At 67.8% G+C, this 56480-nt stretch carries 51 protein-coding genes, 2 tRNA genes and 1 pseudogene (1 of these 54 running past the window's edge); 20 read left to right on the top strand and 34 right to left on the bottom strand.

From position 1 onward, the window contains the following. Nucleotides 1-191 precede the first annotated feature (191 nt). Nucleotides 192-1460 (top strand): annotated as a pseudogene (locus BLV97_RS05415) (IS256 family transposase). 207 nt (nucleotides 1461-1667) lie between these two features. Here the strand turns inward: BLV97_RS05415 and BLV97_RS05420 are convergent. The 4 genes from BLV97_RS05420 to dksA all read right to left on the bottom strand — a co-directional run bounded on the left by BLV97_RS05420 (nucleotide 1668) and on the right by dksA (nucleotide 4736). Continuing rightward, a tRNA-Met gene (locus BLV97_RS05420) sits at nucleotides 1668-1744 on the bottom strand. 69 nt (nucleotides 1745-1813) lie between these two features. Beyond that, a complete protein-coding gene (locus BLV97_RS05425) occupies nucleotides 1814-2527 on the bottom strand; it encodes a sirohydrochlorin chelatase (RefSeq protein ID WP_035843584.1) in 714 nt (237 codons plus the stop codon). A gap of 51 nt (nucleotides 2528-2578) precedes the next feature. Further along, nucleotides 2579-3751 (bottom strand): FAD-dependent oxidoreductase, encoded by a 1173-nt coding sequence (locus BLV97_RS05430; protein ID WP_035843582.1) that lies wholly within the window; start codon nucleotides 3749-3751, stop codon nucleotides 2579-2581. Nucleotides 3752-4313: 562 nt separating this feature from the next. Then, on the bottom strand, nucleotides 4314-4736 hold the full coding sequence (gene dksA, locus BLV97_RS05440) for an RNA polymerase-binding protein DksA (RefSeq protein WP_035843579.1): 423 nt from the start codon (nucleotides 4734-4736) through the stop codon (nucleotides 4314-4316). A gap of 199 nt (nucleotides 4737-4935) precedes the next feature. Between dksA and BLV97_RS05445 the strand changes: the two genes are divergently transcribed. Then, the gene (locus BLV97_RS05445; protein WP_035843577.1) at nucleotides 4936-5778 is read left to right on the top strand and encodes an AAA family ATPase; all 843 of its coding nucleotides are present in this window, start codon (nucleotides 4936-4938) and stop codon (nucleotides 5776-5778) included. Nucleotides 5779-6062: 284 nt separating this feature from the next. Here the strand turns inward: BLV97_RS05445 and BLV97_RS05450 are convergent, their stop codons facing one another. The 3 genes from BLV97_RS05450 to BLV97_RS05460 form a co-directional block, all read right to left on the bottom strand. After that, entirely contained in the window at nucleotides 6063-7892 is a 1830-nt protein-coding gene (locus BLV97_RS05450) for an ATP-binding cassette domain-containing protein (RefSeq protein WP_035843575.1), read from the bottom strand. Nucleotides 7893-8006: 114 nt separating this feature from the next. Continuing rightward, nucleotides 8007-8747 (bottom strand): GNAT family N-acetyltransferase, encoded by a 741-nt coding sequence (locus BLV97_RS05455; protein ID WP_035843572.1) that lies wholly within the window; start codon nucleotides 8745-8747, stop codon nucleotides 8007-8009. Nucleotides 8748-8920: 173 nt separating this feature from the next. Beyond that, nucleotides 8921-9388 carry an outer membrane protein assembly factor BamE gene (locus BLV97_RS05460; protein ID WP_244520969.1) on the bottom strand — a complete coding sequence of 156 codons (468 nt, stop codon included), beginning with the start codon at nucleotides 9386-9388 and terminating at the stop codon, nucleotides 8921-8923. A gap of 191 nt (nucleotides 9389-9579) precedes the next feature. On the opposite strand from BLV97_RS05460, the gene BLV97_RS05465 reads away from it, so the two are divergent. The 9 genes from BLV97_RS05465 to BLV97_RS05505 all read left to right on the top strand — a co-directional run bounded on the left by BLV97_RS05465 (nucleotide 9580) and on the right by BLV97_RS05505 (nucleotide 16118). Continuing rightward, a complete protein-coding gene (locus tag BLV97_RS05465; RefSeq protein WP_035843589.1) occupies nucleotides 9580-10200 on the top strand; it encodes a YceD family protein in 621 nt (206 codons plus the stop codon). Nucleotides 10201-10403: 203 nt separating this feature from the next. After that, complete coding sequence (gene rpmF, locus BLV97_RS05470) at nucleotides 10404-10610, top strand: 50S ribosomal protein L32 (RefSeq protein ID WP_035843571.1); 207 nt, start codon at nucleotides 10404-10406, stop codon at nucleotides 10608-10610. Nucleotides 10611-10769: 159 nt separating this feature from the next. Next, on the top strand, nucleotides 10770-11885 hold the full coding sequence (plsX, locus tag BLV97_RS05475) for a phosphate acyltransferase PlsX (RefSeq protein WP_244520974.1): 1116 nt from the start codon (nucleotides 10770-10772) through the stop codon (nucleotides 11883-11885). Further along, entirely contained in the window at nucleotides 11882-12856 is a 975-nt protein-coding gene (locus BLV97_RS05480; protein ID WP_035843523.1) for a beta-ketoacyl-ACP synthase III, read from the top strand. The genes plsX and BLV97_RS05480 overlap by 4 nt, the downstream gene beginning before the upstream one ends. A gap of 90 nt (nucleotides 12857-12946) precedes the next feature. Beyond that, on the top strand, nucleotides 12947-13249 hold the full coding sequence (ihfA, locus tag BLV97_RS05485) for an integration host factor subunit alpha (RefSeq protein WP_035843521.1): 303 nt from the start codon (nucleotides 12947-12949) through the stop codon (nucleotides 13247-13249). Between the two features lie 12 nt (nucleotides 13250-13261). Next, nucleotides 13262-14347 (top strand): MerR family transcriptional regulator, encoded by a 1086-nt coding sequence (locus BLV97_RS21515; protein ID WP_051646116.1) that lies wholly within the window; start codon nucleotides 13262-13264, stop codon nucleotides 14345-14347. A gap of 65 nt (nucleotides 14348-14412) precedes the next feature. Then, nucleotides 14413-14490, top strand: a tRNA-Pro gene (locus tag BLV97_RS05495). A gap of 58 nt (nucleotides 14491-14548) precedes the next feature. Next, the gene (locus BLV97_RS05500; RefSeq protein ID WP_035843519.1) at nucleotides 14549-15628 is read left to right on the top strand and encodes a 2'-deoxycytidine 5'-triphosphate deaminase; all 1080 of its coding nucleotides are present in this window, start codon (nucleotides 14549-14551) and stop codon (nucleotides 15626-15628) included. Nucleotides 15629-15653: 25 nt separating this feature from the next. Beyond that, on the top strand, nucleotides 15654-16118 hold the full coding sequence (locus tag BLV97_RS05505; RefSeq protein WP_035843518.1) for a hypothetical protein: 465 nt from the start codon (nucleotides 15654-15656) through the stop codon (nucleotides 16116-16118). Nucleotides 16119-16444: 326 nt separating this feature from the next. Here the strand turns inward: BLV97_RS05505 and BLV97_RS05510 are convergent, their stop codons facing one another. The 8 genes from BLV97_RS05510 to BLV97_RS05545 form a co-directional block, all read right to left on the bottom strand. Further along, the gene (locus tag BLV97_RS05510) at nucleotides 16445-16666 is read right to left on the bottom strand and encodes a hypothetical protein (RefSeq protein WP_035843516.1); all 222 of its coding nucleotides are present in this window, start codon (nucleotides 16664-16666) and stop codon (nucleotides 16445-16447) included. A gap of 79 nt (nucleotides 16667-16745) precedes the next feature. Then, nucleotides 16746-17336 carry an SMC-Scp complex subunit ScpB gene (gene scpB, locus BLV97_RS05515; RefSeq protein ID WP_051646118.1) on the bottom strand — a complete coding sequence of 197 codons (591 nt, stop codon included), beginning with the start codon at nucleotides 17334-17336 and terminating at the stop codon, nucleotides 16746-16748. Nucleotides 17337-17419: 83 nt separating this feature from the next. Then, complete coding sequence (locus tag BLV97_RS05520) at nucleotides 17420-18214, bottom strand: segregation and condensation protein A (RefSeq protein ID WP_035843514.1); 795 nt, start codon at nucleotides 18212-18214, stop codon at nucleotides 17420-17422. Next, the gene (gene nagZ / locus BLV97_RS05525) at nucleotides 18207-19220 is read right to left on the bottom strand and encodes a beta-N-acetylhexosaminidase (RefSeq protein ID WP_035843511.1); all 1014 of its coding nucleotides are present in this window, start codon (nucleotides 19218-19220) and stop codon (nucleotides 18207-18209) included. Before nagZ ends, BLV97_RS05520 begins: the two co-directional genes overlap by 8 nt. Beyond that, nucleotides 19220-20158 (bottom strand): SPOR domain-containing protein, encoded by a 939-nt coding sequence (locus BLV97_RS05530; RefSeq protein WP_035843510.1) that lies wholly within the window; start codon nucleotides 20156-20158, stop codon nucleotides 19220-19222. The genes nagZ and BLV97_RS05530 overlap by 1 nt, the downstream gene beginning before the upstream one ends. A gap of 73 nt (nucleotides 20159-20231) precedes the next feature. Continuing rightward, a complete protein-coding gene (gene argS / locus BLV97_RS05535) occupies nucleotides 20232-21977 on the bottom strand; it encodes an arginine--tRNA ligase (protein ID WP_035843508.1) in 1746 nt (581 codons plus the stop codon). Between the two features lie 219 nt (nucleotides 21978-22196). Next, complete coding sequence (locus BLV97_RS05540; RefSeq protein ID WP_092163976.1) at nucleotides 22197-24041, bottom strand: cation:proton antiporter; 1845 nt, start codon at nucleotides 24039-24041, stop codon at nucleotides 22197-22199. Beyond that, on the bottom strand, nucleotides 24038-25222 hold the full coding sequence (locus tag BLV97_RS05545) for a deoxyguanosinetriphosphate triphosphohydrolase (RefSeq protein ID WP_035843506.1): 1185 nt from the start codon (nucleotides 25220-25222) through the stop codon (nucleotides 24038-24040). The genes BLV97_RS05540 and BLV97_RS05545 overlap by 4 nt, the downstream gene beginning before the upstream one ends. An 81-nt stretch (nucleotides 25223-25303) precedes the next feature. Between BLV97_RS05545 and BLV97_RS05550 the strand changes: the two genes are divergently transcribed. Next, complete coding sequence (locus tag BLV97_RS05550) at nucleotides 25304-25630, top strand: HesB/IscA family protein (protein WP_035843561.1); 327 nt, start codon at nucleotides 25304-25306, stop codon at nucleotides 25628-25630. Between the two features lie 86 nt (nucleotides 25631-25716). Here BLV97_RS05550 and BLV97_RS05555 read toward each other — a convergent pair whose 3' ends face one another. Genes BLV97_RS05555 through BLV97_RS05565 form a run of 3 tightly spaced genes read right to left on the bottom strand, consistent with a single transcriptional unit; the run spans nucleotide 25717 to nucleotide 28183 of the window. Next, entirely contained in the window at nucleotides 25717-26697 is a 981-nt protein-coding gene (locus BLV97_RS05555) for a DMT family transporter (protein ID WP_051646115.1), read from the bottom strand. Continuing rightward, nucleotides 26694-27803, bottom strand: coding sequence for a DUF6902 family protein (locus BLV97_RS05560; RefSeq protein ID WP_051646114.1), 1110 nt, complete (start codon nucleotides 27801-27803; stop codon nucleotides 26694-26696). Before BLV97_RS05560 ends, BLV97_RS05555 begins: the two co-directional genes overlap by 4 nt. 5 nt (nucleotides 27804-27808) lie before the next feature. After that, complete coding sequence (locus BLV97_RS05565; RefSeq protein ID WP_035843505.1) at nucleotides 27809-28183, bottom strand: hypothetical protein; 375 nt, start codon at nucleotides 28181-28183, stop codon at nucleotides 27809-27811. Between the two features lie 302 nt (nucleotides 28184-28485). Between BLV97_RS05565 and xth the strand changes: the two genes are divergently transcribed. From xth to BLV97_RS05580, 3 genes are all read left to right on the top strand, one after another. Then, nucleotides 28486-29292, top strand: coding sequence for an exodeoxyribonuclease III (gene xth, locus BLV97_RS05570; protein WP_035843504.1), 807 nt, complete (start codon nucleotides 28486-28488; stop codon nucleotides 29290-29292). 151 nt (nucleotides 29293-29443) lie between these two features. Beyond that, complete coding sequence (locus BLV97_RS05575; RefSeq protein ID WP_051646113.1) at nucleotides 29444-30472, top strand: cytochrome c oxidase assembly protein; 1029 nt, start codon at nucleotides 29444-29446, stop codon at nucleotides 30470-30472. Nucleotides 30473-30613: 141 nt separating this feature from the next. Further along, nucleotides 30614-31897 (top strand): DUF3422 family protein, encoded by a 1284-nt coding sequence (locus BLV97_RS05580; protein WP_035843502.1) that lies wholly within the window; start codon nucleotides 30614-30616, stop codon nucleotides 31895-31897. Between the two features lie 216 nt (nucleotides 31898-32113). On the opposite strand, the gene BLV97_RS05585 is transcribed toward BLV97_RS05580, so the two are convergent. The 5 genes from BLV97_RS05585 to BLV97_RS05605 all read right to left on the bottom strand — a co-directional run bounded on the left by BLV97_RS05585 (nucleotide 32114) and on the right by BLV97_RS05605 (nucleotide 38062). Continuing rightward, nucleotides 32114-33010, bottom strand: a complete 897-nt coding sequence (locus BLV97_RS05585) for an ABC transporter permease (protein ID WP_244520975.1) — start codon at nucleotides 33008-33010, stop codon at nucleotides 32114-32116. Between the two features lie 88 nt (nucleotides 33011-33098). Beyond that, complete coding sequence (locus BLV97_RS05590) at nucleotides 33099-34106, bottom strand: ABC transporter permease (protein WP_035843499.1); 1008 nt, start codon at nucleotides 34104-34106, stop codon at nucleotides 33099-33101. A 132-nt stretch (nucleotides 34107-34238) separates the two neighbouring features. Continuing rightward, entirely contained in the window at nucleotides 34239-35957 is a 1719-nt protein-coding gene (locus tag BLV97_RS05595) for a peptide ABC transporter substrate-binding protein (protein WP_035843496.1), read from the bottom strand. Nucleotides 35958-35997: 40 nt separating this feature from the next. Next, the gene (locus tag BLV97_RS05600; RefSeq protein ID WP_051646112.1) at nucleotides 35998-37062 is read right to left on the bottom strand and encodes an ABC transporter ATP-binding protein; all 1065 of its coding nucleotides are present in this window, start codon (nucleotides 37060-37062) and stop codon (nucleotides 35998-36000) included. Continuing rightward, the gene (locus tag BLV97_RS05605) at nucleotides 37055-38062 is read right to left on the bottom strand and encodes an ABC transporter ATP-binding protein (protein ID WP_035843494.1); all 1008 of its coding nucleotides are present in this window, start codon (nucleotides 38060-38062) and stop codon (nucleotides 37055-37057) included. Before BLV97_RS05605 ends, BLV97_RS05600 begins: the two co-directional genes overlap by 8 nt. Nucleotides 38063-38402: 340 nt before the next feature. Here BLV97_RS05605 and BLV97_RS05615 point away from each other — a divergent pair, with 340 nt between their 5' ends. Beyond that, nucleotides 38403-39773, top strand: coding sequence for an NAD(P)/FAD-dependent oxidoreductase (locus BLV97_RS05615; RefSeq protein WP_081825087.1), 1371 nt, complete (start codon nucleotides 38403-38405; stop codon nucleotides 39771-39773). A 182-nt stretch (nucleotides 39774-39955) separates the two neighbouring features. Here BLV97_RS05615 and BLV97_RS05620 read toward each other — a convergent pair whose 3' ends face one another. From BLV97_RS05620 to BLV97_RS05635, 4 genes are all read right to left on the bottom strand, one after another. Then, on the bottom strand, nucleotides 39956-41389 hold the full coding sequence (locus BLV97_RS05620) for an NAD(P)(+) transhydrogenase (Re/Si-specific) subunit beta (protein WP_035843490.1): 1434 nt from the start codon (nucleotides 41387-41389) through the stop codon (nucleotides 39956-39958). Between the two features lie 13 nt (nucleotides 41390-41402). Further along, nucleotides 41403-42977 (bottom strand): Re/Si-specific NAD(P)(+) transhydrogenase subunit alpha, encoded by a 1575-nt coding sequence (locus BLV97_RS05625; protein WP_035843488.1) that lies wholly within the window; start codon nucleotides 42975-42977, stop codon nucleotides 41403-41405. Nucleotides 42978-43084: 107 nt separating this feature from the next. Further along, nucleotides 43085-43528 (bottom strand): methyltransferase family protein, encoded by a 444-nt coding sequence (locus BLV97_RS05630; protein ID WP_035843485.1) that lies wholly within the window; start codon nucleotides 43526-43528, stop codon nucleotides 43085-43087. 58 nt (nucleotides 43529-43586) lie between these two features. Continuing rightward, nucleotides 43587-44045 (bottom strand): nucleoside deaminase, encoded by a 459-nt coding sequence (locus BLV97_RS05635; RefSeq protein WP_035843484.1) that lies wholly within the window; start codon nucleotides 44043-44045, stop codon nucleotides 43587-43589. Nucleotides 44046-44119: 74 nt separating this feature from the next. Here BLV97_RS05635 and BLV97_RS05640 point away from each other — a divergent pair, with 74 nt between their 5' ends. Further along, on the top strand, nucleotides 44120-45037 hold the full coding sequence (locus tag BLV97_RS05640) for a pseudouridine synthase (RefSeq protein ID WP_081825086.1): 918 nt from the start codon (nucleotides 44120-44122) through the stop codon (nucleotides 45035-45037). A gap of 145 nt (nucleotides 45038-45182) precedes the next feature. Further along, nucleotides 45183-47360 carry an FUSC family protein gene (locus BLV97_RS05645; protein WP_035843479.1) on the top strand — a complete coding sequence of 726 codons (2178 nt, stop codon included), beginning with the start codon at nucleotides 45183-45185 and terminating at the stop codon, nucleotides 47358-47360. 80 nt (nucleotides 47361-47440) lie between these two features. Here BLV97_RS05645 and BLV97_RS05650 read toward each other — a convergent pair whose 3' ends face one another. The 7 genes from BLV97_RS05650 to BLV97_RS05680 form a co-directional block, all read right to left on the bottom strand. After that, nucleotides 47441-48142 (bottom strand): ABC transporter ATP-binding protein, encoded by a 702-nt coding sequence (locus BLV97_RS05650; protein ID WP_081825085.1) that lies wholly within the window; start codon nucleotides 48140-48142, stop codon nucleotides 47441-47443. Beyond that, nucleotides 48139-48909 carry an ABC transporter ATP-binding protein gene (locus tag BLV97_RS05655; protein ID WP_035843476.1) on the bottom strand — a complete coding sequence of 257 codons (771 nt, stop codon included), beginning with the start codon at nucleotides 48907-48909 and terminating at the stop codon, nucleotides 48139-48141. Before BLV97_RS05655 ends, BLV97_RS05650 begins: the two co-directional genes overlap by 4 nt. After that, entirely contained in the window at nucleotides 48906-49859 is a 954-nt protein-coding gene (locus BLV97_RS05660; protein WP_244520970.1) for a branched-chain amino acid ABC transporter permease, read from the bottom strand. The genes BLV97_RS05655 and BLV97_RS05660 overlap by 4 nt, the downstream gene beginning before the upstream one ends. Then, entirely contained in the window at nucleotides 49856-50782 is a 927-nt protein-coding gene (locus BLV97_RS05665) for a branched-chain amino acid ABC transporter permease (RefSeq protein ID WP_035843475.1), read from the bottom strand. The genes BLV97_RS05660 and BLV97_RS05665 overlap by 4 nt, the downstream gene beginning before the upstream one ends. A 66-nt stretch (nucleotides 50783-50848) precedes the next feature. Further along, a complete protein-coding gene (locus BLV97_RS05670; RefSeq protein WP_035843472.1) occupies nucleotides 50849-52033 on the bottom strand; it encodes an ABC transporter substrate-binding protein in 1185 nt (394 codons plus the stop codon). A gap of 80 nt (nucleotides 52034-52113) precedes the next feature. After that, nucleotides 52114-53367: a flavin-dependent oxidoreductase gene (locus BLV97_RS05675; RefSeq protein ID WP_035843470.1), complete on the bottom strand. Its 1254-nt coding sequence runs from the start codon at nucleotides 53365-53367 to the stop codon at nucleotides 52114-52116. Further along, nucleotides 53364-53828: a cupin domain-containing protein gene (locus tag BLV97_RS05680; RefSeq protein WP_035843468.1), complete on the bottom strand. Its 465-nt coding sequence runs from the start codon at nucleotides 53826-53828 to the stop codon at nucleotides 53364-53366. The genes BLV97_RS05675 and BLV97_RS05680 overlap by 4 nt, the downstream gene beginning before the upstream one ends. A 523-nt stretch (nucleotides 53829-54351) precedes the next feature. Between BLV97_RS05680 and BLV97_RS05685 the strand changes: the two genes are divergently transcribed. Then, nucleotides 54352-55245, top strand: coding sequence for a 5-bromo-4-chloroindolyl phosphate hydrolysis family protein (locus tag BLV97_RS05685; RefSeq protein ID WP_035843465.1), 894 nt, complete (start codon nucleotides 54352-54354; stop codon nucleotides 55243-55245). A 42-nt stretch (nucleotides 55246-55287) separates the two neighbouring features. Then, nucleotides 55288-56480 carry the 5' portion of a toxic anion resistance protein gene (locus BLV97_RS05690; protein ID WP_035843463.1) on the top strand. Its footprint extends 4 nt past the window's final position, so only the first 1193 of its 1197 coding nucleotides appear in the window; it begins with the start codon at nucleotides 55288-55290; its stop codon lies beyond the right edge, outside the window.

A 56480-nucleotide genomic window follows, 5' to 3' on the forward strand; every position in this document is an offset into this window, starting at 1 on the left:
GCCGCCTGCTCGAGCCGATCGGGAACATCCCGCCGGCGGAAGCCGAGGCAAACTTCTACGCCGCGCTGGAAACTGAAGACATGGCCGCGTAACTAACCGAAATCAGCCTCCGGCAAACCCGGCGCGGTTCACGGGGACTATCCTGAATTTTGTGCTCTGGCGCGGTAACTGCTCTTAGAGGAGACCCACGTATGAGCATCGACAAAGACCTTCTGGACCGACTGATGGAGGGGCGTTCGCCCGGTGACTTGTTCGGCAAGGACGGCGTTCTTTCCGAACTGACGAAGGCGCTTGCGGAACGTGCGCTTAGCACCGAGATGGATGTTCACATTGATGAAGAGCGTGCCGAGGAGGCTTGCGGGGGCCGGAACCAGGCTCCCAATCGCCGCAATGGCAGCAGTCAGAAGACGGTGACCTCCGACAGCGGCAAGGTGGTTCTGGACATCCCCCGCGACCGCAACGGCACCTTCGATCCCCTGCTGATCGCCAAGTATCAGCGCCGCTTTCCCGAGTTCGATCGCAAGATCGTCAGCATGTATGCCCGGGGCATGACCACCCGCGAGATCCAGGGACATATCGAGGAAATCTATGGCGTCGAGGCGTCCCCTAGCCTGATTTCTGCGATCATCGACGCCGTGATGGAGGAGGTCACCGCCTGGCAAAACCGTCCCCTGGAGCCCAGCTATCCGATCGTCTTCATGGATGCGATCCGGGTCAACATTCGCAGTGACGGGGCCGTTTCGAACAAGGCGGTCTTCGTGGCCCTGGCCGTCCTGCCGGACGGCACGCGGGATGTGCTGGGGCTGTGGTTCCAGGCCAATGAGGGCGCCAAGTTCTGGGCCAAGGTGCTCAACGATTTGCGCAACCCAATCGTCGGGGAAACGATCCCCCGGATCGTTTCCTGACCCTCCTCATACGTCCAGGACATCCTGATCGCGGTCGTGGACGGCCTCAAGGGCTTCCCGCAGGCCATCGAGGCGGCCTTCCCCAAGACCCAGGTCCAGACCTGCATTGTTCATCTGCTGCGCCATTCCATGAGCTTTGCCAGTTACAAGGACCGCAAGGCCGTCGCCACCGCACTCAAGGCGGTCTACACGGCGGTGGACGCCGAACAGGCCGAAGCTGCGCTGACGGAGTTCGAGGACACCGATCTGGCCAGGCGCTATCCCGCCATCGCGCCGAGTTGGCGGAGGGCCTGGAACGAGGTCATCCCGTTCCTCGATTATCCACCCGAGGTGCGCAGGCTGATTTACACCACGAATTCCATAGAAGCGCTAAACTCGAAAATCCGACGCGCGGTCCGAACACGTGGCCACTTCCCAAGCGACGAGGCGGCGGCCAAGTTGATCTATCTCGCGCTCAATGCCACCTCCGTCGAGTGGAAGCGCTCAGTGCGCGAATGGCACGCGGTGAAAAGCCAGCTCGCAATCATGTTCGAAGAACGCTTCCCGATGGCGTAAAAAGGCGCCAGGGCACAAAATTCCGCACAGTCTCTATGACCGCTACGCCTCAACGCAGTCCAACGCCCCTTCCCCGTCCACGGAATTCGGGAGGGTCTTCTCGCCCCACCGCGGTCCATCGAGAACATTTTGCCACCCCAGCGGGGCAACACGACAAACTGAACCAACCGCGGAAGCGAGGAAGTCCAACAAAACAAGGGAGAAAAGTGGTAGCGGAGGAGGGACTTGAACCCCCGACACGCGGATTATGATTCCGCTGCTCTAACCAACTGAGCTACTCCGCCACTGGGTAGCGGCGGGATAATCAAGCACCGCCGGGGCGTCAAGGGCAAAACGCCCGGCGCGGGCGCAATTCATTCCGCTTGCGCAAGCGCCCCCGCGATCAGCGCCGGAACCTTGGGATGCGCCCCGATCGGCGCCAGCACCAGCCCCGTGAAACCCGCCTCGAAAAGCGCGCGCGGCACGTCGTCACGCACATGCCCCGCCGCCTGCGCGAAAAGCGGCAGGCACAGGCCCGGACCACGCGACCTTGCCGCACGCGCCACCTCGGTCAGGGACGGAGCCTCCTCGATCAAGCCCACCTCGACCCGGGCGAAGGCCCGGGTCGCAAGCCGGCGTGCCAGCGCGGCGGCCGCCCGCGCCGAGGCCCGCGCCACCGCACCGGGGCGGCTTGAGCCATGCGCCGCCAGCAGCAGGGTCGCGCGCGCCGGATCGAGCGCGACCGCCGCGGCCCCGGCTTCGGCGGCGGCGCGGGCCAGATCGGGAAGGCCGGGATCGGCGCCGAAGGGCGCCAGGCAGCGCGCGCCGCCCTTGCCTGCAAGGATCAGCCGGCGGGGAAGTTCGGTCGTGGTGAACCAGCCCGCGGACATGAAGAAGGGATAGATCAGCGGCGCGTCCAGCCCGTCCATGGCGTGCTCGAGCGCGCCCGGGGCGGCCAGCGTGGCGCCGCGCAACCGCCAGTCCGGCAGCAGCGCGCCCACCCGTGCCGCCAGATCCGCCATCGCGCGCTCCTGCGTGGCCGGGTCGGAGGGCGCCCCATGGGCGACCAGAACGGCCGAGCGGGTCATGCCGGTCCCCGCACAGGGCTTGTCGCGATCGAAGGTCGCCTGATCATCCGCCTATCCCTGCGTCACGTCGTGACCGTAGAGCCAGTCGAACCGCTTGACCGGCGCCATGGGCATCAGCGCGCCGCCCAGCCGCAGCCCGGCATGGGCCAGCGCCCGCGTCACGCCGCGCAGGTGGTAGGCCCGGGCATTGGTGTTCGCCGCCGCCACCGCGCGCTTCACCCGCCCCTCGCGCGCCGACTGATAGGCGGCAAAGCCGGCCTCGACATTGTCGGCGCGGGCCAGGCGATCGGCCAGCACCCAGGCGTCTTCCAGCGCTAGATTGGCCCCCTGGGCCAGGAACGGCAGCGTCGGATGCGCCGCGTCGCCCAGGATGGCCGCGCCGTGGCCATGCCAGCGCGGCGCCACCGGATGCCGGAACAGCCCCCACAGATGCACCACCTCGATCTGGTCGAGCCAGTTCCTCACCTCGGGGGTGAAATCCTCGAAGCTGATCCGCGGCGCGACCGGGTCGTCCTTTTGCGCCCAGCTTTCATCGGTCCAGCGGTGGCGTTCCTCCACCGCCACGATGTTGCGCAGGGTACCATTGCGCAACGGATAGCTGACCAGATGCCGCCCGGACCCCACGAAGACCTGCGCGACCGGCTGGGCGTCGGGCTCGGCCGGAATGATCGCCCGCCAGGCCACCTGATGGGTGAAGAAGGGCGTCACCTTGCCGTTGAGCGCGCGATGCACCTGCGAATGGATCCCGTCGGCCCCCAGCAGCAGCGGCACCTCGACGGTTTCGCCGCGCGCGCACATCAGCCGGGGCGGATGATCGCCCAGCTCGATCCCCGCGATCCGCGCGTCAAGCGTGACATGCACCCCCGCCGCGCGCGCCGCCGCCGCCAGCATGTCGATCAGATCGGCCCGGTGGATGAAGTAATAGGCCTGTTCGGGACGCAGCCGCCGCAGGTTCAGCCGCAGCACCGGCGCGCCCGACGCACCGTTGCGCAGCACCACCCCGTCCGAGCGGTCTCCGATCGCCGCCAGCCGCTCTCCTAGCCCCAGGCCGCGCAGCACCGCGGCGCCGTTGGGGCTGATCTGGATGCCGGCGCCGACCTCGCGGATCGCCTCGGCCTGTTCCAGCACGGTGACCTGCGCCCCGCGCCGCGACAGCGCGATTGCGGCGGCAAGCCCCGCAACTCCTGCGCCGATGATCGTGATCTTCGTTCCCGTGACTGACATCCCATTCCTCCGGCGACGTTGCCGTCCGCTTATGGCACATCGACATGCGGCCCGGTTTGACAGGGATCAATCGAAAGGCAAAGAGCGCGAAAGGTAAAGACGGCGCACAACCTGACGCGGCGTGAGGCCGCCCGCGCCTGCGCCCGCGGGACAATGCCTCCGGGCGCGGGGCCTCCGGGCGCGGGGCCTCCGGGCGCGGGGCCTGCGCCATTCAGCCGCCCTTGTCGCAGTTGCCGCTAGCCCGATCCGGGACGGCATTCCAGCGCCAGACCTGGAAGATGGGACACCCGGGCCGCCGCCGCGCGTTGGCCCAGACAACGCGTAGGGGCGTATTCCGGGCGGAGGTCCTGGCGGGCGTACCGGCTGCCTGTCGGGGGCTTGCGCGTGCGGCGGTCGGGGCGGGTCGTCTTGCCGCCCGCGGGCGCGCTTTCGAAAAGCCGGCGCACCGGGCACATCATATTGGGGCGCATCGCGTCGGGTCGGAACGGGGCGCATTGGAATGGGGCGCCGTGGACCGGGGTGACCGTAACGGGCGCCGCCCCTGCCATTCCCCCCCCGTCGTTCAATCGTCGCGGTGAACCTTTTCGCGGCGCTCGTGCTTTTCCTGCGCTTCCAGCGTCATCGTGGCGATCGGACGGGCATCCAGCCGCTTCAGGCTGATCGGCTCTCCGGTCACTTCGCAATAGCCGTATTCGCCGTTCTCGATCCGGCGCAACGCGGCGTCGATCTTGGCGACCAGCTTGCGCTGGCGATCGCGGGTGCGCAGTTCCAGCGCCCGGTCGGTTTCCTCGCTGGCGCGGTCGGCGATGTCGGGGACGTTGCGGGCGCTGTCTTGCAGCCCTTCGATGGTTTCGGCCGACAGATCGATGATCTCGGCCTTCCAGGCATTCAGCTTGCGGCGGAAATATTCCAGCTGCCGGTCGTTCATGAACGGCTCATCCTCGGCCGGCCGGTAATCTTCGGGAAGAAAGATCTCGGGCTTCATCTCTGCCTCCTCACTAGCGACAGAGCCAACCCGCGCGTGATCAATTCCTGGATCTTCGGTATTCGGCATCCGTCATCCCTTCGGGCGTCCCTATAGCCTCAGCAGCCCGGGTTGTCACTAGGGCACGACTTCGGTTGCGACAAAATCGGTGCGTGCTATGGTCCGTGCGAAACATCGCAGAGAAGTCTCGGGCAGCATTATGAAATTTACGTCAACGGAAAGCTATGTCGCGACCGAGGATCTCAGCCTTGCCGTCGACGCCGCGGTCGCGCTGGAGCGTCCGCTGCTGGTCAAGGGCGAGCCCGGCACCGGCAAGACCGAACTGGCGCGTCAGGTGGCCGACAGCCTGGGCCTGCCAATCATCGAATGGCATGTCAAATCCACCACCCGCGCCCAGCAGGGCCTTTACGAATACGACGCCGTCAGCCGGCTGCGCGACAGCCAGCTGGGCGACGAACGCGTGCACGACGTGGCGAACTACATCAAGAAGGGCAAGCTCTGGCAGGCGTTCGAGGCCGAGGGCCGCGTGGTGCTGCTGATCGACGAGGTCGACAAGGCCGATATCGAATTCCCCAACGACCTGCTGCAGGAACTCGACCGGATGGAGTTCTTCGTCTACGAGACCGGCCAGACGGTGCGCGCGCGCCACCGCCCCGTCGTGATCATCACCTCGAACAACGAAAAAGAGCTGCCCGACGCCTTCCTGCGGCGCTGTTTCTTCCACTACATTCGCTTCCCCGACCCCGACACCCTGCGCCGGATCGTCGAGGTCCACCACCCCGGCATCAAGGAGGCGCTGCTGACCGCCGCCCTGACCCGGTTCTACGAGATCCGTGAAACCCCGGGGATCAAGAAGAAGCCATCCACCAGCGAGGTACTGGACTGGCTGAAGCTGCTGCTGGCCGAGGATATGGACCCGGCCGATCTGAAGGCCGATGGCAAGAGCGCCCTGCCCCGTCTGCACGGCGCGCTGCTGAAGAACGAACAAGACGTGCATCTGTTCGAACGCCTGGCCTTCATGGCGCGGCGCGCAGAGCGGTAGGGGCGGATCGGCGCCCGAGCCGGGCAAGCGGCCTGTCCGTGGAGTGGCGCCCCGGACAGATCCGCGGCTTCATTCATGGTGCAGCCGCCGCCCCTTAGCCCCCGCGTGACAGACAGCAGCAAAGCGCCAGCCCGTCGTGCCAGAGGCACGCCACTTTTCGTCGGCACGCCAAAGGCACCCTGCTTTTCGTCCGCACGCCTTTGGCGTGACGCGACGGGCAGGCGCTTGCCCTGCGCCTTCGGCACGCACCGGGCTCTAACGGGGCCAAGCTCAAACCCGGCGCGTCACCCCGCGGCCTTCTCCTCCAGCGTCAGCCATTCTTCTTCCGCCGCGGCCAGCATTTTCTGCCGCTCGGCCATCATCTCGGTGGCCTTCTTGAACTTCACCGGCTCGCGGCCAAACAGCTCCGGATCAGCCAGAAGCGCGCCCAGCTTGGCGATCTCGGCCTCCAGCCGCTCGATCACGGCGGGCAATTCCTCTAGCCGGTGTTTCTCTGTGAAACTAAGGCCTTGCGACGCCTTCTTCAACTGAGGTGCGGAGTCGGTCACAGGCTTCGACCCGGTTTTCGCCTCAGTCTTCACGGCGGGCTTTTCCGGTGCCTCGGCCTCGCCCCGCTGGGCGCGATAATCGCTATAGCCCCCGGCATAGACCACCGCGCGGCCATCGCCCTCCATCGCGATCGTGGTAGTGGCGACACGGTCGATGAAATCGCGATCATGGCTGACCAGCAGCACCGTGCCGTCATAGTCGCCCAGGATTTCCTGCAGCAGATCCAGGGTTTCGACATCCAGATCGTTCGTGGGCTCATCGAGCACCAGCAGGTTCGATTCCTGCGCCATCAGCCGCGCCAGCAAAAGCCGCGCCTTCTCGCCGCCCGAAAGCGCGCGCACCGGCGCCCGTGCCTGGGCCTCATCGAACAGGAAATCCTTGAGGTAGCCCACGACATGGCGCGGCACGCCCCGCACCATCACCTGATCCGACCGCCCCGAAACACGCATGGTCGGATCGTTGGTCAGGTTTTCCCAAAGGCTGGCATCGGGGGCCAGCTGCGCCCGCGTCTGATCAAACACCGCGATCTGCAGATTGGTGCCCAGCCGCACCGTGCCCGCATCCGGCGCCAGCGCCCCGGTCAGCATCTTCAGCAGCGTCGTCTTGCCCACGCCATTGGGCCCGACAAAGGCCACCCGATCCCCGCGCTGCACCTTGATCGAGAACGGCCGCAGGATAAGCTTTTCCTCGAAAGCCTTTGAAATCTCTTTCGCCTCGATCACCAACTTGCCGGATTTCTGGCCCGCGTCCAGCGCCAGCGCCGCCGTCCCCTGACGCCGGATCTGCGCCGCCCGCTCGGTACGCAAGGCCTGCAAAGCGCGCACCCTTCCCTGGTTGCGCTTGCGCCGGGCGCTGATGCCTTCCACCGCCCAGCGGGCCTCGGCCTTGATCTTGCGGTCCAGCTTGTGACGCGCCAGATCCTCCTCTTCCCAGACGGTCTCTCGCCAGTCCTCGAACCCGTCGTACCCCTGGTCGCGGCGGCGCAGAACGCCCCGGTCAAGCCACAGCGTCGCCCGCGCCAGCGCCCGCAGAAAGGCCCGGTCGTGGCTGATCATGATAAAGGCCGAGCGGGTCTCGGCCAGCTGCGCCTCCAGCCAGCCGATCGCATCGATGTCCAGATGGTTGGTGGGCTCGTCCAGCAGCATCAGCTCCGGCGCCCGCGCCATCAGCCGCGCCAGCGCCGCGCGCCGACGCTCGCCCCCCGAGGCGGTGGCGACCGGGGTGGCAGGGTCGAACTTCAGCCCCTCGGCCGCCATCGCGACGCGGTAGTCCTCGCCCGGCTCCAACCCGTCGGCGGCGTAATCGCCCAGCGTCGTGAAGGCGGAAAGATCCGGATCCTGTTCCATATAGCCGACCGACACCCCCGGCCCCGCCACGCGGCTGCCCGCGTCAGGCTCGACCAGCCCGGCCATCAGCTTCATCAGCGTCGACTTGCCCGACCCGTTGCGCCCGACCAGCGCCAGCCGATCCCCCGGCTGCACGTTCAGATCGAGCCCGTCAAAGACCGGATCCCCCCCGAAAGTCAGAGAGATCCCGGAAAGCTGAAGAAGCGGTGCGCGTGCCATGGGGCGCAGCTAATCGCCCCGCACGCCAAGGTCAATCTCCCTTCTTCCCTTTCATCTTGGCCGAAATACTCTCGGGGAGCGCGAGGGGCAGACAGCCCCTCGTCCCCCGCCCCATCACCCCGCGACGCCGCGCAACAGCCGCGCGCGGGCCGGCGGGATCGCCCGGATCTCCAGCCCGGTGAACACATGCAGCGTGCCCAGGTCGCGATCCACCACCGCATGATCCGACACCCAGCCGCCCATCACCAGATAGGTGCGCAGCAAAGGCGGCATCGCCAGCATCGCGCGCTTGGCATCCGGCTTGCGCCGCCGCAGCACCCGCGCGAAGCGAAACACCTCGGGCGCGCGCACCCGCGGCAGCCAGCGCCGCGGCGCCAGGTGGCGTTCCTTCAGCATCGCGAAGGCGTCCAGATAGGCGCGCGCCTCGACCCCCGCGAAGGACGAGCAGCCAAACAGCATTTCCACCCCGTTCTCGTCGACATAGCGCGTCATCGCCCCCCAGGCGACGCGCAGGATGTCCGGATCGTGCCAGGCGGGATGCAGGCAGAAGCGGCCCATCTCGACCATCTTGCCCTCGAACGCGGCCAGAGCGGAAAGTTCGTAATATTGCGCCGCATAGCTCTGGCCGATCTCGGCGCCGCCTTGCAGCGGCAGGATCCGAAAGCAGCACACCAGCGTGCCCGAGCGCTGATCCTCGATCAGCACATGGGTGCAGCGGGGATCGAAGGCGTCCGCATCCATCCCTTCTTCGCCGCCGCCGCGAAACGCCATCCAGCGCAAGCGCTGCGCGGCGCGCAGGTCCTCGGGAGTGGCGGCGAACCAGGCCAGATAGGGGCCCCTGCGGAATGCCAGCATGACGCGATCTCCACCCCCGGCGCCCATGATCCTGCTCGGCGCCGGCGGGTGAACACAATCTATCACGAAAACTGTGACGCAACCACGAAGGCGCCTGCCGGGCCGGGACGACAGGGGCCGTGCCCCCGCCCCGGCTTACGCCGTCACCGGCGCGGGCCGGACCCCGCGCCGCGTCAGCCGCCGCTCTTGTTGAGGAACTGGCTGGCGTTGAACTTGCCGAGGCTGCCGAACAGCTGTTGCAGGAAGCCGATGCCCTGCACGCTGGGCGTCGTCACCCGACGGCTGAGCGTGACCACATGGCCCTGGGCAAGACCGAATCGTTCCACGTTGCTGACCCGCCCGGCCTTGTCGAAGCTGATCGCCACGACTTCGCGCTTGGTCTCCTTGCGCGGGCCCGCCCCGACGGTCTTGAACCAGCTCTGGACATAGAACCATTCTGCCGGCTTCATCAGCCCGCCAGTGGTCGGATCGCCGATCTTGCTGCGCACCGTGTCGCGGGTGTCCTTGCCCACCTTGATCTGGGAAAGCTCCGGTGCGTCAGGAACATAGCCATGGTTCGAATAGATCGGGCTGCAGGCGCCGAGCACCGCGATCGCCAGACCCAGCAATCCAACGCGCATCCGGGAAAGCGCCTGTCTCATCCCACCCTCTTGCCTTGCAGCCTCAAGCCTTTTATCCGGCTTATAGAAGGACGGGCGCGGGTTCAAGGAAGGAACGCGTGCCCGATCGCGCACCATCCGGCGCCGAAGTTGGGCCCGGGGCGACGGCACCCGATGCCCGGGCACCGCTTTGCCGCAGCACGCGCGCGCCCCGCAACCTGGAGACCGCAGCCATGACCGATCCCCTGCCCGTCTCGATGCCCCTGCGCGTCGCCGACCTGCCGGCGCGCAAACCCAAGCGCTTTGACCTGCGCCCCGCGCCCGAGATGCTGCCACTGATCGCCGGGCTTGTCGGGGCCGAGTCGGTCCGCAAGCTCAGCTTCAAGGGAGAGATCCGCCCCACCGGCAAACACGATTTCGTGCTCGAAGGCGATCTGGGTGCCACCGTGGTGCAGCCCTGCGTCGTCACCCTGGCCCCGGTCAGCACTCGGATAGAGGAACATGTGACCCGCCGTTACCTGACCGAGATGCCGGACCCGGTGGCGGGGGACGAGACCGGCCCCGACGGCGTCCCCATGCCCGACGACGACAGCGCCGAGCCGCTGCCCGAGGTGATCGACCCCGGCGCGGTGCTGCTGGAGGCCCTGGCGCTGGCGATGCCGCTTTATCCGCGCGCCGAGGATGCGGCATTGGACCAGGTCGATTTCGCCCCCCCCGGCGCCGCACCCCTGACCGCCGACGCGCTGAAACCCTTCGCGGGGCTTGCAGCGCTGCGCGAGAAGCTGGAAAATGGCGGCAACGGCGGCGATGACGGCGGCGATGACGGTGGAAGCGGCGGTGGCACGGCGGCGTGACCGGGGGCTCCGGTTCGCCGCCGGGCGCCCGGTCGGGACAGCGGACAGGGGGGCAGAAAAGACTTGCACCGGCTCAGAATCGCAGTATGTTCCGCGCCTCGATCAGATCGCGGGAATGTGTGCAACGCGGCAGGGGCCGCGCCGCATCTTCCCGCAGGTAAAGACACCGGGGCACGGCCCCTCAAAAGACCCGAGGTTGACACATGGCTGTCCCGCAGAACCGCGTTACCAAATCCCGCCGCAACATGCGCCGCGCGCATGACGCGCTGGTCGCCGCCAATCCGCATGAATGCCCGGAATGCGGCGAGCTCAAGCGTCCGCACCATGTCTGCCCGTCCTGTGGCCATTACGATTCGCGCGAAGTCGTCGCCGCCGTGGCCGAGGTGGATCTGGACGACGACGCGGCGTAAGTCTTCCCTGACGGCAAAGGGGCCGCACGGTGCGGCTGGAGGGAGACCGGCATGACGACCGGACCCGAAATCCAATCCGGTGCGGACAGCGCGCCCGCAAGGGCGCCGGTGCCGGCATCTAAGACCGCTGGGGGGCCCGTGGTGATTTCCGTCGATGCGATGGGCGGAGATCGGGGCCCGGCTGCGGTGGTCGCGGGGCTTGAGAAATTCGCCGCGCGCGATTCCGGCACCCAGTTCCTGCTGCATGGCGACGAGGCGATCCTGAAAAGCCTGATCGCCAAGCGCCGTCACCTGGCCGGCCGGGTCACGCTCCGCCACGCGCCGGGCGTGGTCACGATGGATGAAAAGCCCAGCCAGGTGGTGCGCAACGCCAAGGGCACCTCCATGTACGGCGCGATCGAGAGCGTGCGCGACGGCGAGGCCGAGGTGGCTGTCTCTTGCGGCAATACCGGCGCGCTGATGGCGCTGTCGATGATCCGCCTGCGCCGGCTTGCCGGGGTGAACCGCCCGGCAATCGCCTGTCTCTGGCCCTCGCGCAGCCCGACCGGGTTCAACCTGATGCTCGACGTAGGCGCCGACATCAAGGCCGACGCACGCGACCTGCTGCAATATGCGATGATGGGCGCCTCCTATGCGCGCAATGGCATGGGGATCGCGCGGCCCAGGGTCGGGCTGCTGAATGTCGGCACCGAAGAGCACAAGGGCCGGGCCGAACTGAAGCAGGCCAATGAGATGATCGCCGCCGCGACCGATCTGGGCGGGTTCGATTACGTCGGCTTCGTCGAGGGCGGCGACCTGCCGTCGCGCAAGGTCGACGTGATCGTGACGGACGGCTTCACCGGCAACGTCGCGCTGAAGACCGGGGAAGGCACCGCCAAGCTGATCGGGGATTTCCTGCGTGATGCCTTCAAGGCGACCCCGCTCAGCCGGATCGCGGCGCTTCTGGCCCTGACCTCGCTGCGCCGGTTCCAGAAGCGGATCGACCCGCGCCGGGTGAACGGCGGCGTGTTCCTGGGCCTCAACGGAACGGTGGTGAAATCCCACGGTGCGGCCGACGCGACCGGCGTCGCGGCCGCGCTGGAGCTGGCCTCGCAATTGGCGCGCTCCGGTTTTCAGGAACGGCTCGCGGCGCGGGTTGCATCCGCCCCGGCCCCGTTGCAGGATGCCGGCGCCGAGGGAACGGGGCCACAGACGGGGCCGCACGAGACCGGATCCGTCCAGGACGAACCGGATACCGGCCCCCAGGGGGATGGCAGCGAAAGTAGGGCTGAATGACAACACGCGCCGTGGTCGAGGGCGTCGGGCATTATCTGCCCGAGCGCGTCGTTCCGAACAGCGAATTCGAGGCGACGCTGGACACGTCCGACGAATGGATTCGGGCGCGGTCCGGGATCGAGCGGCGCCATTTCGCGGCCGAGGGTGAGACCACCTCGGACCTGGCCGCCGCCGCCGCCCGCGCGGCACTTGCCAATGTGGGCCTGGCCCCCGACGATCTGGATACGATCATCGTCGCGACATCGACCCCCGATCTGACCTTTCCTTCGGTCGCGACCATGGTGCAGGAACGACTGGGCATGACCCGGGGCTTCGCCTTCGATGTGCAGGCGGTCTGTGCGGGTTTCGTCTATGCGCTGGCCAATGCCAACGCGCTGATCGTGTCGGGCCAGGCGCGCCGGGTGATGGTGATCGGCGCCGAAACCTTCAGCCGGATCATGGATTGGACGGACCGCTCTACCTGCGTGCTGTTCGGCGACGGCGCCGGCGCACTGATTCTGACCGCGGCGGAAGGCGACGGCTCGGGGGCAGACCGCGGCATCCTGGCGACCGATCTGCATTCCGACGGGCGTTTTCGCGATATCCTTTATGTCGACGGGGGCGTGTCGAAGACCGGCACCACGGGCCATCTGCGCATGGCCGGCAAGGAGGTCTTCCGCCATGCTGTGGAAAAGCTTGCCGAAACCGCCCATGCGGCGCTGGAAAAGGCGCATCTGAGCGCCGCCGATGTCGACTGGATCGTGCCGCATCAGGCCAATATCCGCATCATCGCAGCGACCGCGAAGAAGATGGGCCTACCGATGGACCGTGTCGTGCTGACGGTGGCCGATCATGGCAATACCTCGGCCGCGTCGATTCCCCTGGCGCTGTCAGTGGGATGCCAGCGCGGGCAGCTCAAGCCCGGCCAACTGGTCGTGATCGAGGCGATCGGCGGCGGTCTGGCCTGGGGTTCGGTGGTTTTACGCTGGTAGGGCCGTCTCAACGGCCGCTTTTAAGCCATTGACATTGACTCGGAAAATCAACTCGCCCATCCTTCGCGCAACCAACCCCAGGGGGACGCGATGAGCGAGAAGACCTTGACCCGCATGGATCTGAGCGAAGCGGTGTTTCGCGAAGTCGGGCTGTCGCGGAACGAATCCGCGCAGCTTGTTGAAAGCGTATTGCAACACATGTCCGACGCGCTGGCCTCGGGCGAGACGGTGAAGATCTCGTCCTTCGGCACGTTTTCGGTGCGCGACAAGGCGGCGCGCGTGGGCCGCAATCCCAAGACCGGGGAAGAGGTGCCGATCCATCCCCGTCGGGTGCTGACCTTCCGGCCCTCGCATCTGATGAAGGACCGGGTCGCCGCCGGCAACCGAGGCTGAGGCCCCGCGCGGATGGAGAAGTCTCCCGACGCGTTCCGCACCATCAGCGAAGTGGCCGACGCCCTGGACACGCCCGCCCATGTGCTGCGGTTCTGGGAAAGCCGGTTCAGCCAGGTCAAGCCGGTGAAGCGCGCCGGCGGCCGGCGCTATTACCGGCCGTCGGACGTGGCGCTGCTGGGCGGAATCAAACATCTTTTGCATGACGAAGGCATGACGATCCGCGGCGTGCAGAAGATGCTGCGCGAACAGGGCATCCGCCATGTCGCGGCCCTGGGCGGCGCCGATGAGCCCGGCGAGACGATCGACGCCCCGCCGCCGCTTGCCGCCCCCGAGTCCGCGCCGGTCGACAATGTCGTGGCCATGCCCCCGGCCCGCCCCGAGCCCGCGCCCGAGGTGGAGCAATCCCCGGCCGAGGCAGCCCCGCACATTCCCGAACCCGAGGCGGAGCCTCCGCAGCCCGAGCCCCCGCACCTTGCGGCGCCCGAGGCAGAGCCCGTCCCGCAGCCCGAGCCCCCGCATCTTGCGGCGCCCGAGGCGGAACCCGCCCCGCAGCCCGAGCCCCCGCATCTTGCTCAGCCCGAGGCGGAACCCACCCCGCAGCCCGAGCCCCCGCATCTTGCCGAAGCCGAGCCGGAACCAATTCCGCAGCCCGGGGCCGAACCTTCGTCGCCGGACATGACACCGGACCTGGCACCGGACGCGGCGCCCGAATTCTCGTTCGGGGCCCCGACCGAGGCCGAGCTTGAGCAGGCATCAAGCACCACGCCCGAGCCGCGATCCGCCCCCGCCACGACGCCCGAGCCGGCCCCCGCCCCGGCCCCCGCCCCGGCCGCAGATCCCGCGCCGCAACCGCCCGGCCCGCCAAGCTGGGACGCCGCGCCGGCACCGGCGCTGACGGAAGCCACCGCGCCCGCCCTGCCCGATCTGCCGCCCGAACCGGATGATGCGGACTTGGCCGGCCCGACCGTTGCGGCGCGTCTGCGCGCATTGCCGCCGGACGCCGCGGGCGCCGATACCGAGGCATTGGCCATGCTGGCGGACCGGCTGAAGGCCTTGCGCCACAAGATGGCCGGTCACGCGCGGCGCAGCCACGGATGAGCGGCGCAAATTCATGCGCATTGGCCCTTGCCCCCGCCGCCAAATCCGTTATGTGTCCTCTCCGTCGGGCCGTGGCGCAGCCTGGTTAGCGCGTCCGTCTGGGGGGCGGAAGGTCGCGAGTTCGAATCTCGCCGGCCCGACCATCAAGGAACCGCCCGTATCCCCTTGGGGTGCGGGCGTTTCTCTATCCGGAGGGTCCCGATGACGACCGGCGTTCTGCCCGTGCAGGAACTGAATGCGATGATCGCCCAGGGCGCGATCTCGGCCGATCTGCCTTTCGCGGAGGGTCAGGTCCAGCCCGCCAGCCTCGATCTGCGGCTGGGCACGCGCGCCTACCGGGTGCGGGCATCATTCCTGGCCGGCACGCAGCGCCGGGTGGCCGACCGGATCGCCGAATTCCAGATGCATGAAGTCGACCTGACCGGCGGTGCGGTGCTGGAAAAGGGCTGCGTCTATGTCGTGCCGCTGATGGAACGCCTGGCCCTGCCCGAAGGCATCCAGGCAGTCGCCAACGCCAAAAGCTCGACCGGGCGGCTGGATCTGCTGACCCGCACGATCACCGACGGCGGGACCGAATTCGACCGCATCCCGCGGGGCTATTCCGGCCCGCTCTATGCCGAGATCTGCCCGCGTTCCTTTTCGGTGCTGGTGCGGCCGGGGATGCGGCTGAACCAGATCCGCTTTCGCCGCGGTCAGGCGGTGCTGTCGGATGCCGATCTGACCGATCTGCACGCCAAGGTGGGCCTTGTCAGCGGCACCGCGGTGATCTCGGACGGGCTGGGGTTTTCGGTGGATCTGAAGCCCGCGTCGGGCAGTCTGGTCGGCTACCGCGCCAAGCCCCATACCGGGGTGATCGACCTGGACCGCATCGGCCAATACGACCCGGCCGAGTTCTGGGAAGAGGTCCGCAGCCGCGATGGCCGCATCATCCTGGATCCCGGCGCCTTCTATATCCTGGTCAGCCGAGAGGCGGTGACGATCCCGCCCGACCATGCCGCCGAAATGGCGCCCTATCTGGCCATGGTGGGCGAATTCCGGGTGCATTACGCGGGCTTCTTCGACCCGGGCTTTGGCTGGGCCGAGGCCGGCGGCGCGGGTTCGCGCGGGGTGCTGGAAGTGCGCTGCCATGAGGCGCCCTTCGTGCTGGAACATGGCCAGGTGGTGGGCCGGCTCGTCTACGAGCGCATGGCCTCGGCGCCCGAAACGCTGTATGGTGCGGGTATCGCCTCGAACTATCAGGGTCAGGGGTTGAAACTGTCGAAACATTTCCGCGCGCCCTGACCGGGCCGCTTAAACGGAACCAGAGATGCGCCTTGTTTCCCGCGCCGTCCGTCCCGCCGCAGCCGCGCTGGCGCTGTCGCTGGCACTTGTCCTGCCCGCCGCCGCCCGCGCCGGCACCGCGCTGACCTTCGGCATCTATCTGTGGGCGACCCAGGGCGAGTCGCCGACCCGGGCGCAATATCTGTCCATCGCCGACGGCAAGACCGAGATCGAAACCGACGGCCCCGCCGGTTACAAAAGCACAACCCATCCCACCACCAAGCCCGAGACTGCGCTGATCGAGGCCGCGATCGAGAGCCGCATGAAGGCCCTGACCCTGCACCCAGGCCCGGCCCCGGCGATCCCCTATGTGGTGATCGAATGGAATTTCTCGCAAGATCAGACCCATAGCGAGGGCCGCGGGGTCTATGCGCTGAAGGACGTGCCGCCCAGCGTGCTGGCGCTGCAAAAGAAGATGTTCGGCGCCACCTACGAGGGCGAGGGCAACTGACCCCGGTCGGGGCGCGCACCCGCCCGTCGCGTGGCGCACCATGGCGCGAAACCAACGCCATTCATCGCCGCACGGAACCGCGCAGGCCGCCACCCGTGTTCAGATGCACCAAAGCGCCGGCCCGTCGCGCCAGAGGCGCGCCCTTTTGTATGGGGCCAGAGGTGCGCCCTTGTCGTGACGCGCGCAGGCGCGGCCTTGACGTGATTCACGCAGGCGCGCCCAACGGTCCGCAAAGACGGCCTGACCAGGCCCTGGCCGCGCGAAGACACCCCCTTCACGCGGGATGGAGAGGCGGGACAAGGCCCGCACCGCGCCGCACCGGCCCTTCAGAACCGCCCGAAGCGGCGCATCAGGCGCAGGGCCTGTCGGGCACGGCGGCTGGTTTCGCGGCCATCGGCCCCCTGCCCGGGACCAGAGGTCCCCCCGTCTGGACGGCCGCTGGCGCCGCGACGGCGCGACGCCAGGTCGATCCCCTTGTTGACACCGGTATTGATCAGCCGCCGCATCACCATGCGCACGATCATGTTGACTAGCTGGTTGGGGTTCATCGCCCTGCTCCCGTCTGTGCCTGCCCGTCCCGCCTGTGGCGCAAGATAGCCGCCCAGAGTGGCGAAACCATGGCGCCGGTCAATCCTCGAACAGCTCGCTCTGGCCAAGGCCCTGTTCGTCTTCCTCGGGCTCGGCCTCGGGCTTGCCGCCCATACCTTCGGGCAGCGCGCGGTTGTCCAGCAGCCCGGCGGCGCGCAACTCTTTCAGCCCCGGCAGGTCGCGCGCGCTTTCCAGCCCGAAGTGATCAAGGAAGTTCTCGGTCACCACGAAGGTCACCGGCCGCCCCGGCGTCATCCGGCGGCGGCCGAAGCGGATCCATTCCAGCTCGATCAGCTGGTCCACCGTGCCGCGGCTGACGGCGACGCCGCGGATCTCCTCGATCTCGGCGCGGGTGCAGGGCTGGTGATAGGCGATGATCGCCAGCGTCTCGATCGCCGCGCGGGAAAGCTTGCGCGTCTCGACGGTTTCCTTGTGCATCAGATGGCCCAGATCCGGCGCGGTGCGGAAGGCCCAGGCATCGCCCACCTTCACCAGCCGCACGCCGCGGCCCTCATAGCGGCGGCGCAACAGCACCAGCGCCTCGGCCGGGTCGGCGCCGTGCGGCAGCCGCGCCTCCAGTTCGCGCAGCGTCACCGGCTCGGCCGAGGCGAACAGGATCGCCTCGATCATCCGCTCCTGCTCGGCCAGCGGCGGGGCGGCGAACAGGCTTTGCTCTGCCTCCTGGGGCGCCTCGGTCGGGGTCGCGTCGTTCGTCACTCGGGCTTCTTCCGTATCTGGATGGGGGCGAAGGTCTCGCCCTGTCTTACCTCGATCTGGCCCCGCTTGGCGAGTTCGAGGATCGCGGCGAAATGCGCTGCCGTGGCCGACCGGCGCCGGGTGGGGTCGACCTCCCATCCCTCGGGCAGGTAGCTGACCAGATCGGTCCAGTCACCGGCATAGCCGATCAGCCCGCGCATCCGGTCAAGCGCCTGCTCCATGGTAAAGACATGGTCGCGGTCCATCACGAAGGGGCGGAAATCGTCTCGGGTGCGGATCCGCGCATAGCCCTGCATCAAATCCAGCAACGTGGCGGTATAGCGCACCACGCGGATGCGCTGAACGTCCTCGGTCAGGCCGCGGGCGAAGAAATCGCGGCCCTTCTGGTCGCGCGCCATCAACTGCGCCGCGGCCTCGCGCATGGCTTGCAGACGCTCCAGCTGGAATGCCAGATGGGCGGCCAGATCCTCGGCCGAGGGGCCGTCGTCCTGCGGATCGGGGGGCAGCAGCAGGCGCGATTTCAGATAGGCAAGCCAGGCCGCCATCACCAGATAATCCGCTGCAAGTTCGATCCGCAACACCTTGGCCTTGTTTACGAAAACAAGGTATTGCTCGGCCAGCTGCAGGACCGAGACCTTGCGCAGATCCACCTTTTGCGTGCGCGACAGCGTCAGCAACAGGTCCAAGGGCCCCTCGAAGCCGTCGACATCGACGATCAGCGCCTCGGCGGCCAGCCGGGCGGCAACGCTGTCGTCATTGGTCTCGCTGTCGCTCCAATCGCTGTCAGACATGCTCCGGCCCGCTCAGAAGGGCCTCAAGTTCGGCCTCCAGCGCGCCGATGTCAATCGGGTCGGGCAGATGGCGGCGGGCCAGCGCGGCTGCGGCCCGGGTTGCGGGGGCATCGGTCAGGGGGCCGACGGCGGCGGCCACGGCCTCCATCTCGGCCAGGTTGCCGTTGCAATGCAGGGCGATATCGCAGCCCGCCGCGACAGCACCCGCCGCGCGGCGCTCGATCGGGCCCGAAAGCGCCTCCATCGACAGATCGTCGCTCAGCAGAAGGCCCCGAAAGCCGATCTCCTGCCGGATGGCGGCGACCACCGCGGGCGACTGGGTGGCGGGCGAGACCGGATCGTAGGCGGCAAAGATCACATGGGCGCTCATCGCCATGGGCAGATCGCGAAGCGCGCGGAACGGCGCGAAATCGCTCTCGCGCAGGGTTTCGGCATCGGCGCCGACCACCGGCAGGTTCTGGTGGGTGTCGGCATTGCCGCGGCCGTGGCCGGGCAGATGTTTCATCACCGGCAGCACGCCGCCATCAAGGCAGCCCTCGGCCACCGCGCGGGCGATGGCCACGACCTGCGCCACCTGTGACCCGTAGCAGCGGTATTCCAGGAAAGGGTGGGTGTCCGGCCCGGCCAGATCGGCCACGGGGGCGCAATTGGTGTCGATGCCCACCGCGCGCATCTCATGCGCCATCAGGCGGTGACGCAGATACATCGAGCGCGCGGCGCGTTCGGGGCCGGCGCGGGCGATCTGGTCGCGCGGATCCATCCAGCGGCGCCAATGGGGCGGGCGCAGGCGCTGGACCCGGCCGCCTTCCTGGTCGATCATCACCGGCGCGTCGCGGCCCAGGCTGTCGCGCAGATCCGCCGTCAGGCGGCGCAGCTGCGCGGGATCCTCGATATTGCGGGCGAAAAGGATGAAGCCCCAGGGATCGGCGTCGCGAAAAAAGCCGCGTTCGCGCGCCGAAAGCACCGGCCCCGCGCAGCCCAGCACATAGGCGCCGGTTGCGGCCATCAGCGGATCGTCACCGGGATGCAGCCGGCATTCTGGGCCTGCAGCGCGGCGCAGAAGGCGCGGGCTTCGGATTCGGCGGCAAAACCGGCGGCGCGCAGCCGGTAGAACACCCGCCCGCCGCTTTCGGCCTGCTGGATCACCTGGCCGTGCTTGTCCATCAGCTGCCCGAACTGCGTCACGATCCCATTCCAGGCGCTCTGCGCGGCGGCGACGCTGGGATAGGCGCCAAGCTGCACCAGCCGCGTCCCGGGCCGCAGGCTGGCGGGGTCGATCGACACGGTCTTCAGCACCTTCGGCGGCTGGTCGATCGGCGCGGTCTGGCCCGAGGGCCGCAGCATCGGCCGGATCGAGTTGCGCACCGCCTCGGCCGTGCCGCCGGTGACCGGCTGGGGGCCCTCTCCGGTCAGCGCCTCGGTCGCGGCGCGGGCGGCGGCCAGGGCGACCTCGACCGGATCGCGGGGTTCGGCCGGCGCCGCGGCGGCGGGTGCGGCGTCGGCGCCCTGGGCCTGGCCTTCGGCCGCCGGCGGCGCGACCGCCGGGGCCGCCGCACCGCTTGCCCCGGTCGCATCGGGGTGGCCGGTTATGGCATCGGGGGCCATGTCGTCCGGGGACAGGGACACGGGGCTGGGCGCCAGTACCACGCGATCGGGTGGCGGCGGCAGCGGTTCGTCCGCGGCCACCGCATTCACCGCCAGGCCCACATTGCGCGCGATCTGCCCGCCCGGATCCTCGGGCGCCACCCGCATCGGGCCTTTCAGCGCCTTGATCACCGGCACCCCGGCGGCATCGCGGCGCACCAGGTTGTAACCCCAGACCCCGACGCCGATGATCAGCGCCAGCGAGGTCACCGCGCCGGCGATATTGATATAGCCTTGCAGGCCTCCGGGTTGCGGCCCGGAATGCGCCTGTCCTTGCCGATCGAATTCGATCTCCGCCATGTTCTGCTCTGCCTCATGGTCCCGCGCTCACGGGGCCGTCTTGCCTGCGTCGCACCGGCGGAGCGCCTGTTTTTCAGCGCATTTCCTCGACCGGTGTGACACCAAGGATAGCAAGACCGGCGGAAATGACAACCGCGACCGCCCGGGCAAGGGCGATTTTCGCCTGCGTCGCCTCGATATCGCCCTCTTGCACGAAGCGCAGGGCGGTATCGTCGTTGCCCTTGGTCCAGTGGCCGTGCAGATCCGAAGCCAGATCATAAAGGTAAAAGGCCACGCGGTGGGGTTCATGCCCGCGCGCGGCGATCTCGACAAGGCGCGGCCATTCGGCGATCTTGCGCGCCAGCTCCAGCTCGGCCGGGTGGGCCAGCGTATCGATCCCCGCCCCCGCCAGCGCCGCGTCGGAAGTATCGACCCCCATCTCGGCCGCGCGGCGCAGCACCGAACAGATCCGGGCATGGGCATATTGGACGTAGAAGACCGGATTGTCCTTGGATTGTTCCAGAACGCGCGCGAAATCGAAATCCAAAGGCGCGTCGTTCTTGCGGGTCAGCATGACGAAGCGGGTGACATCGGCACCGGCCTGTTCGACCACGTCGCGCAGGGTCACGAAGGTGCCCGCGCGCTTCGACATCTTGAAGGGCTCGCCGTTCTTGAAAAGCTTCACCAGCTGGATCAGCTTGATGTCCAGCGGCACGCGGCCCTCGGACAGCGCCGACACCGCCGCCTTCATGCGCTTGACATACCCGCCGTGATCGGCGCCGAAGATGTCGATCAGCTGATCGAAGCCGCGTTCCACCTTGTCGTAGTGATAGGCGATGTCGGGGGCGAAATAGGTCCAGGCGCCATCGGATTTCTTGATCGGTCGGTCGACATCGTCACCATGCGCGGTGGATCGGAACAGGGTTTGTTCGCGCGGCTCCCAATCCTCGGGGGTCTTGCCCTTGGGGGGTTCCAGCGTGCCGCGGTAAATCAGCCCCTTTTCCTCGAGGCTGGCGATGGCCTTCTCGATCAGCCCGGTGCCGTACAGGGATTTCTCCGAGAAATAGACATCCATCCTGACGCCCAGCATCGCCAGATCGTCACGGATAATGGCCATCATCGCCTCGGTGGCGAAATCGCGCACCTCCTCCAGCCATTCGGCCTCGGGGCGGTCCAGAAGGCCACGCCCGTATTTCGCCTTCAGCGCCTCGCCCACCGGGATCAGGTAGTCGCCGGGATAAAGGCCCTCGGCGATCTCGGGGCTCAGCCCGCAGGCCTCGCGGTAGCGCTCATAGGCCGACCGCGCCAGCACGTCGACCTGGGCACCGCCATCATTGATGTAATATTCGCGCGTGACGTCATAGCCCGCGACTTCCAGCAGGCTTGCCAGCGCATCGCCGAAAACCGCACCGCGGGTGTGGCCCACATGCATCGGCCCCGTGGGATTGGCCGAGACGAATTCGACATTCACCTTCGCCCCCTGCCCCAAGGTCGAGCGCCCGTATTCGGCCCCCAGCCCCAGCACGGCGCGGATCAGCTGATGCCAGGCGCCCGCCGCCAGCCGCAGGTTGAGGAAACCCGGGCCCGCAACCTCGGCGCTGGCAATCCTGGGGTCCTGGGTCAGCTTCGCGGCCAGCGCCTCGGCGATCTCGCGCGGCTTCATGCCGGCGGGTTTGGCCAGCACCATCGCGGCATTGGTGGCCATGTCGCCATGGGCCGCGTCGCGTGGTGGCTCGACCGTGACATTGGCGGTGTCGAGACCGGCGGGCAGCGCGCCCTCGGCTGCCATCGCATCAAGCGCTGCGATCACCTGGGCGCGGATCTGGGAAAAGAGGTTCATCGGTTCATCCTTGCGTTGGGCCGGGGTTTACCACGCGCAAGGGCCGCGTCAATGCGGCGCGCCTCCGGCGGGCGTATTTGTAGAACAATGAAAGGCTTCCCGCGGTAGCCGACCAAGTGGCCACCCACGCCCGAGGGCCGCCGCATCCGCACGTCACCCGGCGCCCATACTTGCTTTCATCGTTCCCCAAATACGCCTGCGGCCCCTGCCAGACGCGAGTCAGCCCGGCAGCCGCGCGCCTTCCTCGGCGGGGGGCGCGGCCGGTCCCTCGGGCGGCAGCATCGCGATCAGCCGAGTGCCGGGGGCAGATTTCACCTCGGCGTCGGCAGGCACGAAACGCAGCCGCCCGCCCGGCCCGATCCAGCCCAGAAGCATCGCGTCAGGGCGTTTATCGCGCCAGTCGGAATAGCCGAACTCCTCGGTCAGCCGGGTCACGCCGATCGTCCAGCCGTCGATCATGCGCTGCTCCAGCACCTCGGCCGTCTCCGAGCCCCCAAAGCTGCGCCCCCCCAGGGTCGAGGGCAGCGCGTGGCGGGCCTTGTCCTCCTGCTCGCGCGCGGTCTGATAGACGTTGTCGCGGCCGAATTCCGGGCCCAGATCGGTGGCGACCAGGGTGTTGTAGGCATCGTTGTCGGTGGCGGCGACGGCGGTGCCGAAGGCCACCAGTTCGACCGAATGTTCCGCCGCCTCGGACAGGATATCGCCCATGAAGACCGGCAGCCCGGCGCTGCGGGCGCGGCGCAGGCGGCGGTGGTTGGGGTCGGCCACCAGCACCGGAAGCTCCAGCGACGCCAGTGCCTCGGCCATGGCCACACCCCAGCGCGATGCCCCGATCACCAGCACGCCGGGCATCCCGCCGCCCAGCCCAAGCGCCCGCGCCAGCGGCTTCAGCGCGAAGCCGTGCAGAACCACCGTCACCGCAACCAGCACGAAGGCCAGCGGCCCCAGCAGCGTACCGTCATCGATCCCCAGCGCGTCAAGCCGGGCCCCGAACAGGGCCGCGACCGCGACCAGCACGATGCCGCGCGGCGCGGTCAGCGCGATCAGCAGGCGTTCGCGCCAGGGCACCGCACTGCCCGCCAGGGCAAGCGTGGCGGTCAGCGGCCGCACCACCAGGATGACCACCGCGACGAAGGCCCAGGCGTGCCAGTCCAGCGCGGCCAGCCGCCCCAGATCCAGCGAGGCGGCCATCAGGATGAACACCCCCGACACCAGCAGCACGGTCGCGTGTTCCTTGAAACGACGCAGCTCGTCATACGAGGGAAGGCCTGCGTTCGCGATCCAGACCCCCATCACCGTGACCGCCAGCAGGCCACTTTCGTGCAGCACCGCATCCGAGACCGCGAACACCACCAGCAGCACGGCGAACAGCACCGGCACCTTCATGTATTCCGGCACCCGGCCGGCCTGAAAGCCGCGCGACAGCGCCCAGCCCGCCGCCGCGCCCAGCAGGGCCGCCACAGCGATCCCCATGGCGAAATCCCCCACCGCCGCCAGCGGCGATGTCGCGGTGGCGGCGACAAGCACCACCTCGAAGGCCAGGACGGCGGCCAATGCGCCCAGCGGATCACCGACGATCGCTTCCCATTGCAAAAGCGCGGCGGGGCGGCGCGGCAGCCGTGCCTGGCGCAGCAGCGGCGCGATCACCGTGGGGCCGGTCACGATCATGAGGCCGCCGAAGACCAGGGCGCCGGCCCAACCCAGGCCGGCCACATAATGCAGCGCCAGCGCCGAGAACAGCCAGCCCAGCGGCCCGCCCAGATAGATCAGCCGCCGCACGCCCGCGCGCGCGTCGCCCAGCTTGGCGAAATCCAGGCTGAGGCCGCCCTCGAACAGGATCACCGCGACGGCCAGCTGGATCATCGGCCCCATCAGGTCGCCAAAGACATGAGCGGGATCGAACAGCCCCGCGACCGGCCCCACCAGCACCCCGGCGACCAGCATCAGCACAATCGCCGGCATGTGCAGCCGCCAGGCCAACCACTGTGCGCCAACGCCCAAAGCCCCGACCAGCGCGAAGGCCCCCGCCGGCCCCAGCGCCCCGGCTTCCGCCGCGACGCTCATGCGCGTGCTCCGCACAACCGGGCATGTTCGGCCAGCGCGAAACGGTCGGTCATGCCCGAGACATAGTCCAGCACGATCCGCGCCAGCGCGGTCTCGTCGCGCGCGCTTGCCACATCCTCGCGCCATTCCGGCGGCAGCTGCGCCGGATCGGACATGAAAAGCGGAAAAAGATCCTCGATCACGGCGGTTACACGCTTGCGTTCCTTCACCACCGAAGGTGCGCGATACATCCTTTTGAAAAGAAATGCCTTTACCGCCTTGATGTCTTGATACAGCGGTTTCGAGAACCGGATCACCGGCGTCCCCATGTCGCGGATCTCGGCCACGCTTCTGGGTTGGGCGGCCTCCAGCCGCTGACGCGCCACCTGGATCACGTCCTCGACCATCACCCCGAAGACCCGGCGCAGCGCCTCATGGCGCCGCCGCATCGGTTCCAGCCCCGGATACAGCTCATCCACGGCCTCAAAAGCCGGGCGCGTCACCGGCAGGTCCATCAGGTCTTCCTCGGTAAAAAGGCCCGAGCGCAGGCCGTCATGCAGGTCGTGGTGGTTGTAGGCCACGTCGTCGGCCACCGCGGCCACCTGCGCCTCGGCGCTGGCGTGGGTGTCAAGTTCCAGATCGAAGTCACGGTTCACCTCCTCCAGCGCGTAGGGCAGCGTGCCGCCCTCGGGCACCGAATGGGCGCCCTGCGCATGGGGGCCGGTCACCGGGCCATTGTGCTTGGCGATGCCTTCCAGTGTCTCCCAGGTCAGGTTCAACCCGTCGAAATCGGCGTAGTGCCTTTCCAGCCGGGTGACGATGCGCAAGGCCTGGGCGTTGTGATCGAACCCGCCATAGGGCGCCATCAGCGCCGCCAGCGCATCCTCTCCGGTATGGCCGAAGGGCGGATGGCCCAGATCATGCGCCAGCGCGACGGCCTCGGCCAGGTCGGTGTTCAGCCCCAGCGTGCCGGCGATGGTGCGCGCCACCTGTGCCACCTCGATCGTATGCGTCAGGCGGGTGCGGTAATAATCGCCCTCATGTTCCACGAAGACCTGGGTCTTGTGCTTGAGCCGCCGGAAGGCCGAGGAATGGATGATCCGGTCGCGATCGCGCTGGAACGCGGTGCGGAAGGTCGAGTAGCTTTCGGGGAAATGGCGTCCGCGGCTGTCTTCGGGGCGGCACGCAAAGGGGGCGAGCATATTCCTGCCTGTTCTTGTCGGGTCCATGCCGGACCTCTATATGTGATGCGTGAACAGAATGATACGGGCCTTGAAATGAGTCTGAACCTTCCCCCCCACGTTACCGACCGTGCCTTTGCCCGGCTGGCCGAGATTGCCACCGAAGTCGACGGTCCCACGGCGCTGCGTGTCGCGGTCGAGGGCGGCGGCTGTTCGGGGTTCCAGTACGATATCCGCCTGGACGAGCCGACCGAGGACGACCTGGTGCTGGAAAAGGACGGCAGCAAGGTGCTGGTCGACAGCGTGTCGCTGCCGTTTCTGTCCAATGCGGTGATCGACTTCTCCGACGATCTGATCGGCGCGCGCTTCGTCGTCGAGAACCCCAACGCGACCTCGTCGTGCGGCTGCGGTACTTCGTTCTCGATGTAGGGGGCGAACCGGATGCGGGCGGTTTCGCCGAGGCGACCGCCATGCCCCCGCTCGGGCCGGGGCGGCACGTTGCGGCGGCTTCCGCGTCACAACCGTGGCGGCGCGGCGGCTTTTGAGCGCAATCCAACGGATCGCAGCATCGCCCCGCCTTCGGTTCGCGGCGCAGCCGGAACCCGGGCCGCGCCCGGCTGTGCCTCGTTGCGGGCGCCGAAGGTGACGTAGAAGCCCGCCAGCGTCACGATCGCGGCGCCGATATAGATATCATGCGCCGGCATGTCGCCGAAGACGACGTAACCCAGTGCCAGCAATGCAAAGAACTGCAAGTTCACCACCGGCGTCACCACCATCGCCGGCGCCCGCGAGAACGCCGCCGCCAGAGCCATCTTGCCCAACAGGAAGCCCATCCCGAAGGTGATGGTCAGCGCGATTTGCGGCAGGCTCATCGGCACAAGCTGCCCCGGCAATGCCAGGCCCATGATCAGTGCCAGCGCAAGCTGCGGGTAGAACACCAGCGCTGCGGCATTGCGCTCATGCCGGCCGATCCGCCGCGCCAGCGTCAGCGACAGCGCCCCGAAAAGGCTGCCGGCCAGCGCCATGCCGCCCCACAGCAGATCGCCGCTGCCCGGCATCGGCATGGCCATCGCCACCCCCAGCGTCGAGGCCGCCAGCGCCAGCCAATGCCGCGGCGCCACGCGTTCCCCCAGAAGCGGGCCCGACATCAGCCCGGCAAAAATCGGCAGCGTCGAGGCGAAAACGAACACCTCGGTCAATTGCAGGTTCTTGTAGGCCAGGAAGAAGCTGACCGCCGCCGCCACGGCGCTGAGCGCGCGCAGCGCCATCGCGCCGGGAAAGGCGGTACGCAGCCCGCCACCGCCGCCGAACGCCCCCGCGCGGCTAAGCGCCCAGGCCCCGACGATCCCCACGACGGCCGCCAGGAAGTTCACCTGCGCCAGGGGCAATTCGCCCCCCAGCACCTTCGCCAGCATGTCGGTCGTCGCCGTCAGCGCGACCGCCACCAGGGCCAGGAATGACCCCGAAATCGCTTGTTTGCGGCTGATCGTGGTCATTTCGAACCTCTCCACCCTCGTCCTCTATAGCAGAAACCGGCAAGGAATTCATCGAATTGTGGAGTCGAAGATGCGGCACTCGCCAATACGTTGCGTCCGCGGCGTGACATCAACCCCGCCGATGCCTCCATCAGCGCGCCGACGCTGAGCCGGCCGGCCTGGGCCAAGGCCAGCAGGATCTCGGACAATTCGACCAGCGTGTTGCGTGGCGCCGGGCGCCGCCGGAAGACCAGCCGCCCGGGCCGCGCCGCCCGCGCGAAGGCCGGCTGCCCCGCCACCGCCTGATGCCAATTGGCAACCAGGAACGGGTGGTAATCGTCCGATAGCGCGCCGCTGTCCTCGGGCTCTTCGCTGATGACCGAGAAATCCGCGAGTTCCGAGGCGATGAAGGCCTCCCACGCGGGGGGTGGCGTGCGGCCCATGTAGCGCAGGGCGATGCAGACCTCGGACAGCAGATCTATGTCTTCCTCGAGCAATGCGATCAGGCCCGTGTTCAGCAGGCTCTTGCCCACGCTTCCTGGCAGATCGGGGGATCGGCGCCCGTATTCCGAAAAATAGAACACGAAATGCGTCAGGTCATAGGCGGCCTTGCGGTTGGGCACGGCGAAAGCCTGATGCCGGGTCACGAAGCGCAGCACGCGCTCTTCCAGGGTCGTGTCGTCCTTCAGCACCGTCACGCCGTGGCGGGCGCACAGCCGGCGGGCCTCCATCCGGTGCAGATCGGACAGTTCGGCCTCTGCCAGGCCCCGCGCCGCCACCTCAGCCGCGATCCGCCCCCCGGTGCCGGGCGGCAGGCCCAGGGCCTCGGCATCGGTCACGATCGACAGGATGAAGCGGTAATATTGCGGAAAGACGGCAAAAAACCCGGGCGCTTCGGCGTGAAACGCCCGGTAGTGCTTGCCAAGCGCCGGCGTCCGGCCCAAGCCCGTACATTCGGCGATGTTCAGAAGCTCTGCGTTTTCTTTCAGAAACATCACGTCGTGCCGTCCCCGGCGGTGATGCAGGAACGCCTCGGCCAGGGGCACAAGCCCCGGCCGGGCAGCCCGGCGCCTTGCCCGAGACAAGGCGCTGGTTGCATCTGTGACCGCGTAGGGCAGCAAGACCATGCTCCTCAGCCGGCTTTCTTCGGGCCGAAGGACGAGGTCGAGAATTGCGTGCCCGCGCCCGCAAGCGCGTCGGTCCCGGTATCGACGAAGGAAGAGGTCGAAAGCATCGTCGCCTCGCCGCTGTCCATCGTGGTCGCGCTGGGACCGAAGGACGAGGTCGAGAACTGCGTGCCCTCGCCCGCAAGCGCGCCGGTCCCGGTGTCGACGAAGGAAGAGGTCGAAAGCATCGTCGCCTCGCCGCTGTCCATCGTGGTCGCGCCGGCCACGAAGGACGAGGTCGAGAACTGCGTGCCTTCGCCGCCCATCAGGCTGCTCCCCGAACAGGCAAAGGAAGAGGTCGACAGCGATGCGCCTTCACCCGCGAACAGGTTTCCGGCCATCTGCCGCGGCGCTTGCGTCGTGCCAGATACAACCTTAGCGAAAGTCTTCGCTGCGATAGACAAATTATTGTTTTCATACACTTCCATGAATTCCCTCTCCATTTTACAACCTTAACGAGAATCAGCTTCATAGCGGCTAACTCAACCTATGGTAGCACGATAATCCAGCAATCCCATCGTTTTTGTTTCCGAACCGGAAACGCCGGCGCACGGGCGGCGCGCTGAACGGCACATTGACCGCCGCGCTTGCCGGCGGGCGTCCAAGCGGCTAGGACGGGTCGAAACGGAGCTGGGAGGCGCGGGTGAAGATCGCCACCTTCAACATCAACGGCATCAAGGCCCGGGGGCAGGCGCTTCTGGACTGGCTGGACGAGGCACAGCCCGATGTCGCGCTGCTGCAAGAGATCAAGACGGTCGACGAAGGCTTTCCGGCGGAACCGTTTGAGGACCGCGGCTACAACATCGTGACCCATGGCCAGAAGTCGTTCAACGGCGTGGCGATCCTGTCGAAACTGCCGCTTGAGGACGTCAGCCGCGGCCTGCCCGGCGATGACGGCGACGGCCAGGCGCGCTGGATCGAGGCGACGGTGGTGGGACGGCGCGCATTGCGGATCTGTGGGTTGTACTTGCCCAATGGCAACCCGGTCGAATTCGACGCCGACGGCGCGCCGTTGGCGGGCGGCAAATTCGCCTACAAGCTCGGCTGGATGGAACGGATGCGCGCCCGTGCCGCCGCGCTGATGGCCGCGGAAGAGCCGGCGCTGATGGCGGGTGATTACAACATCATCCCCCAGGCCGAGGACGCCGCCCGCCCCGAGGCCTGGCGCGACGACGCGCTGTTTCGCCCCGAAAGCCGCGACGCCTACCGCCGGATCCTGAACCTCGGCTTCACCGAGGCGATCCGCGCCCGCGACCCGGCACCGGGCCTTTATTCCTTCTGGGATTACCAGGCCGGCGCCTGGGCCAAGAACAACGGCATCCGCATCGACCACCTGCTGCTGACACCCCAGGCTGCCGATCTGCTGACCGGCGCCGGCATCGACAAGCAGATCCGCGGCCGCGACAAGCCGTCCGACCACGTCCCGGTGTGGGTAGAGCTGGATCTCTAGCCCCCGCGCAGCCCTTCTTTGCGCCCCAGATATCCCGAGGGGTGCAGGGCAGCAACGCCCCCCGCCGCCGCGCCTGCGGCGTTCGCGCGGTTGAGCAGCCCCCTCCCGCCCGCTATCCTGGCCCGGCTGTGAAGATCAGGGGAGGGATCGGATGCGGCTTTTCCTGACTGTTGCCGCCTGCCTGGCACCGCTGCCTCTACAGGCAGCAGGCCTGTCGGGGGGCGCCGGGGCCTGGGGCTTCGATCCGCTGGTCGTCGCGCCGCTGGCCGGGCTGGCCTGGTTGTTCATGCAGGGGGTGGAACGTCTGGCCGCGCGCGGTCGGCCGGTGGCGGGCTGGCGGCAGGGGGTGTTCTATGGCGGGCTTCTGGTGCTGTGGGCGGCGCTGCAATCGCCGCTGGCGGCCTGGGCGGGCGTGGCCTACGAGGCCCATGCCTGGCAGGGGCTCTTGCTGCGCATCCTGGGGCCATTGCTGGTGTTGTGGGCCGCGCCGCAATCGGCGCTGATCGCCGGGCTGGGTCCGCGCGCCCGGCGCGGGCTGGTGCGGCGTCTGCCGCGACGTGGCCGCCTGCGTCGCGGCCTGCGCGCGCTGCTGCGGCCCTGGCCGGCCGCGCTGGCCTTCATCGCGACGCTCTATTTCTGGGAAATCCCGGCGCTGCAGAACGCGGCGGCCGCCGGCGCCTTGCCCGGCGCGGTGATGCTGGGGGCGTATCTGGCAACCGGGCTTTGGTTCTTCGCCACCCTCCTTCACCCGCAGGATCCACCCCATGGCCCGCCCCACGCGGGCCGGCAATTGATGCTGATCGCGGCCAGCTTTTCGCAATTGCTGCTGGGCGCGGCGATCACCATGAAGCCGATGGTGCTGTACGGCGCCTATCGCCTGGGTCTGGGCGACGAGGCCGCCGGCGGCTACGTGATCTGGACGCCGTCGTGCTTTGTTCTGCTGGCGGCGATCATCCTGGTCATGCATCAGTGGAACGCGGCCGAGGAACGCCGCTGGCGGCGCGCGCAGCGCGGCGGGCTGTCGAATGCCGAAATGATGGCGCTTATGCCCCAGACCGCGCAGGAATTGTGGCTGGCGGTGACGCCGAAGAACCGCCGCACCGCCTATGGGCTGTCGATGATCCCGCTGGTGCTGTTCGTGATGGTCTTCGCGACCGTCGCCACGGCGCGGATGTTCTAACCCCAGGGGCGCGGCAAGACGCCAAGGCCCCGGGCCAATCGTCGCACACCGCGCGCCGGCGGTGCTGGTCGATTGCGCGCCGCGCCTGGCGGGCTAGTCTGGCCCCGACGACGCCTGCAAGGGCCCCAGCGGAGGCCGGACATGAGCCCGATTGACGACCATCCCCAACGCTATGCGCTGGCCAACGAACTGCACGCGCGCCCGTTTCCGGCGCTGACACCGCCCTGCCACGCCGCCTTTCTGGCGATCACCCCGCCCGAGGATGCCGCCAACCGCGACCGGGCGCGCGATCATGCCCATCTGGGGGCGCTGCTGGCCCGTCACGGCGCCACCCTGCCGCCGCACGAGGCCGCGCATTGGTCCGGCCCGATCGGTCGCCATGCGCTGACCTGGGAAAGCCACACCGAATTCGTCACCTACCTGGCCTTCGCCGAAGGCCTGGGCGCGCGGCCCTTCGACCCGTCCGAGGCCGAGGTCTTTCCCGCCGATTGGCTGGCCCAGGCGCCCGGGACGCGGCTGACCTCGGTGCTGATCCGGGTCGAGTTCCTGCCCGAGGACCCGGCCGCGATCCTGCCGCAGTTGCGCGAGTGGTTCGTGCCCGAAAGCCTGGCCTGCAACTGGGTGCTGGACCGCGCCGCGGTGGTGGCGGGCGATTTCCGCATCGACCCGGCGGGGCACATGCGCTTTGCAGTCTTCGTGCGGCCAGGCACCGGCCCGGGCCGCGTGGGCCGGGTGGTGCAGCGCCTGTGCGAGATCGAGACCTACAAGGCGATGTCTATGCTGGGGTTGATGCGGGCGCGCGCCCTGGGGGCGCGGCTGAACGCGCTGGACCCGGAGTTGTCGGAAATGGTCAGCGGCATGGGCGACGCGGGCCGCCCGCCCGAGGGCACGCTGCACGCGCTGCTGGGCGTGACCGCGCAGCTGGAGGAACTGGCGGTGCATTCGTCGTTCCGCTTCGGTGCGACCGGGGCCTATGAGGCGCTGGTGAACCAGCGCATCGGCGTGTTGCGCGAGGAACGCTTTGAGGGCCGCCAGACCTTCAGCGAATTCATGACCCGGCGCTACGATCCGGCGATGCGCACGGTGAAATCCACCGAGGCGCGGCTGAAGGCGCTGCTGGAACGCGCCACCCGGGCCGGGGAACTCTTGCGCACCCGGGTCGATGTGGAACGCTCGGCCCAGAACCAGAAGCTGCTGGAAAGCATGGACCGGCGCGCCGATCTGCAACTGCGGCTGCAGCACACGGTCGAGGGCCTCTCGGTCGTCGCGATCAGCTATTACGCGGTCAATCTGGTCAGCTATGCGCTCTATCCGCTGACCCATGCGCTGGACTTGTCGAAGGCCGCAAGCACGGCCGTGCTGACCCCGGTGGTGGTGCTGGCGATGTGGCTGGCGATGCGCCGGATCCGCGGCCGGATGCATTGAGGGGGGAGGAGGGCGCCGCCTGCCCGTGGGGTGGCGCATCCTGACGGTCGAGCATCGCCATTTATGGCAGCAAGGTTCTGCCTGAGGCCCCCCCGGGCTTGAGCGGATCAAAGCGCCAGCCCGTGGGGACGGGCAGGCGCGCACCGGGCGGCAAGGGGCTGGCGGAACGGGGGGCTGGCGGAACGGGGCTGGCTGAACGGGGCCAAGCCTGCTCCCTCAGCGCCCGCGCACCCGCGGATCCAGCGCGTCGCGCAGCCCGTCGCCGATGTAGTTCACCGACAGCACCGTCAGCGAGATCGCCAGCCCCGGCCAGATCACCAGCCCCGGCGATTGCTGCATGTACTGGATGCCGTCGTACAAAAGCCGCCCCCAGGTCGGGAAATCGGGCGGAAACCCGAGGCCCAGGAACGACAGCACCGATTCCGTGATGATCGCCTGGGCGATGCCCAGGGTCGCGGCCACCATCACCGGGCTCAGGACGTTGGGCAGGATGTGGCGGGTGATCATCCGCCAGGGTGGCGTGCCGATCGACCGCGCGGCCAGGACGAACTCGCGCTCCTTCAGGGCCAGAACCTCTCCGCGCACGATGCGGGCGGCATGCATCCAGCTGGTGATGCCGATGGCGGTGACGATCAGCGTGAAGATCCCCATGTTCAGCCCCATCAGATGCGCCAGCGCCTCGCGAAACAGCATCACCATGACCAACAGCAGCGGCAGGACCGGCAGCGCCAGGAACAGGTCGGTCAGCCGCATCAGCGGCCCGTCGAGCATCTTGGAATAGCCCGCCAGAACCCCCACCAGCGTGCCCAGGAAGACCGAGATCAGCATCGCCGTGACCCCCACCGCGATCGAGATCCGCCCCCCCGTCATCAGCCGGGCCAGCGAATCGCGGCCCAGCGGGTCGGTGCCCAGCGGATGGGCCAGGCTGGGGCCGCCGTTCATCGCGGTAAAGTCGATATAGCTGGGGCTGACGCGCCAGACATAGGGACCGAAGATCACCGCCACGAAGATGATCACGAAGATCGCCGCGCCGAACATCGCGCCCTTGTGGGTCTTGAACTGGTCCCAGACGTCCCACCACTGGTTGCGGGGCGGGGCGATGTGCTGGACCATCTCGGCCGCCGGGTCGTGATCGGGGCCCAGCGTGGCCTCGGCCAGCAGGCCTTCGCCCACGGCGCGCGGGTCTTGTCTTTCGTTGGGATCAGTCATAGCGGATTCTCGGGTCGAGCACGCCGTAAAGCAGATCGGCGACCAGGTTGAAAAGCACGATCAGCACGGCGAAGATGAAGGTGATCGTCTGCACCATCGGCAGGTCGTTGGCGTAGATCGCGGTGATCAGCAATTGCCCGATCCCGTTCACCAGAAAGATCTGTTCGGTCACGATCGCGCCGCCAAACACCGAAGGCACCCCCAGCGCGATCACCGTGATCACCGGGATCATCGAGTTGCGCAGCACATGGATCAGCACCACGCGCGATTCCGACATGCCCTTGGCGCGGGCGGTGCGGACGTAATCCTGGCTGAGGTTGTCCAGCATCGAGGAACGCAGATAGCGGCTGATCTGGCTGGTGGTCTGGATCGCCAGTACCAGCACCGGCATCACCATCTGGCGGATCTGTTCCCACAGGCTGTGCCAGGACACGACGTTTAGGTTGGTGTCGTAGATCGCCGGAAACCAGTTCAGATAGACCGAGAAGATCAGGATCATCAGCACGCCGGAAAAGAACGGCGGCACCGCAAGGCCCAGCATCGCCGCGAAGGTGCCGGTCTGGTCGAAGACCGAATATTGCTTGTAGGCCGACAGGATCCCGATCGGCAGCGCGATCAGCACGCCGACCACATAGGCCAGCCCCACCACCCACAGGGTTTGCGGAATGCGCTGCGCGATGATGTCGAAGACCGGGCTGCGCGTCTGCCAAGAGATGATGCGCTGCATCCCGGCCGAATAATGGGTGCCGAAGATCACGTCGATCGCGTGCAGCGGCTCGACCACGAAGAATTCCTTCAGCCACAGCAGGTATTGCACCAGAAGCGGCTTGTTGACGCCCAGCGCCTCGCGCATCTTTTCGCGCACCTCCGGCGGGATCGTCAGCGGCAGGTCGCCCAGCGGGTTACCCGGCGCCAGCTTGAGCAGCGAGAAGATGATCAGGCTGATGAACAACAGCGTCGGCACCGCAAGAACCAAGCGCCGGATGGTGTAGTTGAGCATTCGCTGCCCCTGTCGTTGCCGGTGAGGGTTCCGGTTTGAGTGCCGTCGGTGCCGGCCCGGACCGCCGAAGGCCCGGGCCGGATCGAATGACGGGCGCGCGCGGACCAAGGCCGGCGCGCGCGCCCGGGGGCATCACTTCTTGCGATACCAGGACTGGATGTTCCACATCTCGCTGTCCCAGGTGTTCATGATGTCGCCGCCCAGCGTGTTCGAGGCCGCCGACACCCGCCCGCGCCAGACCAGCGGCAGCATCGTGTAGGTGCTGTCGGGCTGGCCGACCGTCAGGATCGCGTTCAGCTTCTTGACGATCTCGCCGCGCTTTTCATAGTTCGCGGTCTTGCCCAGTTCGGCCACCAGCTCGTCATACTTCTTGCTGCAGAAGCGGGTGATGTTCTCGCCCTGCCACTGGGTCGCCGGACGCGGGGCCTTGTCGCAGGTGTATTGCGCGACATAGGCGCCGGGATCGGCCCCGTTGAAGTTGTTGGCGTACATCTCGACATCGGCGTAGAACTTCTGGAACGTATCGGGCGAACCGGGATCGCCGCCGAAGAACACCGAGGCGTTGATGTTCTTCAACTCGGTATCAACCCCGATTTCCTTCCACCATTGCTTGATGATCGCCTGGAACTGCTGGCGCACCGCGTTGGTCGAGGTCTGGTAGCTCAGCACCAGCTTCTTGCCGTCCTTGTGACGGTAGCCGTCCGAGCCCATCTTCCAGCCGGCCTCGTCCAGAAGCTTCTTCGCGCCGGCGATGTTCTGCTTCAGGCAAGAGGTGTTGTTCGCGTCGGCGAAGTTGGCCGGCGCCGGGATCCAGTTGCAGGTGGGCTTGCCCATCTTGCCATAGCCGATCTGGGTCAGCACGTTGCGGTCCAGCGCCATCGACAGCGCCTCGCGCACCCGCTTGTCCGACAGGAACGGGTTCGGACGCTTGGCGGTGGAACGTTCGTCCGCCGGCAGACTGGAGGACGGATCGGTCAGGTTCAGCTGCAAGCGCTCGACCAGGGTGCCGAAGCCGATCATCAGCTTGCCCTTGCCGTCCTTGGTCATGTCCTCCAGCACCTTGGGCGACAACTGCAGGTTCCAGCCGTAATCATATTCGCCGGTCTGCAACACCGCCCGGGCCGAGGCCATGGCGCTGCCGCCGCCCTTGAAGTTGACCTTGGCGAAATGCGGCTCGTCCGGGACGCGGTAGTTGGGGTTCGCCTTGAACTGGATCACGTCGTTGGGCTTGAACTCGGTCACCTCGAACGGGCCGGTGCCGATCGGGTTGAAGTTCGCCTCGGTGCAGGTCGGGGCCTTGGCGCCCATGCAGTTCTCGAACTGCTTCTTCTGCAGGATCGGCGATTCCGAACTGACGAAGGGGCCGTAGGGAACTGGCTGCGGCTCCTTGAAGGTAATCTTCACGGTCAGCGGATCGACTTCCTCGATCGACTTCACGCCCTCGAAATGCGAAAGCTGCGCGCAGCCGCCCTGGGGATCCATGCAATATTTGCCGGTGAACACCACGTCGGCGGCGGTCACCGGGCTGCCGTCGGACCACTTCAGCCCCTTCTTCAGATGCCAGGTGATCGACTTCAGATCCTTCGAGATGCCGCCGTTCGCCACGGTCGGGATATCGGCCGCAAGCCGCGGGAACAGCTTGCCGTCCTGGTCATAGCCCGCCAGCGGCTCCAGCACGATCGACGAGGATTCCACATCCTTCGTGCCGCCCGACAGATAGGGGTTCAGGATCGACGGCGCCTGCCAGTAGATGATGTTGACGGTGCCGTCGGCGCCGCGCCCTTCTGCGTGGGCCACGGGCGCCAGCGCCAGGGCTGCAGCGGCCCCCATTAAGGCCAGTTTGATCTTCATTTATCCTCTCCTCGTTGGTTGTGCTCTTATCGCCTCGAGCTTACGCGCCGGTTGCTCCGGCGTCTTGGGTCATGTCCGGGTCATAGAGGTGGCAGGCCACATAGTGGCGCGGCTGGACCTCGCGGAAGACGGGTTCGACATCCTTGCAGATCGGCAGCACCTTGGGGCAGCGGGTGCAGAAATTGCAGCCCTTCGGCGGATTGGCGGGCGAAGGTACGTCGCCCGACAGGATGATCCGCTCGCGCCGGGTCTCGACCGCCGGGTCGGGGTCGGGCACCGCCGACAGCAGGGCCTCGGTATAGGGGTGCAGCGGCGTGGAATAGAGCGCCTCGCGCGGCGCCAGTTCTGCCATCTGGCCCAGATACATCACCGCGACCCGGTCGGCGATATGGCGCACCATCGACAGATCGTGGCTGATGAACAGATAGGTCAGGCCCAGCTTTTCCTGCAGCTCTTCCAGCAGGTTGACCACCTGCGCCTGGATCGACACGTCAAGCGCCGCGATCGGCTCGTCGCAGACGATGAACTTCGGGTTCAGCGCCAGCGCCCGGGCGATGCCGATGCGCTGCCGCTGCCCGCCCGAGAATTCGTGCGGATAGCGGTTGGCAAAGGTGCGGTTCAGACCGACCGCATCCATCAATTCATAGATCCGCGCCAGCTTTTCCTTCTTCGACAGCCGGGTGTGTTCGTCCAGCGGCTCGGATATGATCGAGGCCACGGTCATGCGGGGGTTGAGGCTGGCCTGCGGGTCCTGGAACACCATCTGCATCGTGGTGCGCATCCGGCGCAGGGTGCGGGCATCGGCGCGCGCCACCTCCTGGCCGTCGATCTTCACCACGCCGTCGGTGACCTCGTAAAGCCGCAGCAGCGCGCGCCCCGTCGTCGATTTGCCGCAACCAGATTCGCCCACCAGGCCAAGGGTTTCGCCCTCGTAAATGTCGAAGCTGACATTATCGACGGCCTTCACGTCGCCGACATGGCGGCGCAACAGCCCCGAGGTGATCGGGAAATACATCTTCAGGCCGCGCACCTCGACCAGCTTGCGCCGGGGATCGGTGTCATGCCCGGCCAGCGCGCCGCCGGCCCCCTCGCCTGCGTCAAGCATCGGCCTCTCCTTGGGTTGCGGCGTCCCAGAAACAGGCGACGTCATGGCCGTTCGCGCCGACCGGCCGGCGCCGGGGATTTTCCGCGCCGCAGCGCGCGAAGGCATGGGCGCAGCGGTCGCGGAACGAACAGGCCGAGGGCGCGGCCATCAGGATCGGCGGCTGGCCCTCGATCACGTTCAGCTTCGGCTCGCGCGCGCCATGCACCTTGGGCACGGTCTTCAGCAGGGCGCGGGTATAGGGATGCTGGGGGTTGGCGAAAAGTTCGCGCGCCGGGGCCTGTTCGACCACCTGGCCGCCATACATCACCATCACCCGGTCCGCGATGCCGGCGATCACCCCCAGATCATGGGTGATCCAGACGATCGCCATGCCCAGTTTCTCGCGCAGCTCCTTCACCAGCTCGATGATCTGGGCCTGGATCGTCACATCCAGCGCGGTGGTGGGTTCATCGGCGATCAGCACCTTCGGGTCGCACGCCAGCGCGATCGCGATCATCACCCGCTGCCGCATGCCGCCGGAAAACTGGTGCGGGTAATCCTTCAGCCGCGGCCGCGCATCGGGAATGCCGACCAGTTCCAGCAATTCGACCGCGCGATCGCGCGCCCGGGCCTTGGACAGGCCCATGTGCTTGCGCAGCGGCTCCATCAGCTGGAAGCCCACGGTGAACACCGGGTTCAGGCTGGTCATAGGATCCTGAAAGATAAAGCCGATCCGCGCGCCCCGGATCTTGCGCAGTGTCTCTTCGCTGGCGGTGCGCAGATCATGGCCGTCGAACAGGATCTGGCCGTCGCTGACATTCGCCGGCGGCGAGGGCAGCAGGCCGATCAGCGACATCATGGTGACCGACTTGCCCGAGCCGCTTTCCCCGACCACGCCCAGCAGTTCCCCGGGGCGCAGGTGAAAGCTGACCGAATTCACCGCGTGAACCTGTCCGCCGCGTGTCCGGAACACGGTCTTCAGGTCCTTGACTTCAAGGACGGGAAGCGCCCCATCGGGCATATGATACTCTCCAAACCTGTTGGTTTTATTTTGTTTTTGCCGTGCCCGGATGTGGGCTCCGCGGCCGCCTTTCGGGAAGTGTTAGCAATTTTCCACAGCGGGGCAAGAAACTTTCTTGTCCGGTGGGTCAAGGTTTTGCGGACGCTCATCGATAGGGCAGCGGCCTTGACCTTGGACCATTGGCGCCGCAGGCTCTGCATGGAAAGCATGACGCATCTCCCGCAGGTTCCCCGATGAAGCGATCGCCGGCGCTTGGCTCCTGTTGCCCACCCGCCGCACACGGTGCGGGGGGCGCGTCGGTTACGCGCGCGATTCGCCCCCGCCCGGCGGCGGTGCTGCGATGACGGCGGGCCACACGACGGCCTTTCCCTTTTCCCTGCCGGCCCAGCCGGAACATGCGGCGATCCCGCCGGCGCGTGCCGATGTGGTGGTGATCGGCGGCGGCATCATCGGGGTGATGAGCGCCTGGTACCTGCGCGAACGCGGCCTGTCGGTGGTGCTGTGCGAAAAGGGCCGGATCGCGGCCGAGCAAAGCTCGCGCAACTGGGGCTGGGTGCGCCAGCAGGGGCGCGATCCGGCGGAACTGCCGATCATGATCGAATCGATGCGCCTGTGGCGCGGGCTGGCGGCCGAGGCCGGGGGCGATCTGGGCTTTCGCCAGACCGGGGTTCTTTACATCGCCAACCGTCCCGCCGATCTGGCCCGACATGAGGCCTGGGCGAAGATCGGGGGCGAGCACGGCCTTGATACAAGGATGCTGAGCGCGGCCGAAACGCGCGCGATGCTGCGCGATCCCGGCGATTGGCCGGGCGGGCTGGCGGGCGGGATGTGGACGGCCTCGGACGCGCGGGCCGAGCCCTGGATCGCGGTGCCGGCGCTGGCGCGCGCCCTGGCGCGGCGCGGCGCGGTGGTGGCCGAGGCCTGCGCGGTGCGCGCCCTGGACATCGCCGGCGGCCGGGTGGCGGGGGTGGTGACCGAACGCGGACGCATCGCCTGCGACACCGTGGTGCTGGCGGGCGGCGCCTGGTCGGCGCTGTTCCTGGGCCGCCACGGCGTGACGATCCCGCAGCTTTCGGTGCTGTCCTCGGCCGCCGCGACGGTGCCCCTGCCCGAACATTTCGCCGGTGCCGCCGTGGACCGGCACCTGGCCTTTCGGCGCCGCGCCGATGGCGGCTATACCCTGGCGCCTGGCGACTTCCATGAGGTTTTTCTGGGCCCCGACGCCCTGCGCCACGCGCGCCGCTTCCTGCCGCATGTTCTGGCCGACCCTCCGGGCCACCGGATCCTGTCAGCCGCGCCTGCGGGTTATCCCGACGCCTGGCGCACCGCGCGCCATTGGGGCACCGAAGAGGTCACGCCCTTCGAGCAGGTGCGAATCCTCGATCCCCGGCCCAATCCGCGCGCCCTGGCCAGGGCGGCCGAGGCCTTCGGACGCGCCTTTCCCACGCTGGGGCGGCCGCGCCTGGCGCGGGCCTGGGCGGGGATGATCGATACCATGCCCGATGTGGTGCCGGTGGTCGATCAAATGCCCGACCTGCCGGGTCTGGTGGTGGCGACCGGATTTTCCGGGCATGGTTTCGGCATCGGCCCCGGCATGGGGCGCGTCGTGGCCGACGTGGTGGCGGGGCGGGCGGCAGGGCATGATCTGTCGCGGTTCCGTTTCGCGCGCTTCAGCGACGGGTCGAAACCGGTCGTCGGGCCCGCCTTGTGAGCGCGGCGGCGGGGGCGCTGCCCCCTGCGCCCCCGGAGTATTTGGACCAAGATGAAGAGCGCGAAACACCGCCCAGCTTCGTGCTGGCCACATTTCCCGCAGCCGGCGCGGTCACCCTGGGCGGCAATGGCGTGGGTTCGACAGGCCCCGCGCCGGGCGATCCGCCCGGCGCGCAGCGCAGATCAGTCCAGATGGCCGATCAGCTTGCTTACGCTGTCCTTCGCGTCACCATAGAACATCCGCGTGTTCTCTTTGTAAAACAGCGGGTTCTCGATGCCTGAATAGCCGGTGCCCTGGCCGCGTTTCGACACGAAGACTTGCTTGGCGCGCCACACTTCCAGCACCGGCATCCCGGCGATCGGCGAGTTCGGATCCTCTTGCGCAGCAGGATTGACGATGTCATTCGAGCCGATCACGATCACCACATCGGTGTCAGGGAAATCCTCGTTGATCTCGTCCATCTCAAGCACGATATCATAGGGCACGCGGGCCTCGGCCAGCAGCACGTTCATATGCCCCGGCAGTCGCCCGGCGACCGGATGGATGGCGAAGCGCACCGTCTTGCCCTGGCCGCGCAGCTTGCGCGTCAGCTCGCTGACTGCCTGCTGCGCCTGGGCCACCGCCATGCCGTAGCCCGGCACGATGATCACCGTGTCGGCCTCTTTCAGGGCGTTGGCCACCGCATCGGCCTCGATCGCGACCTGCTCGCCCTCGATCTCCTGCGCGGGACCGGTGGTGTTGCCGAAACCGCCCAGGATCACGCTGATGAAGCTGCGGTTCATCGCGCGGCACATGATGTAGCTGAGGATCGCGCCGGAGGACCCCACCAGCGCGCCGGTGACGATCAGCAGATCGTTGCCCAGGCTGAAGCCGATCGCCGCCGCGGCCCAGCCGGAGTAGGAGTTCAGCATCGACACCACCACCGGCATGTCGGCGCCGCCGATGCCCATGATCAGGTGATAGCCGATGAAGAAGGCCAGCGCCGTCATCAGCACCAGTGCCCAGCCGCCGGCGCCGTTCATGAACAGCAGCAAGAGCAGCACCGACAGCGCCGCCGCGCCGGCGTTCAGCATATGCCCGCCGGGCAGCTTATTAGCCTTGGAATTGACCTTGCCCGCCAGCTTTCCGAAGGCCACGACCGAGCCGGTGAAGGTCACCGCGCCGATGAACACGCCCAGGAACAGCTCGACCCGCATGATGGATTGCTCGACCGGCGACTTGTGCGCCACGATCGCGGCGAAACCGGTCAGCGCCTGGCGCGCCTCGGGCCCGATCCCCTGCACATGCAGCAGGTCGAGATAGGCGTTATAGCCAACGAAAACCGCCGCCAGGCCGACCAGCGAATGCATCGCCGCCACCAATTGCGGCATCTCGGTCATCTGGACCTTGTTCGCGACATACCAGCCGATCACCCCGCCGCCGGCGATCAGCACCAGCGACGGGAACCACAGCCCCGATCCGGGGCCGAACAGCGTGGCCAGCACGGCCAGGGCCATGCCCACCATGCCGTACCAGACCGCGCGCTTGGCACTTTCCTGGCCCGACAGCCCCCCCAGCGACAAGATGAACAGAACCGCGGCCACGACATAGGCGGCGGTGGAGAAACCTGTTTCCATCAGACCCGCCCCCTTACGATTTCTGGAACATGGCAAGCATCCGGCGCGTCACCAGGAAGCCGCCGAAGATGTTGATCCCGGCCATGAAGATCGCGATCGCCGCCAGCAGCGTCACCACCGCCGAGCCCGAGCCGATCTGCAACAGCGCGCCGAGGATGACGATCGACGAGATCGCGTTGGTCACCGCCATCAGCGGCGTGTGCAGGCTGTGCGCAACCCCCCAGATCACCTGGAAGCCGATGAAGCACGACAGCACGAAGACGATGAAGTGCTGCATGAAGCTTGGCGGCGCCACCAGCCCGACGCCCAGCAGCAGCACCGCGCCGATGCCGATCAGCGTGACCTGCCTGCGGGTCTGCTCCTTGAAGGCGGCCAGTTCCTGCGCGCGGCGTTCCTCGGGCGTCAGTTCCCTGGGCTTCTCCTTCGGCTTTTGCGCCGCGATGGCCTTCACCTTGGGCGGCGGCGGCGGGAAGGTGATCTCGCCCCCGTGCGTCACGGTGGCGCCGCGGATCACGTCGTCTTCCATGTTGTGGACGACCTGGCCATCCTTGCCCGGCGTCAGATCCGCCATCATGTGGCGGATGTTGTTGCCATAAAGCGTCGAGGCCTGGGTCGCCATGCGGCTGGGGAAATCAGTGTAGCCGACGATGATCACGCCATTGTCGCTGACCACCTTCTGGTCGGGCACGGTCAGGTCGCAATTGCCGCCCTTCTCGGCGGCAAGGTCCACCACGACCGATCCCGGCTTCATCGCCTCGACCATGTCGCGCAGCCACAGCTTCGGCGCGTCGCGGCCCGGGATCAGCGCCGTGGTGATGACGATGTCCATCTCGGGCGCCAGTTCGCGGAACTTCTCCAGCTGCTTTTCGCGGAACTCGGGGCTCGACGGCGCGGCATAGCCGCCCGTGGCGGCGCCGTCCTGGGCCTTCTCCTCGAAATCGAGGAACACGAATTCCGCCCCCATCGATTCGATCTGCTCGGCCACCTCGGGGCGCACGTCGAAGGCATAGGTGATCGCGCCCAGGCTGGTCGAGGTGCCGATCGCCGCCAGCCCCGCGACGCCGGCGCCCACCACCAGCACCTTGGCCGGCGGCACCTTGCCCGCCGCCGTCACCTGGCCGGTGAAGAAGCGGCCGAAATTGTTCGCGGCCTCCACCACGGCGCGGTAGCCCGCGATATTGGCCATCGACGACAGCGCGTCCATCTTCTGGGCGCGGCTGATGCGCGGCACCATGTCCATGGCGATGACATTGGCGCCGCGGGCCTTGCAGGCCTCCAGCAGATCGGGGTTCTGCGCCGGCCAGAAGAAGGAAATCAGCGTCTGGCCCTTCTTCAGGCGCTTCACCTCCACCGGCTCGGGGCCGCGCACCTTGATGACCACATCGGCCTCTTTCCACAGCGCGGGCGCGGTCTTGACGATCGCCACGCCCGCCGCCTCATAGGCCGCGTCCTCGAACCCCGCCGCCGCGCCGGCGCCGGTCTCGATCACGCATTCATAGCCCAGCTTCTGCAATTGCCGCGCCGAATCCGGCGTCATCGCCACCCGTGCCTCGCCGGCAACGATCTCCCTTGGTGCCCCGATCTTCAACCGCGCTCTCCCCGATCCGAAAGTCCCATTCGTTCGCACGAATGTATCGGCGCAGCTTTAGCACTGCGCAACAATATTTCGCAAGTAGACACGAAAATCTCGCCCCGTCAAAGCCAGCGCCGCACCCGCGCGGCCCATTCATGATAGGCGGCGCCGAATTGCGCCTCCAGCCGTGCCTCTTCGTCGCGGATGTAGCGCCGGGCGATGAACGCCATGAACAGCGGCACCAACAGCAGCGCCAGCGGCGCGTCCAGCCACAGCGCCGCCCCCGTCAGCACCATCGCATCGCCCAGATAGATCGGGTTGCGCGACAGGCGGAACACGCCCCCGGTGACCAGCGCGCTGGGGTCGCGGCGCGGAATGAAAGTGGTGCGCCCCAGCAACATCTGCGCCAGCGCAAGCCCCATCAGCCCAAGCCCCGCCAGAACCACCGCCCCCCCCAGCCCCTGCCCGACGACCCCGAAAGGATGCCATGGTATCATCAGCGCCAGCGCCCAGGCCAGCGCCAGGAAGATCGCCAGCCACAGCGGCGGAATGTCGATCTCACGCATGCTCTTTACCTTCATCTTGGTCCAAATACTCCGGGGGTCTGGGGGCAGCGCCCCCAGCCTACCCGTCCCGCCGCCCGGCGAAGAACCCGCGCAGCAATTCCGCCGCCGCATCGGCCCCGATCCCGTCATAGACCTCGGGCACATGATGGCTCTGCGGATGGGCGAAGACCCGCGGCCCCTGCGCCACCCCGCCAGATTTCGGATCCGCGGCACCATAATACAACCGCGCGATGCGCGCCTGGGAAATCGCCGCCGCACACATCGGACAGGGTTCGAGCGTGACATAGAGCACATGACCCGGCAAGCGTTCCGACCCGGCCGCCGCGCAGGCCGCGCGCAGCGCCAGGATCTCGGCATGGGCGGTGGGATCGGCCAGTTCGCGGGTGCGATTGCCGGCCCGCGCCACGACTTCCCCGCCCGGGGTCACCACCACCGCGCCCACCGGCACCTCGCCGCGGGCGGCCGCGGTGCGGGCCTCGGTCAGGGCCAGATCCATGTGGCTGGTAAATCGGCTCATGCCGCCTTCCTGCCCCGGCCCGCGCCCCCGCGCAAGCCGCTTTCGCCCGGGCCGCATCGGCGCTAGAAGACAGCATGACCACCGACACGCCCGAATCCAATCCCACCGCCGGCAAGAGGCCCGGCCCTAGACCGGCGCCCACAACGGGGTCCAGGTTGGGGCCCAAGTCGGGGCCCAAGACGGCACCCGAAGGCGAGCGCATCGCCAAGGTGATCGCCCGTGCCGGTGTGGCCTCGCGCCGCGGCGCCGAGGCGCTGGTGGCCGAGGGGCGGGTCGCGGTCAACGGCAAGGTGATCGACAGCCCGGCGCTGAACGTGACGGGTTCGGACCGGATCGTGGTGGACGGCAAGCCGCTGGCGGCGCCCGAACCCGCGCGGCTGTGGCTTTATCACAAGCCGCTGGGCCTGGTGACCACTGCCCGCGACGAAAAGGGTCGCCGCACGGTGTTCGACGCCCTGCCCGATGACATGCCCCGCGTCATGTCGGTGGGCCGGCTCGATATCAATTCCGAAGGCCTTCTGCTGCTGACCAATGACGGCGAGATCAAGCGCCGGCTGGAGCTGCCCGCAACCGGCTGGCTGCGCAAGTACCGGGTGCGGGTGAACGGCACCCCCGACGACGCGATGCTGGAGCCGCTGCGCAGGGGCGTCGTGATCGAGGGCGAGCGGTTTCAGCCGATGTCGGTCACGCTGGATCGCCAGCAGGGCGCGAACGCCTGGCTGACCGTGGGCCTGCGTGAAGGCCGCAACCGCGAGATCCGCCGCGCGATGGAGGCCGTGGGCCTGGCGGTGAACCGGCTGATCCGGGTCTCCTACGGGCCGTTCCGGCTGGGCGATCTGGCCCCCGGCGCGGTCGAGGAGGTGCGCGCGAAGGTTCTGCGCGACCAACTCGGCCTGGACCATGACAAGCCCGCGCCCACCGGCACCGCCAAGGCCAAGCCGCGCGGCACCAACCGCCGCCGGCCCGAACGCAAGACCGCCCCGAAGACCTGAGGAGGACCTGACATCGCGGCGCCTTTCCCGCGCCGCGCGACCTGCTCGATCCGCCAGTCCCGCCCAGCCGCGGGGCCCGGCGCCAGAACCGCCCGCGCAGCCCGGCCCGCCGGGAGCGCCCCAGCAAAGCCCGCCCGGAACCGACATGTCCGCCGCCCCGGCCGCACAGACCCCGCCCCTCCCCGGCCCGCCCTTCCCAGGATTGCCCGCGCGCGCCGCGCGGCTGATCCTGCGCCACCATATCGAAAGCGGCGCCTCGGTCTCGACGATCCTGGCCATCGTGGCGCTGTCGGCGGGCGCCATGCTGGGCTTCGGTGCGGCCGTCTTCGCCGCGATCGGCGCCACCTGCATCAGCATCACCGACCAGCCGGGGCCGTTGCCGCGCAAGCTGCGCACCTTCCTGGCAGCGCTTCTGTCCAGCTCGCTGATCTCGCTGCTTTCGGGCCTGGCGGGGGGGCACCTGCTGGCCATGGCCGGGGTGGTGACGCTGACCAGCCTGGGCTTTGCCTTTGCCACCGCCTACGGCCGCTGGGCGCTGGTTTTCGGCATCTCCGGGGTGCTGGCGCTGATCATCGGCATGGCGATCCCGGCGCAGGACCCGGGCCAGGCCTTCACCCACGCCGGCCTGTTCTTCGCCGGCGGGGCGGCCTATGCGCTGCTTGCCACCGGCGCGGCGCTGCTGCTTGACGACCGTAACCGCCGCATGGTGCTGAACGAGACGCTTCTGGCCTTCGCCGCCTATCTGCGTGCCCGCGCGGGCCTTTACGATCCCCGCCGCCCCATGCGCCCGGCCCTGGCCGAGGTGATCGAGCGCCACGGCGCGGTGATGGAACGCCTGCAGGCCGCGCGCGACATGATCTTCACCGGCGCGCCCAACCGGCGGCGGCGGCGCTGGATCATCGCCATGCTCGCACTTCTGGATCTGTACGAGGCGGTCCTGTCGAGCGATGCCGATTGGGAGGCGCTGCGCGAAGTCGCCGATCCCGGGGCGCTGGCCCAGCTGGGCGCGTTAAGCGCGGCGGTGGCCGAGGATCTGGAGGCGCTGGCGCTGGCGCTGGTCTCGGGCGGCGGCGCCGAGGCGGCGGCGCGCGATTTCGACCATGCCGATCTGCTGGCGGCGCTGGACGCGACGCTTGCGGGCCTGGGGGGCGCGGCGGGCCGGGCCGAGGCCGCCACCGCGCTGGCCCCCACCCGCACCAAGCTGGCCCGCGCCACCCGCCGCACCCGCGCCCTGGCCGAAGCCCTGGCCGCCCGCGCCGACCCCGCCGCCACCGTCGCCCCCGCGCCCGAGCCGCCGCCGGTGGCGCTTGCGGCCTTCGTGCAACCGCCCGCGCCGCTGTGGTCCACCGCGCGCGGGCATCTGCGCGCCACCTCGCCGGTGATGCGCTACACCATCCGCCTGACCCTGGCGATGCTGGCGGGCTATGCGGTGACGGTGGCCTTTCCGTCCTATGTGCATGGTGGCTGGGTGCTGCTGACGATCGCGCTGATCATGCGCGCCAGCTACGCCATCACTCGCCAGCGCCGCAACGACCGGTTGGCCGGCACGCTGGCGGGTTGCGCGGCGGCGGCGGCGCTGATCCCGATACTGCCGGTGCCGGCGCTGGTGGCGGTGATCATCCTGGCCGTCGGCACCGCCCATGCCTATGCCACGGTCAATTACCGCGTCACCTCCTTCGCGGCCTCGCTGATGGCGCTGCTCTTGCTGCAACTGCTTGAACCGCAAAACTTCTTCGTAATCGACCGGATCGTCGACACGCTGATCGGGGCGGTGCTGTCGATGGCCTTCGCCCGCGTGCTGCCCAGCTGGGAATGGAACGACATCAGGCCGATGGTTGCGGCGCTGATCGCCGCCGACCGGGCCTTTGCCGCGCAGGCGCTGTGCCCGCGCCCCGACGATCAGGCCTATCGGCTGACGCGCAAGCGCGCGCTCGACGCCTTCACCGGGCTGGCGATGTCCGTGCGCCGGCTGTCGAGCGAGCCGTATCACGACGATCGCCGCCTTGCCGTGCTGAACGACCTGCTGGCGGCGGATTACCTGTTCGCGTCGGATCTGGCCTCGGTCCACGGCATGGTGACCGCTCGGGCCGGGGAACTGGGCGACGATGCCTCGGCGCTTCTGGACGACGCCGCCCGGCGGGTCGAGGACAGCCTTGCCACCCCCGGCCAACGCCCGCCCCCCGAAACCCTGCGCCGCCGCGGCTGGTTCGAACTGCGCGAAACCGATCCGCTGACCGTGCTGCGCCGCCGGCTTCTGCATATCGAGCACAGCGCCCAGCGGCTGAGCGCCCATGCCGGGCGGGTGACAGAAGGCGAGGGCTGAACCGGGCGCGGGCCCGCGGCGGGTGCGGGCGTCGGGGGTTTAGCTGAAGGGCTCATGTATCGACCGCGCCTCGCAACACCTTACAGGTGAAGATATTTTTCCACCTCGGGTCGGCTTTCCCTGAAAGCCGCCGCATCGCCGCGCCAGACGATCCCGCCCTTCTCGATCACGTTGTAGCAATCCGAGATCCGCGCCAGTTCGTCGATGTTCTTGTCGATCAAGAGGATCGTCAGCCCCTCGGCCTTCAGCCGCCCCAGCATCGCCCAGATCTCGGCCCGGATCAGCGGCGCCAGCCCCTCGGTCGCCTCGTCGAGGATCAGAAGCGTGGGGTTGGTCATCAGCGCCCGCCCGATCGCCAGCATCTGTTGCTCACCCCCCGAAAGCTGGAAGCCCAGGTTGCGGCGCCGTTGCGCCAGCCGCGGGAAGGCATCAAGAATGCGCGCCTCGGTCCAGCCGCCGGGCGCCGGGCGGGCGCAGGCGCGCAGGTTCTCGGTGACCGTCAACGAGGGAAAGATCAGCCGCCCCTCGGGCACCAGCCCCAGCCCCGCCCGGGCGATGCGATAGGGCGGCGCGCCGGCCAGGTCGGCGCCGTTCACCTCGATCGCGCCCGCGCGCGGCGCCAGCAGACCCATCAGGCAGCGCACCGTCGTCGTCTTGCCCATGCCGTTGCGGCCCATCAGCGTGCTGACCTGGCCGCGCGGGATCGCCAGATCGACGCCGAACAGCACCTCGGCCCGGCCATAGCCCGCATGCAGGCCGCGGATTGTGACCAGATTGCTCATGCCGCGCCCCCCGCCGCGCCGCCGGACCCGCCGTCGCCCAGATAGGCGGCGCGGGCGGCGGGATCGGCGCGAACCTGATCGGGCGTGCCGCGCGCCACCACCCGGCCCTCGACCAGTACCGACACCGTGTCGGCCAGCCGGAAGATCGCATCCATGTCATGTTCGACCAGCAGCATCGGGATCTCGCGCCGCAGCTCTTCCAGGATATCGCCAAGGCGCAGGCTTTCGGCCCGGCCCAGGCCGGCCATCGGCTCATCGAGCAGCAGGAATTTCGGCGCCCCGGCCAGCGCGATGCCCAGCTCCAGCAATCGCCGCTCGCCATGCGAAAGATCGGCCGCCAGAACCCCGGCGCGGTCGGCCATGCGGATACGCTCCAGCACGCTGTCGGCGCAGCGGTTCAGCCCCGCCTCCGCCGCCGCGGGGGCGAAGAAGCGCATCGAGGACCCGGCCTTGGCCTGCGCCGCCAGCGCCACGTTCTCGCGCACCGAGAAACTGGGCAGGACCGAGGTGATCTGGAACGTCCGCCCCAGCCCGGCCCGCGCCCGGCGCCAGATCGGATCGGCGGTGATGTCGCGCCCGTCCAGCAGCACCCGCCCGGCATCGGGGCGCAACACCCCCGAGACCTGGTGAATGAGCGTCGTCTTGCCCGCCCCGTTCGGCCCGATCAGCGCATGGCATTGCCGCGCCGCCACCGACAGCGAGATGTCGCGGCTTACCTGAACGGCGCCGAAGCTTTTGGAAAGATTGCGGATCTCAAGCACGCTCATGCCGCCGGGCCCTGTCGTGCGGGGGCGAAAAGCCGGTTCAGACCGCCCTTGGCGAACAGCACCACCAGCACCAGCAGCGGGCCGTAGATCAGCCGCCAATCCGGCGTCACCGCGCCCAGCAGATCCTGCACGATGACGACGAAGAAGGCGCCCAGGATGGCGCCGTTACGGCTGCCCAGGCCGCCGATCACCAGGATCACCAGCAGGTCGCCGGAATGCTGCCAGGTGGCCAGCGCGGGGCTGACGAATTCGTTTTGCTGCGCGGTCAGCACGCCGGACAGGCTGGCGATCATGCCGGCGATCACATAGGCGGTCAGGCGGTAGCGGAAGACGGAAAAGCCCATCACCTCGGCCCGTTCGGGATTGTCGCGCGCGCCGCGCAGCACCCGGCCGAAGCGTGACTGGCCGATGCGGTGCACCAGCCACCAGGTGGCCACCATCACCGCGAGGATGACGAAATAGATCTGGCCCGCGTTCTGCGCGACGTCCGATCCGAACAGCGTGGCCAGCGACCACAGCGTCAGCCCGTCGTCGCCACCATAGGCCGCAAGCGATGTCAGGGTGAAATAGGTCATCTGCCCGAAGGCCAGCGTGATCATCAGGAAATAGACGCCCGAGGTGCGCAGCGCCAAGGCCCCCGTGACCAGCGCGAAAAGGCCCGACACCGCCAGCGCGATCAGGGTCAGCAGCAGCAGGCTGTCGATCCCCGCCTGCAGCCCGATCGCCAGCGCATAGGCGCCAAGCCCGACAAAGGCGGAATGGCCGAAGCTGACCATGCCGCCCTGCCCGACCAGCAGATCCAGCGACAGCGCCGCGATCGCCAGCAGCATCGCCCGCATCAACAGGCCGGTCAGATAGCCCTGCCCGATCAGCCCCAGCCCGTAGGGCGCCACCAGCAGCAGCGCAAAGATCGCGCCCGCGACGATCAGCGACCGGTCCCGCGCCATCATGCGGCCCCCTTGGCGGGCAGCAAGCCCTGCGGGCGGAACACCAGGATGGCCGCCATCAGGATATAGATCAGCATCGAGGCCAGCGCCGGCCCCACCTGATCCGACATAGAGGGCGGCAGGACCAGCCCGGTCGCCTGGGTCGCCAGGGTGCGCCCCAGCGTGTCGATCAGCCCGACCATCAGCGCCGCCAGGAAGGCGCCCCGGATCGAGCCGATGCCGCCGATGATGATCACCACGAAGGCCACGATCAGGATGTTGTCGCCCATGCCCGGCTCGACCGCGAAGATCGGCGCCGCGATGACGCCCGCGAACCCCGCCAGCATCGCGCCGACGCCGAACACCACCATGAACAGCCGCCGGATGTTCACCCCCAGCGCCGCGACCATCTGCGGCGTGGTGGCGCCCGCGCGGATCAGCATGCCGACGCGGGTATGCCCGACCGCCAGATACAGCAAGCCCGCCACCAGAACACCTGCGCCGATGGTGGCCAGCCGGTAGACCGGATAGCGCAGCTCCGGCGTCAGCGGGATCGACCCCGAAAGCAGCTCGGGCACCGGCAGCGACAGGGTTGCGGGGCCGAAAAGAACCTTTGCCAACTCATTGAGGAATATGATTATTCCGAATGTCGCCAGGACCTGGTCAAGATGATCCCGGCCATAGAGGTGCCGGAAGATGACATGTTCCAGCAGCAGGCCGAAGGCCAGCGCCGTGATCATCGACAACAGCGCCGCAAGCCAGAAATTCCCGGTCAGGTGCAGGAAGGCGAAGGCCAGATAGGCGCCCACCATGTATTGCACGCCGTGGGCGAGGTTGATGAAGCCCATCACCCCGAACACAAGCGTCAGCCCGGCGGCGATCAGAAACAGCATCATGCCGTATTGCAGGCCGTTCAGGCACTGGATCAAAAGCAAGGTCAGGGACAAGGCGAACTCGCGCGTGGTTGCGTCAGTGCGCCCGCCCCGGGCCGTGCCGGGGCGGGCGGGACCGGCCTACATCTTCATCTTGCACTGCTGATGATAGGCGTCGCCGTAATCCTTGACGACCTCGCGCACGATCGAGGTGTGGTACTGATCCTTGGCGTTCTTCGCGACCTTCAGCAGATAGAAGTTCTGGATCGGGTAATGGTTGTTGTTGAACTTGAACCCGCCCCGCAACGAGGTGAAATCGGCCGCTTCCAGCGCCTTTTGCACCGCCTTCTTGTCGCTCAGATCGCCCTTGACCTTGGCGACCGCGCTGTCGATCAGCATCGCGGTGTCATAGGCCTGCATCGCGTAACCGCCCGGGATATAGCCATATTTCTTCTCGAATGCCGCCACGAAGGCTTCGCTGGCCGGGGTCTTGGCGTCGGGCGCCCAGTTGCCGGCGGCCAGATCGCCCAGGGCGTCATCCTTCTGCGCGGGCAACGTGGTTTCATCCGTGGTGAAGACCGACAGGAACTTGACCTTGTCCTTCAGCCCCGCGGCGGTGAACTGCTTGACCAGCGCCACGCCCATGCCGCCCGGCATGAAGGTGAACAGGCTGTCGGAATTCGAGGTCGCGATCCGCGCCAATTGCGGCGAGAAATCCTTGTGCCCCAGGGGGGTGAAGGCCTCGGCGGTGATCTTGCCCTTGTAGGTCTTCTTGAAACCCGCGACGTTGTCGCGCCCGGCCTGGTAGTTCGGCACCATCACGAAGGCGTTCTTGAACCCCTCCTGATTGGCGATCATCCCGGCGACCTGGGCGTTCTGGTCGTTCTGATAGGAGGTGGCGAAGAAGAACGGGTTGCAATTCTTGCCCGCGAAGGTCGACGGCCCCGCATTGGGGCTGATCAGGAAGGTCTTCGAGGTCACCACAGGCTTGAAGATCGCCATCAGCATGTTGGAAAACACCGTGCCCACGACGAAATCGGCATGATCGCGCTTGACCAGCTCCTCGGCCTTCTGGCGCGCGACATCGGGCTTCAGCTCATCGTCCTGAATCACGAGATTGACCTTCTCGCCCCCCAACATGCCGCCCTTCTGATCGAGCGCCAGCTTGAAGCCGTCGACGATCTGCTTTCCCAGCGCCGCGGGCGGGCCCGACAGCGTCACCACCATGCCGATGGTCAGATCCTTGGCCTGCAGCGCGCCGGCGCCAAGCCCCAGCGCCAGACCCATCGCCGCGCCGCCCAGCAGAAATTTGCGTTTCGTTTCCATCCGTCTCTCCTTGTTGGACAGCCATTAATGGCTATTTATTTTTTATTATCCGTGTATTGCAGTAATATCCTAAAGCTCTGTCAAGCCTTCTTGCGCCGCTTTGCCTCCTTCTTCGTCGCGAAACCGGCCATCTGGGCATAGCCCTTCACGATCGCCTCGCGCTTCTTGTAGCTCAGCACCTTGTCGATGTTCTTGAACGGTCTCACGGTGATTTTCTCGACCTCGTCGATCACCCGCTCGGGGCCGCCGACGCGGTTGGTGCGCACCACCTCGGCGGTCTTCGGCAGGCGCTCCTGCTCATAGCGGTAAAGCGCCTCGCGCGGGTGTTCGGCGCGGGCCAGGTTGTCGGCCAGGCTGCGCGCATCCAGGATCGCCTGCGCCGCGCCGTTGGAGCCGACCGGATACATCGGATGCGCGGCGTCGCCCAGCAGCGTCACCCTTCCATGGGTCCAGCGCGGCAGCGGGTCGCGGTCGGCCATGGGATATTCGAAAATCTCGCCGCTGGCGCGCACCAGCGCCTCGATATCCATGCCCGGCACGGTGAAACGCCGCGCATAGGGCAACACCCTGGCCAGCGGCGCGCGGCGCGACCAGTTGTCCTCGGGCGGGGGCTGGGTGGCACCGTCGGCAATCCGCACGTTGACCACCCAGTTCATCAGTTGGCGCCCGTCCCGCGCCGGCGCGATCGGGTAGAGCACCAGCTTAGCGCCAAGGCCCCCGGCGATTGCCATGGTCTGGCCGTCCTCCCACACCGGCCAGTCGGTGGCGCCGCGCCACATCACCACGCCGGCCCAGCTGGGCCGGCCCTCATCGGGGTAGAAGCGCCGCCGCCCGACGCTGTGGATACCGTCGGCGCAGATCAGCACCTCGCCGCGCAGGGTGCGCGACGACAAGCCGTCGCTGGTGTCGGTGAACTGCGCGGTCACGCCGCCCTCGTCCTGCACGAAACCGGTCAGGCGGTGGCCGGTCAGCACCGCGCCCGGGCCAAGGCGTTCTTCAACCGCTTTGTAAAGAACCATCTGCAAACGGCCGCGATGTATCGAGAATTGCGGATGGGCGTGGCCCGCGTGCAGGCCCCGCAACTCGCGCCAGACCTCTTGCCCGTTGCGGGTCAGGTAGCGCAGCTCGCGGGTGCGCAGACCGATCTTGTCCAGCTCTTTCAGAAGCCCAAGCTCGGCCAGTTCGGCGATCGAATGCGGCAGCGTGTTGATGCCGACGCCGATTTCGCGGATCTGCGGCGCCTGTTCGACCACCTGCGCGCGGATGCCGCGCGCATGCAGCATCAGCGCCGTGGTCAGCCCGCCGATCCCCGCGCCCGCAATCAGAATGGTCATCTGTCCTCCTCGGGCGGAGGCGGCAGGAAATCGATCGCATGGGCGGCCGAGACCGCGACCACCTCGGCCGGGTCGGCGGTGGGCCCCAGGTTGTGCAGCGCCCAGAACAGATCGTAAAGCCGCGCCGTGGGGGTGACCCAGAACAGCGTCTTGATCGTGGCATCGGACTTGTTGAAGATCCCGTGCGGAATGCCGCGCGGCAGCTTCACCAGATCGCCCGGCTCTCCGATCGCCTCCTGCCCATCCAGGAGGAACTCGAACCTTCCTTCCAGGATGTAGAGGTATTCGTCCTGATCGGGGTGGATATGGGGCGGCACGAACGTGCCCGGCGGCAGCGTCGCATGCCACGAAAAGCATTCCGGCGTCACCTGCTTGGGCACATAGGTCTGCCCCAGGATGTTCCAGCTGATCTGGTCCATTCCGGTCTGGGATTTCACGATCCCCGGCGTCATCTCGGCCATGTGCTGTCCTCCTTTGCGTCGATCTGGGGGAAGGATGTTCAGGCGCCCGCGGATCGCGGGGAACGGCAGCCATCCCCGCACGACGGAACGGCCCGCGCATCGCGGCCCGCGACCGGCCCGCGACCGGGCGGGCGACGTGGCGGGCGACCTGGCGGACGAAAGCCCGACCACCCGGCCACGACCGGGGTCATTGCATGGGTCATTCTCGCGTCTCCCTGCGTCCGTTCGGCTTGCCGCTGAATCGTCCCTGTCTTCAGCCTAACCAGAACTTGCCCATCCTGCATAGGTATATTTTAGGCTTGAAATAGTTCCCGGCCGGAGGCGCGATCCAGGCGCCCCCCCGGCGGTCTGCCCCCTTCCGTCTGGTATGGTCGGGCGCCATCACCTATATTGCCCGCAAGGGCGTCGGCCTCGGGCGCGAAAGGGACGGACGAGCAGCCATGTCAGGTTCTGGATTGCAGAAATTGTCGTATTTCCTGCTGCTGGCGTTGATCGTCTATGCCGCTTTCGCGGGGGGCGTCTGATGGCGCGGCGTTATGGCGGCAAATATAGCCCCGGCGGAACTCCCGGGGATGACTCCGGCGTCACCACCGATACCAACCCGTTCCACGGCAAGCGCCCGGCGCGGGCCGGGGCGCGGGTGAATTTCCTGTTCGTCGTGCCGCTCCTGCTGGCGGTGAAGGCCTTCGGACAAGGGCCCGTGGGGCTGATCATGGATCTGGGCGCGCTGGGTCTGATGCTGCTGTCGGCCTGGCTCACGCGGGAAGGGCTGCGCGCGCAAGAGGCCTATGAGGCCCGCCGCGTCGCCCGCCGCCCGGCGATCCCGCGCAAGATCTTCGGATCGGTCGCGATGGGGCTTGGCCTGGCGCTGGCCGGGGCGGTGGCGCCGGGCGGGCTGGTGGCGCCCGTGGTCTTCGGATTGCTGGGGGCGGTCCTGCATTTCGGCGCCTTCGGGCCCGACCCCTTGCACGACAAGGGCATGGAGGGCGTGGACCGCTTTCAGACCGATCGCGTCGCGCGCGCCGTCGCCGAAGGCGAGAAATACCTTGGCGCGATCCACGACGCGATCCAGCGCTCGGGCGACCGCGCCCTGACCGCGCGCGTCGACAACTTCCTGGCCACGGCGCGCAAGATGTTCCGCAGCATCGAGGACGATCCGCGCGACCTGAGCGCCTCGCGCAAGTATCTGGGCGTCTATCTGATGGGAATGCGCGACGCGACGGTGAAATTCGCCGATCTCTACGCCCGCAAGCCCGACCCCGCGGCGCGCGCCGATTACGTCGCGCTGCTTGATGACCTAGAGGCCAATTTCACCGCCCAGACCGCCAAGCTTCTGCAAGACGACCGCAGCGATCTGGACATCCAGATCGACGTGCTGCGCCAACGCCTGAAACAAGAGGGCGTGGCCCCCGGCTGACCGGCCCCCGCCGAAACACGATCAACAGGAAGGGAATTCGAGATGACGGAAGAAGTTCGCGCCAAGGCCCAGGCCGCGCTTTCCGAGGTCGAGAAAGTGACCGCCACCCTCTTGCCGGACCCGACCAGCGCCGAGGCCGTCGTACCGCTGCAACAGGCCCCCGCGCCGCTGGCCGACGAGATCCGCAAGCGCATGGACGAGATCGACATGACCAACACGCAGTCGATCATCTCCTTCGGCGCGGGCGCACAGGGCGAATTGCAGAGCATCAGCCAATCCATGCTGAACGGCGTGAAGAACAAGGATGTGGGCCCCGCCGGCGACAGCCTGCGCCAGATCGTGACCACGATCCGCGGCTTTTCGGTGTCGGAACTGGACGTGCGGCGCAAGCGCAGCTGGTGGGAAAAGCTGCTTGGCCGCGCCGCCCCCTTCGGCCAGTTCGTCGCCCGTTTCGAAGAGGTCCAGGGCCAGATCGACAAGGTCACCGAGGATCTGGACCAGCACCAGCACAAGCTGCTGATCGACATCAAGTCGCTCGACGTTCTCTATGAAAAGACCCTGACCTTCTACGAGGAACTGGCGCTTTACATCGCCGCGGGCGAGGCCAAGCTGCAGGAACTGGACGCCACCACGATCCCCGCCAAGGAGGCCGAGGTGAAGGCCGCCCCCGAGGACGACCAGGTGCTGAAGGCACAGGAGTTGCGCGACCTGCGGGCCGCGCGCGACGATCTGGAACGCCGGGTGCACGACCTGAAGCTGACGCGCCAGGTGACGATGCAGTCGCTGCCCTCGATCCGGCTGGTGCAGGAAAACGACAAGTCGCTGGTGACCAAGATCAACTCGACCCTCGTCAACACCGTGCCGCTATGGGAAACCCAGCTGGCCCAGGCGGTGACGATCCAGCGCTCGCGCGAGGCCGCGGAATCGGTGCGCGCGGCCAACGATCTGACCAACGAATTGCTGACCGCCAACGCGAAGAACCTGCAAGAGGCCAACCGCGTGGTGCGTACCGAGATGGAGCGCGGGGTCTTCGATATCGAGAAGGTGAAGGAGGCCAACGACACGCTGATCGCCACGATCAACGAAAGCCTGACCATAGCCGATGCGGGCAAGGCCAAGCGCGCCGCCGCCGAGGCCGAGCTGACCAAGATGGAATCCGAGCTGCGCGACACCCTCTCCGCCGCCAAGTCCCGCGCCGACGGCACCGGCGACAACGCCGGCACCTCGGTGCCGCG

Source organism: Allgaiera indica (assembly GCF_900106675.1).
GTDB lineage: Bacteria > Pseudomonadota > Alphaproteobacteria > Rhodobacterales > Rhodobacteraceae > Acidimangrovimonas > Acidimangrovimonas indica.

Coding starts and splice junctions, on each gene's coding strand:
- BLV97_RS05455 (WP_035843572.1), bottom strand. CDS start 8,747: ATGCTGGCATTCCGCAGGGGCCCCTATCTGGCCTGGTTCGCCGCCACT.
- BLV97_RS05520 (WP_035843514.1), bottom strand. CDS start 18,214: ATGTCTGACAGCGATTGGAGCGACAGCGAGACCAATGACGACAGCGTT.
- BLV97_RS05650 (WP_081825085.1), bottom strand. CDS start 48,142: ATGAGCAATCTGGTCACAATCCGCGGCCTGCATGCGGGCTATGGCCGG.
- BLV97_RS05505 (WP_035843518.1), top strand. CDS start 15,654: ATGCGCCTTGTTTCCCGCGCCGTCCGTCCCGCCGCAGCCGCGCTGGCG.
- BLV97_RS05540 (WP_092163976.1), bottom strand. CDS start 24,041: ATGAGCGTCGCGGCGGAAGCCGGGGCGCTGGGGCCGGCGGGGGCCTTC.
- BLV97_RS05545 (WP_035843506.1), bottom strand. CDS start 25,222: ATGCTCGCCCCCTTTGCGTGCCGCCCCGAAGACAGCCGCGGACGCCAT.
- BLV97_RS05480 (WP_035843523.1), top strand. CDS start 11,882: ATGACAACACGCGCCGTGGTCGAGGGCGTCGGGCATTATCTGCCCGAG.
- rpmF (WP_035843571.1), top strand. CDS start 10,404: ATGGCTGTCCCGCAGAACCGCGTTACCAAATCCCGCCGCAACATGCGC.
- scpB (WP_051646118.1), bottom strand. CDS start 17,336: ATGATCGAGGCGATCCTGTTCGCCTCGGCCGAGCCGGTGACGCTGCGC.
- BLV97_RS05685 (WP_035843465.1), top strand. CDS start 54,352: ATGGCGCGGCGTTATGGCGGCAAATATAGCCCCGGCGGAACTCCCGGG.
- BLV97_RS05590 (WP_035843499.1), bottom strand. CDS start 34,106: ATGCTCAACTACACCATCCGGCGCTTGGTTCTTGCGGTGCCGACGCTG.
- BLV97_RS05445 (WP_035843577.1), top strand. CDS start 4,936: ATGAAATTTACGTCAACGGAAAGCTATGTCGCGACCGAGGATCTCAGC.
- BLV97_RS05530 (WP_035843510.1), bottom strand. CDS start 20,158: ATGGCGGAGATCGAATTCGATCGGCAAGGACAGGCGCATTCCGGGCCG.
- BLV97_RS05595 (WP_035843496.1), bottom strand. CDS start 35,957: ATGAAGATCAAACTGGCCTTAATGGGGGCCGCTGCAGCCCTGGCGCTG.
- BLV97_RS05500 (WP_035843519.1), top strand. CDS start 14,549: ATGACGACCGGCGTTCTGCCCGTGCAGGAACTGAATGCGATGATCGCC.
- BLV97_RS05555 (WP_051646115.1), bottom strand. CDS start 26,697: ATGACCACGATCAGCCGCAAACAAGCGATTTCGGGGTCATTCCTGGCC.
- BLV97_RS05600 (WP_051646112.1), bottom strand. CDS start 37,062: ATGCTTGACGCAGGCGAGGGGGCCGGCGGCGCGCTGGCCGGGCATGAC.
- BLV97_RS21515 (WP_051646116.1), top strand. CDS start 13,262: ATGGAGAAGTCTCCCGACGCGTTCCGCACCATCAGCGAAGTGGCCGAC.
- BLV97_RS05615 (WP_081825087.1), top strand. CDS start 38,403: ATGACGGCGGGCCACACGACGGCCTTTCCCTTTTCCCTGCCGGCCCAG.
- plsX (WP_244520974.1), top strand. CDS start 10,770: ATGGGCGGAGATCGGGGCCCGGCTGCGGTGGTCGCGGGGCTTGAGAAA.
- BLV97_RS05635 (WP_035843484.1), bottom strand. CDS start 44,045: ATGAGCCGATTTACCAGCCACATGGATCTGGCCCTGACCGAGGCCCGC.
- BLV97_RS05645 (WP_035843479.1), top strand. CDS start 45,183: ATGTCCGCCGCCCCGGCCGCACAGACCCCGCCCCTCCCCGGCCCGCCC.
- BLV97_RS05560 (WP_051646114.1), bottom strand. CDS start 27,803: ATGGTCTTGCTGCCCTACGCGGTCACAGATGCAACCAGCGCCTTGTCT.
- BLV97_RS05430 (WP_035843582.1), bottom strand. CDS start 3,751: ATGTCAGTCACGGGAACGAAGATCACGATCATCGGCGCAGGAGTTGCG.
- BLV97_RS05620 (WP_035843490.1), bottom strand. CDS start 41,389: ATGGAAACAGGTTTCTCCACCGCCGCCTATGTCGTGGCCGCGGTTCTG.
- BLV97_RS05450 (WP_035843575.1), bottom strand. CDS start 7,892: ATGGCACGCGCACCGCTTCTTCAGCTTTCCGGGATCTCTCTGACTTTC.
- BLV97_RS05670 (WP_035843472.1), bottom strand. CDS start 52,033: ATGGAAACGAAACGCAAATTTCTGCTGGGCGGCGCGGCGATGGGTCTG.
- BLV97_RS05565 (WP_035843505.1), bottom strand. CDS start 28,183: ATGGCCGGAAACCTGTTCGCGGGTGAAGGCGCATCGCTGTCGACCTCT.
- BLV97_RS05510 (WP_035843516.1), bottom strand. CDS start 16,666: ATGAACCCCAACCAGCTAGTCAACATGATCGTGCGCATGGTGATGCGG.
- BLV97_RS05585 (WP_244520975.1), bottom strand. CDS start 33,010: ATGGTCCAGCACATCGCCCCGCCCCGCAACCAGTGGTGGGACGTCTGG.
- BLV97_RS05675 (WP_035843470.1), bottom strand. CDS start 53,367: ATGACCATTCTGATTGCGGGCGCGGGGATCGGCGGGCTGACCACGGCG.
- BLV97_RS05460 (WP_244520969.1), bottom strand. CDS start 9,388: ATGAGACAGGCGCTTTCCCGGATGCGCGTTGGATTGCTGGGTCTGGCG.
- BLV97_RS05605 (WP_035843494.1), bottom strand. CDS start 38,062: ATGCCCGATGGGGCGCTTCCCGTCCTTGAAGTCAAGGACCTGAAGACC.
- nagZ (WP_035843511.1), bottom strand. CDS start 19,220: ATGGCCGCAACCGGCGCCTATGTGCTGGGCTGCGCGGGGCCGGTGCTT.
- BLV97_RS05630 (WP_035843485.1), bottom strand. CDS start 43,528: ATGCGTGAGATCGACATTCCGCCGCTGTGGCTGGCGATCTTCCTGGCG.
- BLV97_RS05580 (WP_035843502.1), top strand. CDS start 30,614: ATGAGCCCGATTGACGACCATCCCCAACGCTATGCGCTGGCCAACGAA.
- BLV97_RS05660 (WP_244520970.1), bottom strand. CDS start 49,859: ATGATGGCGCGGGACCGGTCGCTGATCGTCGCGGGCGCGATCTTTGCG.
- BLV97_RS05425 (WP_035843584.1), bottom strand. CDS start 2,527: ATGACCCGCTCGGCCGTTCTGGTCGCCCATGGGGCGCCCTCCGACCCG.
- argS (WP_035843508.1), bottom strand. CDS start 21,977: ATGAACCTCTTTTCCCAGATCCGCGCCCAGGTGATCGCAGCGCTTGAT.
- BLV97_RS05655 (WP_035843476.1), bottom strand. CDS start 48,909: ATGAGCGTGCTTGAGATCCGCAATCTTTCCAAAAGCTTCGGCGCCGTT.
- ihfA (WP_035843521.1), top strand. CDS start 12,947: ATGAGCGAGAAGACCTTGACCCGCATGGATCTGAGCGAAGCGGTGTTT.
- BLV97_RS05640 (WP_081825086.1), top strand. CDS start 44,120: ATGACCACCGACACGCCCGAATCCAATCCCACCGCCGGCAAGAGGCCC.
- BLV97_RS05575 (WP_051646113.1), top strand. CDS start 29,444: ATGCGGCTTTTCCTGACTGTTGCCGCCTGCCTGGCACCGCTGCCTCTA.
- BLV97_RS05680 (WP_035843468.1), bottom strand. CDS start 53,828: ATGGCCGAGATGACGCCGGGGATCGTGAAATCCCAGACCGGAATGGAC.
- dksA (WP_035843579.1), bottom strand. CDS start 4,736: ATGAAGCCCGAGATCTTTCTTCCCGAAGATTACCGGCCGGCCGAGGAT.
- BLV97_RS05465 (WP_035843589.1), top strand. CDS start 9,580: ATGACCGATCCCCTGCCCGTCTCGATGCCCCTGCGCGTCGCCGACCTG.